Genomic DNA, 56,360 nt, shown 5'->3' with positions numbered 1-56,360 from the left:
TGTCCGAGATCGTTCGGGCCGCTCTGGTCCAGCAGCGCTGGACGGGGGACAAGGACTCGATGATCGAGGCCGCCGTGGCCCACATCGCCACCGCCGCGTCGCAGGGCGCCCAGGTCCTGTGCCTGCAGGAACTGTTCTACGGCCCGTACTTCTGTCAGGTGCAGGACGCCGACTACTACTCCTACACCGAGCAGATCCCCGACGGGCCGACCACCCAGCTGATGTGCGAGCTGGCCGACCAGCACAACATGGTGCTGGTCGTGCCGATGTACGAGCAGGAGCAGCCGGGCGTCTACTACAACACCGCGGCGGTCATCGACGCCGACGGCACCTACCTGGGCAAGCACCGCAAGAACCACATCCCGCAGGTCAAGGGCTTCTGGGAGAAGTTCTACTTCCGGCCGGGCAACCTGGGCTACCCGGTGTTCGACACGGCCGTGGGCAAGATCGGCGTCTACATCTGCTACGAGCGGCACTTCCCGGAGGGCTGGCGCGCACTGGGCCTTGGCGGCGCGCGGATCGTGTTCAACCCGTCGGCCACCAGCCGGGGCCTGTCCCAGTACCTGTGGCGCCTTGAGCAGCCGGCGGCGGCCGTGGCCAACGAGTACTTCGTCGGCGCGATCAACCGGGTCGGCGTGGAACCGTTGGGCGAGAACGACTTCTACGGCCAGTCCTATTTCGCCGACCCGCGCGGGCAGTTGGTCGGGGAGGCGGCCTCCGACGGCGAGGACGAGGTCGTCGTGCGCGACCTGGACATGGGCGTGCTGACCGAGGTCCGCGACCTGTGGCAGTTCTACCGCGACCGCCGCCCCGACACCTACGACTCGCTGACCGGGGCGTGAGGCCGATGCGCACCCTGATCCGCAACGGGACGGTGGTCAACGCCGGTGGCGCGCTGGCCGCCGACGTGCTGGTGGACGGCGAGACGATCGCCGCGGTGACCGCGCCGGGGGTGTTCACCGAGGCCGACCGGATCATCGAGGCCGACGGGAAGTACGTGCTGCCCGGCGGCATCGACGCGCACACGCACATGGAGATGCCCTTCGGCGGCACGTTCTCGGCGGACACCTTCGAGACCGGCACGACCGCCGCCGCGTGGGGCGGCACGACGACGATCATCGACTTCGCCGTGCAGGCCAAGGGCACCTCGTTGCTGTCCACACTGGACAAGTGGCACGAGAAGGCCGACGGCAACTGCGCCGTCGACTACGGCTTCCACATGATCGTCTCCGACGTGAACGACCAGTCGCTCAAGGAGATGGAGTCCTGCATCGCGGCCGGGGTGAACAGCTTCAAGATGTTCATGGCCTACCCCGGCGTCTTCTACGCCACCGACGGCGAGATCCTGCGCGCGATGAACAAGGCCACCGAGACCGGCTCGATGATCATGATGCACGCGGAGAACGGCATCGCCATCGACGAGCTGGTGGCCCAGGCGATCGCCTCCGGGCGCACCGACCCGGTCGAGCACGGCCTCACCCGCCCGCCGGAGCTGGAGGGCGAGGCGACCTCGCGGGCCATCCAGCTGGCGAAGGTCACCGGCGCGCCGCTCTACATCGTGCACCTGTCGGCCCGCCAGGCCCTGGAGGCCGTCGCGCAGGCCAGGGACACCGGGCAGAACGTGTTCGCCGAGACCTGCCCGCAGTACCTGTACCTGTCCATCGAGGACCTGGCCAAACCGGACTTCGAGGGCGCCAAGTACGTCGCGTCGCCGCCGCTGCGCACCAAGGACCACCAGGCCGACCTGTGGCGCGGGCTGCGCACCAACGACCTGTCGGTGGTGTCCACCGACCACTGCCCGTTCTGTTTCAAGGACCAGAAGCAGCTGGGGCGGGGCGACTTCTCCAAGATCCCCAACGGCATGCCGGGGGTGGAGCACCGGATGGACCTGCTGCACCAGGGCGTGGTCGCCGGTGAGCTGACCCTGGCCCGCTGGGTGGAGGTGGCGTCGGCGACCCCGGCGCGGATGTTCGGCCTCTACGGGCGCAAGGGTGTGATCGCGCCGGGCGCCGACGCGGACGTGGTGGTCTACGACCCGGCGCTGCGCCAGACCCTGTCGGCCGACACGCATCACATGAACGTCGACTACTCGGCCTACGAGGGCCTGTCGATCACCGGTGGGGTGTCGACGGTGCTGTCGCGGGGGTCGGTGGTCATCGCCGACGGCCAGTTCCACGGCAAGGCCGGCCACGGGAAGTTCCTGGCCAGGGACCTGTCGCAGTATCTCGTCTGAGGGGGTGCCCAGGATGGACTTCGGGGTGGTACTGCAGACCGACCCGCCGGCCAGCGAGGTGGTCCGGCTGATGACCGAGGCCGAGAACCTCGGCTTCCGGTACGGCTGGACGTTCGACTCGCACGTGCTGTGGCAGGAGCCGTTCGTCATCTACTCGCAGATCCTGGCGGCCACACGGGAGATGGTCGTCGGGCCGATGGTGACCAACCCGTCCACGCGGGACTGGTCGGTCATCGCGTCGCTGTTCGCCACGCTCAACGACATGTACGGCAACCGGACGGTGTGCGGGATCGGGCGGGGCGACTCGGCCAGGCGGGTGATCGGTCAGCGGCCGGCGTCGCTGGCGGTGCTGCGCGAGTCGATGCACGTGATCCGCGAGCTGGCCGAGGGTCGGGAGGTCGTCCACCACGACGCGCCGGTGCGGATCCCGTGGGTGCGCGACGGGCGGCTGGAGGTCTGGATGGCGGCCTACGGGCCCAAGGCGCTGCGGCTGGTCGGCGAGCAGGCGGACGGGTTCATCCTGCAGACAGCGGACCCGGCGATCGCCCGCTGGACGATCGAGTCGGTGCGGGCGGCGGCGCGGGACGCCGGCCGCGATCCCGGCGGGATCACCATGTGTGTCGCCGCCCCCGCCTATGTGGGTGAGAACATCCCCCATCAGCGTGACCAGCTGCGGTGGTTCGGCGGCATGGTCGGCAACCATGTGGCGGACCTGGTGGCCCGCTACGGCGAGTCCGGGCCGGTCCCCCACGAGCTGACCGACTACATCCGGGGGCGCGAGGGCTACGACTACGCCCACCACGGCAAGGCCGGCAACCCGTCGACCGACTTCGTGCCTGACGAGATCGTCGACCGGTTCTGCCTGGTCGGACCGGCGCAGGCGCACGTCAAGCGGCTCACCGAGCTGGCCGAGTTGGGCGTCGACCAGTTCTCGATCTACCTGATGCACGACGCGAAGGAGGACACGCTGCGCGCGTACGGGCAGGAGATCATCCCCGCGCTCTGAGCCATCGGCGGCGGAATCGGACGTCAGAACCGAGGTCGGCACAACGTTTCGTGGTCCCCACCCGCGATGTGCGCAACGATTGGACGTTCTGCGCAATGGTCTGCGGATGATTCCGCCGCCGGCTGGACCTAATCTGTTTACATGTCGCTTTCCGCTGCGGACCTGATCGCGCTCGACGAGACGTGGAGCACGCACAACTACCATCCGCTACCGGTCGTCCTGGCCGAGGCGGAGGGCGCGTGGGTGACCGACGTGGACGGCAAGCGCTATCTCGACTTCCTGGCCGGCTACTCGGCGCTCAACTTCGGCCACCGGCATCCCGCGCTGGTCGCGGCGGCCGTCGAGCAGCTGAACACGCTGACGCTGACCAGCCGGGCGTTCCACCACGACCAGCTGGGCCTGTTCTGCCAGGAACTGGCGGAGCTGACCGGCACCGAGATGGTCCTGCCGATGAACTCCGGCGCGGAGGCCGTCGAGTCGGCGATCAAGGTGGCCCGCAAGTGGGCCTACCAGGTCAAGGGCGTCCCGGACGGGAGGGCCGAGATCATCGTCGCCGGCTCCAACTTCCACGGCCGCACCACCACGATCATCTCGTTCTCCACGGACTCGGTGGCCCGCAACGACTTCGGCCCCTTCACCCCCGGCTTCCAGGTGGTGAAGTACGGAGACGCGCAGGCGCTGGAGGCGGCCATCACCCCGCACACCGCGGCCGTCCTGATCGAACCCGTCCAGGGTGAGGCCGGCGTCCTGGTTCCCCCCACCGGGTACCTCCGCGAGGTCCGCCACCTGTGCGACACCCACAACGCCCTGCTCATCGTCGACGAGATCCAGTCCGGCCTGGCCCGCACCGGCACCCTCCTGGCGTCCACCCACGACGGCATCCGGGCCGACCTGTACACCCTCGGCAAGGCCCTGGGCGGCGGCATCCTCCCGGTGTCGGCCGTGGTCGGCAGCCGAGCCGTCCTGGGCGTCCTGCGCCCCGGCGAACACGGCTCAACCTTCGGCGGCAACCCCCTGGCCTGCGCCGTGGGCCGGGCCGTCATCCGCCTCCTGTCCACCGGCGAGTTCCAGGAGCGGTCGACGACGCTGGGCGCCCACCTCCACCGCCGCCTCAACGCCCTCGTCGGCCACGGCGTGGCCGAGGTCCGAGGCCGGGGCCTGTGGGCCGGCGTGGAGATCGCCCCCGGCCGCAACGCCCGCACCCTCAGCGAGAAGCTCATGGACCGGGGCGTGCTGTGCAAGGAAACCCAGGACACCACCCTGCGCATCGCCCCACCCCTGGTCATCTCCCGGTCCGACCTCGACCACGGCATCGACACCTTCGCCGAAGTCCTCGCCGGCTGACGCGTTACGGAACAATCCGGTCGCGGGTTCGGATCCTGACCGCTCGCGCGAGCGGTCGTCGCCGAAGGGTCGAGAGATCCCCGCGTGTCACGACACGGACGCCTGGTTCGGTTGGCGGTTACCGGTCCCGGCGGACCCGGGTCTCGTCCCAGACGGGGGTGTCGGTTTCGGTGACGATGCCGTCTGAGCGGAAGACCAGGTACCGGTCGAAGGACTTCGCGAACCATCGGTCGTGGGTGACCGCGACGACGGTTCCGGTGAACTCCTCCAGCGCGTCCTGCAGCGCCTCCGCCGAGGTCAGGTCCAGGTTGTCGGTCGGCTCGTCCAGCAGGAGCAGGGTCGCGCCGGACAGTTCCAGCAGCAGGACCTGGAACCGGGCCTGCTGACCGCCCGACAACGTCTCGAACCGCTGTTCGCGGGACGGGGCCAGGCCGTAGCGGGACAGGGCCGCCGCGGCGCGGCCCTGGTCGAGGCCCTCGCGTTCGTCGTCGCCCTGCCAGAGGATGTCGATCAGGGTTCGGCCGGTCCACTCGGGGTGCTGGTGGGTCTGGGCGAACAGGCCGGGCACCACTCGCGCCCCCAATCGGGCGACACCTTCATGGGTCACATCGTCACCGGCCAGGAGGCGGAGGAAGTGGCTCTTGCCGGAGCCGTTGGAGCCCAGCGCGCACACCCGGTCGCCGAAGAAGACCTCCAGGTCGAACGGTTTCATCAGCCCCGTCAGTTCGAGGTTCTCGCAGGTGATCGCCCGTAGGCCGGTCCGGCCGCCGCGCAGTCTCGGGCGCACCGACTGCTCCCGAGGCGGCAACGCCGGCGCGCCCGCCTCCTCGAACTTGCGCAACCGCGTCTGGGACGCCTTGTACCGCGCCGCCATCGCGTCGCTGATCATCGCCGCCTGTTGCAGGTTGCGGACCAGCTCCTTGAGCTTGAGATGCTCCTCGTCCCACCGGCGACGCAGCTCGGCCATCCGCTCCCACCGGGCCACCCGAGCCTCGTGCCACGTGCCGAACCCGCCGCCGTGAACCCACGTCGTCCCGCCCTCGACGGTGACGACCTGGGTGGCGGCCGCCGCCAGCAGCTCACGGTCGTGGCTGACCAGCAGCACCGCCTTCGAACACTCGGACAGCCGCTGTTCGAGCCAGCGTTTGCCCGGCACGTCGAGGTAGTTGTCGGGCTCGTCGAGCAGCAGCACCTGCTCGGCCCCGGCCAGCAACGCCTCCAGCACCAGCCGCTTCTGCTCGCCGCCCGACAGCGTGCGCACCTCGCGGAAACGCGCCCGGTCGTACGGAACGCCGAGCGCGGCGACGGTGACCGTGTCCCACAGCACCTCCAGCTGGTAGCCGCCGGCCTCGCCCCACGCGTGCAGCGCGTTGGCGTACCGCAGCTGGGTCGGCTCGTCGTCGGTGTCCATCATGGCCAGTTCGCTGGCGTCCAGCTCGGCGGCGGCGGCCCGCGCGGGCGTCGGGGCCACGGCCAGCAGCAGGTCGCGCACCATCCGGTCGTCGCGCACCGAGCCGATGAACTGCGGCATCACGCCGAGTCCACCCTGGACCGTCAGCCCGCCCTCGGGCGCGGTCAGCTCGCCGGCCAGGATCCGCAGCAGGGTGGTCTTCCCCGCGCCGTTGGCGCCGACCAGCGCCACCACCTGCCCGGCGCCGACCCGGAACGTGGCGTCGGCGAACAGGCGCCGGCCGTCGTCGAGTCGGTAGCCGACACCGTTCGCCTCAAGGAAACCCGCGCCCATACGACAAATCGTGCGGCATGTGACGCCGTCACGCGAACGGATTTCGCCCAAAGGTTGTAGGGAGCCGGTGCGTCGCTACGAATTCGAAGCTGTACGCTGCGTAGTCTGCGAGGGCTACCTGCGACGGGAAGGGATGGCGTTGACCGACACCCCGATCTACGACCAGATCCGCCAGGAGCTCGAGGCCGGCGGCGCACGCGCCGAACGGCCGACCGCTCGACGATCCCGAGCCGCCGACGAACCCAGCCAGACAGTCTCGGTGTGGTCGTTGGTCAATCAGCACCGCACCGGCAAGAGTCATTGACCGTTCTCGTCGCGGGCGGCGCGGGCGTCGCCGGTGAGTGTGTCGTACGGGCCCTGCTCGCCCTCGGCACGCACGTCGTCGTCCCGTCCCGCGCCCCCGCGCGACTCACGGCGCTGGCCGACCGCACCGACCCGGCCGTCCGGGACCGGCTGCACCTGGCGCTCGGCGACGTCGGCACCGAGGAGGGGGTCACCCGACTGCGTGACGAGATCGTCGAGCGTTACGGCCGGCCGCGCGGGGTCGTCGCCTCGCTCGGCGGCTGGTGGGAGGGCGAGCAGTTCGCCGACCTGCCGACGAGCACCTGGGAACGGGTCCTGCACGACAACCTGACGGCGCACTTCCTGGTCGCCCGCACCTTCCTGCCGGTGCTCGACCAGGACGCGGCGCCGGTGTACGTGACGCTCGCCGGTATCGCCGCCGACCATCCGGAGCCGTTCGCCGCGCCGATCTCGATCACCGGGGCCGCGCAGCGCATGATGCTGCGGACGATCGCGGTGAGTGACCTCGGTCGCACGATCCGGCTCCACGAAGTGGCGATCATGACCCCGGTGGTGACAGACCGTTGGGACGGCGACCCGCCCCGACCGGACTGGCTCACCGGCGAACAGGTCGGCGCCTACGTGGCCGGCGTCGTGTCCCCCGACTTCCCCGACCCCGGCACGCTGCTGCTGGAGATCCCGTAGCGCAGGAAGACCTCGCCGCCCTCCTCGTAGACCTCACGCAGCGTCAGCTCACGCCGCGTGGTCAGGCCGGTCACCAGCCGGCCGTTGTCGCCGGGCAGCAGCGACGGCGCGACGCTGAGCACCACCTCGTCGACCAGCCCGGCGTCGAACAACGCCGTGGCCAGCCCCGGGCCGCCCTCGCACAGCACGTCGCCGAAGCGCTCCCGCAGGCCGGCGACCGTCGACCGCAGGCCGTCCGCGCCCACCACGAGCGTCGGCACCTCCGCCTCGGTGAACACCGGCAACGCCCGGTCGAGGTCCCCCGATCTGGTGATCACGGCGAGCGGCGCCACCTCCGGCAGACCCGCCCGCCGGCGCCACCCGCGGATCGCGGCGGTCGGCCGGTGCGGCGGGTAGCGTCCGGTTCGGACACTGCCGGCGCCGACCAGGATCACCCCGGCGGTGCCGCGCAGCGCGCGCAGCATCCGCCGGTCGGCCGGGCCGCCGAGCTTGCTCGTCCAGCCCTCCTCGTCGGTGACCGAGCCGTCGACGCTCATCACCATTCCCAGCCGTACCTGGCTTTCCCCGGTCGGCGCGAACGCGTCGAGCAGGTCGACGCCAACCGACCGGTCGGGCAGGATGCGGTCCACCGGATCAGGTCAGGATGTCGGCGATGTCGAACCGGACCGGCTGCTCCAGCTGCGCGTAGGTGCACGAGTGCGGGTCGCGGTCCGGGCGCCAGCGGGCGAACTGCGCGGTGTGCCGGAAACGCGCGCCCTCCATGTGGTCGTAGCGCACCTCGACCACCCGTTCGGGTCGCAGCGGCACGAACGAGAGGTCCTTGCCGGAGTTCCACCGGCTGACCTCGTTGCGCCGGGGCGTGCGCTCGCCGGCCTCGTGCGCCGCCCACGCCCACGGGTGGTCGTCGAACGTGGTGACCAGCGGTTGCAGCTCGACCATCAGCTCCTTGCGCCGGGCCATCGGGAACGCGCCGACGACGCCGACCGACGCGAGCTTGCCGTCCTCGCCGTAGAGGCCGAGCAGCAGCGAGCCGATCGCGTCCGGCCCGGACTTGTGCACCCGGTAGCCGGCGACGACACAGTCCGCGGTGCGCTCGTGCTTGACCTTCTTCATCACCCGCTTGTCCGGCTGGTAGGGCTCGTCGAGCGGCTTGGCGACCAGCCCGTCCAGCCCGGCGCCCTCGAACAGCTGGAACCACTCGGCGGCGACCGCCGGGTCGGTGGTGCCCAGGGTCAGGTGGATCGGCGCCCTGGCTGGGGCAAGCGCTTTCTCCAACGCGGCGCGGCGTTCGCCGAACGGCCGGTCCAGATAGGACTCGTCGCCCAGCGCCAGCAGGTCGAAGGCGACGAAGCTGGCCGGGGTCTGCTCGGAGAGCAACGCCACCCGGCTCGCGGCCGGGTGGATCCGCTGGCCGAGCGCGTCCCAGTCCAGGCCCTGCTTGCCCGGACTGGCGACCACGATCTCGCCGTCGATCACGCACCGGGTCGGCAGATTGGCCTTGACGGCCTCGATCACCTCCGGGAAGTACCTGGTCATCGGGCGTTCGTTGCGACTGCCGATCTCGACCTCGTCACCATCGCGGAAGATGATCGACCGGAAGCCGTCCCACTTCGGCTCGTAGAACATCCCGGCCGGGATCCCGGAGACGGACTTGGCCAGCATCGGCGGCACTGGGGGCATCACAGGCAGCTGCACCTGGCCATTCTTACTCACGCACGCCATACCCGTGGCATGCGACGCTGCGTGCGACGACCGACCGCGGCGGAAGGCGAGGCAGGAGCAGGTGACGGGCTGGCGTAGGCGAACGGCCGTGCTGTGCGTCCTCGCGGGGCTGGTCACGTCCTGCACCGCCGGGCCGTCGCTGCGGCCCGAGATCGTGGTCAACGACGGGCCGCGCGTCGAGGAAACCCCCCAGGAGCGGCCAGCGAAGGTTCCCCCGCTGGAGGACATGGCCACCGACGGCGGCTGGCGTTCCTGCGACGAGGAGATCACCGACCAGTTCACCGACCAGCCGCTGCCGCCGTGGCTGCCGATCGAGTGCGGGCAGATCACCACCGTCCTGGACTCGCCGTACGCGCCCGGCATGGGCAGCGCCAAGGTCCAGCTGCTGCGCGCCGGCGACGGCCCGGTGCCGGTCGCGGTGCTCAACGACGTCGGCGGCCTGCCCGGCACGATCTACGCCGCGCGGCTCGCCTCGACCCTGCCCGAGGAGTTCTTCGACAAGTTCTCGCTGATCGGCGTGGACCGGCGGGGAACCGGCCGCTCCGAGCCGGCCTCGTGCCTGCCCTCGGAGATCCGGGCGTCGCTGATCGAGACCGACCCCGCCCAGCTGCCGATCGACGTGTGGCTGGAGAACGCGCAGACCGCGGGCCAGCAGTGCTCGATCACGCTGGAGGAGCAGCTGCCGGCGCTGGACTCGTGGCGGACGGCCGCCGACCTGGAGACGCTGCGCCAGGCGCTGGGCCAGTCCAGGCTCAACGGCATCGGGCACGGCGAGGGTTCGCGGGTGCTGTCGGTCTACGCCGACCGCTGGCCGGACCGGGTCGGCCGGATGGTCCTCGACGGCCTGCCCGACCCGACCCAGGACGCGGCGATCGCGCTGGAGGGCGTGGCCAAGGGTGCGGAGGCGGCGTTCGGCGCGTTCGCCGACGAGTGCGTGCTGCGTGACTGCGAGCTGGCGCCGGACCCGAAGCGGGCGCTGCTCGAACTGCTCGGCCAGCTGCGCGAACGGCCGCTGGAGGTGGCGACCGGCGAGTTGACGGCCGGCGCGGCGCTGCAGGCCGTGCGGATCGGGCTGGCCGACCGGTCGCGGTGGGCGGCGCTGGCGACGGGTCTGGCGAAGGTCCGCACCGGTGACGGGTCCGGGCTGGCGGCGCTGCTGGACCCGGTGGTGGTCGGCGGGGGCCGCAGCGTGCCGCCGTCGATGGACGCCGAGCTGGTGATCACCTGCAACGACACCAGGACTCGCCTCTCGCCCGAGCAGATCGAGCGGCTGGGCACGGACTGGCAGGACAAGTACCCGACGTTCGGGCCGTTGGCCGCGCGCTGGCTGGCTGTCTGCGGTCCGTGGACGGTGCCCGACCAGCCGCTGCCGACGCCGACGGCCAACAACGCGCCGCCGATCGTGGTGCTGGGGACGGCGGCGGACGCGGTGACTCCGCACGAGGGTTCGGAGCGGGCGGCGCAGCAGCTGGCGACCGGGGTGTTCGTGTCCTGGCAGGGCGGCGGGCACGGGGCCCTTGGCTACTCGCCGTGCGCGACGGAGGCGTCGTTGGCGTTCCTGAGGGACGCGAAGGTCCCCCGAAGTGGAACGGTGTGCCCTCCGTGACCGGTCACTCGGCGTCGGCGTCGGCCCGCAGGCGATACTCGCAGCCGTACTCCACGGCGTAGCACAGGTCGTAGTGGTGCACGATCTTCGGACCTTCGTGCAGGTGGACGTGGGTGACCGTGGAGCGCGGCTCGTCGGGCAGGTCGGGCAGGGTGTCCACCCGGCCGTCGAGTGGACCGCCGACATAGCGGACGACGTACGACTTCGTCACGTGACCTCGGTCCTTCCCGCTCGGTTCGCGTCCGGACCCTTCCGATGCTTCCTGCTGTGTTGGTGGAAATCAACCGCGCGGGCTGGCAATCCGGTCGTGCGGCGGTGGAAATCCGAGGTCAGCGCATCCTCGGAGCAGGGTGGGAGACCTGAGGTTCAGTCCTCTGGACGAGCCCGGCTCGGTTGTACCCGTTTGGGCTCCCCCGCCATCTTCGGGTACTCGGGCGGATACGGAAGGTCACCAAGCCCGTCTCGTTCGTCGCGGGCGACCATCTCCAGCAGCGGCTCCAGCGAGTAGGCCTCGGTCGCGACGGCCGCGTGCAGGTCGCCGACGTCGGCGAACCGTGCCGGCATGGAGTGCACGTCGAAGTCCTCGGGGGTGATGTCGCCGAGTTCGTCCCAGGTCAGCGGTGCGGAGACCAGGGCGCGCGGGGTGGGCCGGATCGAGTAGGCGCAGGCGATGGTCCGGTCCCGGGCGGCCTGGTTGAAGTCGATGAAGATCCGCTCCCCGCGTTCTTCCTTCCACCAGTCGACGGTCACCCGTTCAGGCAGTCGTCGCGCCAGTTCGCGACCCAGCGCGATCAGCGCCCGCCGGGTCTCCACGAACGTCCATCTCGGCTCGATCGGCACGTACACGTGCAGGCCGCGCCCGCCGGAGGTCTTCGGGTAGCCGGTCAGGCCGAGTTCGTCGAGCAGCCCGCGCAGTTCGGCGGCCACCACGACCGCGTCCCGGAAGTCGGTGCCGGGCTGGGGGTCGAGGTCGACGCGCAGCTGGTCGGGGTGGTCGACGTTCGGGTCGCGCACCGGCCACGGGTGGAAGGTCAGCGTGCCGAGGTTGGCCGCCCACGCGACCACGGCGAGTTCGGTGGGGCAGACCTCGTCGGCCGGGCGCCCGCTGGGAAAGGTGACCCGCGTGGTGTGCACGAAGTCCGGTGCGCCCTGGGGTACCCGCTTCTGGAAGAAGGCGTCGCCGCGCTGGTTGGCGCGGGTGACGAGTCGCGCGCCCTCGAACACGCCGCCGGGCCAGCGCTCCAGAGTGGTCGGCCGGTCACGCAACGCGCCCAGAATCCCGTCCCCCACCGACAGGAAGTACTGGACCACGTCGAGCTTGGTGACCCCCTTGTCGGCGAAGTACACCTTGCCGGGGTTGGACACCCGCACCGACCTGGGCCCGTCGGGCCCGTCCACCGTGATCTCCGTCGCCTCGGCCATCGCGCCAGCCTACCGACCTACCCCCCGATCACCGCCCGCAGCGGTTACCGTTGTGCTATGCCCCTCCAGACTCCCGACGACGACCGCCGGCCCGCGGACTCCGCGGCCGACCGGCTCGACGACGAGTTGCTGGGCCTGGACCCCACCGACCCGGAGGTCAGGGCGTTCGCCGAGCACCTGGAGCGTCAACAGCGGGTGCAGCCGAGCTACACCGTCGAGGGCTACATCACCGGCATGGGCGACTTCGCCGCGTCGGCGAACCGCCTGGGTGGTCACCGCAAGCTGATGGCGAGCCTGCTGGCGCTGCTGATCCTGCTCGGTGTGATCGTCGCCGCGTGGGACGCGTTGGTGTACGTGGTCACCACGTTCACCAAGTAGAGCTACCGTGGAACCATGAGTTCCGAGGCTCCCCACGTGCAGAAGACCGACGAGGAATGGCGGGCGCAGCTCACCCCCGACGAGTACGCCGTCCTGCGCCAGGCAGGCACCGAACGCCCCTGGACCGGCGAGTACAACGAGACCAAGACCGTCGGCGTCTACCACTGCCGAGCCTGCGACGCCGAACTCTTCCGCAGCGACACCAAGTTCGACAGCCACTGCGGGTGGCCGTCGTTCTTCACCCCACTGGCCGCCGACCACGTCATCCTGCGCCGGGACAGCTCCCTGGGCATGACCCGCGTCGAGGTCCTGTGCGCCAACTGCCACAGCCACCTCGGCCACGTCTTCGAGGGCGAGGGCTACGACACCCCCACCGACCAGCGCTACTGCATCAACTCGATCTCGCTGCGCCTGGAGCCGACGGAGTAACGGACCCCGCCGCGACGGCACGGTCAGCCGTTCAGGGGTTGGGGTCGCCCGATCCCGTGGCTGAGGGGGAAGGTGGGGCCAGGGCACCGCGTCGTCTGCCGGGGAGGTGCGATGGTGTCGCGGCTTGTGCTGGCAGCGGATTCGGCGTTGGCGTGTCGGTGTCGGGAACTGGTGCGGGGGCGGCGGTGTGTGGTGTTCGCCGGGATCCCGGGTACCGGCAAGTCGTTGTGGGTGCAGCAGGTCTCGCTGCTCGCCGAGGCCGAGGGGCGCCGGGTGCATCTGTTGCAGTGGGACGTCGTGTGCGAGGTGTTCGAGTCGAGTGCGGCCGCTCGGCGTTTTCCGCCGGTGGACGGGGTCACCCATGTGGGGGTCAGGGCGGGGGTGGGGTGGTGGGCGCGACGGGCGATGGGCGCGTGGGGTCGCGCGCATCCGGGTGAGCAGCACCTGATGGTGGTGGAGGCGCCGTTGGTGGGCAACCGGTTGGCGGAGCTGGCCAGGGTGCGTCCCGACGATGCCGAGGCGCTGCTGGGACGGCGGTGCGGGGTGTTCGTGGTGCCCGCGCCGTCGGAGCGGGTGCGGCGGGTGATCGAGGACAGTCGGCGCCGGGAGTCCCGCGAGCCCTGGCACGTGCGGGAGAGGGCGTGCGCGGCGCCGGCGGTCGTGGATCACCTGTGGCAGGAGATCGCGGGGCTGGCCGACGAGCCGGGGACCGGCGACGAGCCGGGATACCGCCGGGACGTGTTCGTGGCGGTGTACCGGAAGGTCCTGCGCGACCGGGCGGTGGTGGTGCTGCCGGTGGACGAGGTGCTGCCGGTCGTGACGTCACCGCACGAGGCGGGAGCGGAGGTCGTCGACGTTCTGCCCTCGGCGCGGGAGGTGGCCGAGGCCATGGCGCTCGTGGGGCGCTGGTCACCGGAACGTCTGCGCGCCGACGCCGAGCACTGGTGCGGCTGAGGGACGCGGCTCAGTCGGTGTCGCCGGCCACTCGGTTGGCGAGTCGGGACAGTGCCCGGGCGGGGTGTTCGACGAGAGCCGCGACGGTCGCGTCGGCCTGGTGACCGCCTCGTCCCGGCGCCGGGACCTCCAGCGACGCCGCGCCGTTGACCGCCAGGTCGGAGACGATCTGGGACAGCCGCCGGAGGAACTGCGCGGTGACCGACGGGCGGCACACCGCGCCCCGGGACACGTGGAAGAACGCGTCGTAGCGGTCCCGCAGCGCGGCATCGACCTCGCGCGCGGGCAGGTGACCCGCCGCCCTCAACAGGGACGTGCCCTCGGGGACGAGTCGCGCGGCGACCGCGACGTGGACCCGGCCGCTGCGCCGGGCGGCCTCGGTCAGGGTGTCGACCAGGTTCCTCGACCCGACGCGCCGTATCCGGAGCAGCAGCGACGGGATGGGTGCGTAGTCCCTGGCCCACGTCCCGCTGAAGGCCGGGTGGCACGCCCGCATGGCCGGGCGGATCACCGCGTGGTAATGCGCCGCGGTGCAGCTGCCGGTGTACAGGAACAGGAGCGTGGAGCAGTCGAACAACTCCACCGCGGCGGTGACCGCACCGTCCGGTGGCGTACGGAAACGCCCGACGGCCTCCAACGTCTCGGCCAGTAGCCACCACACGGCGAACGTGGCCTGGTGCCCGATCCACCACCGGTAGCTCGCCAACCGCTCGGGTTCCTCCGGCGGGGCGAGGACACCGGGCCAGTCCCCTCTCGCGGCGTGGCGCAGCAGCGCGAGCTCGCGGTTCACCGGACGGCAACAGCGCCCGGGCGCGGCCCGGCCGGTCCCGTCGGACCCTGGCAGAACCAGGGTGTCCACGGCCCCGTACCAGCCGGGGGCCGGTACCGGGAAACACCGTTCGATCGTCACCACGACAGTCCGTTTCCGATGCCTGCCCACTGCCCGGACACCCGATCAGGTGGGTGACCAACGCCGTCAGCGGCGTGGCCGTCTCTGACGTCTGACCACCATCGTCCGGTGGGACGTGCGTGTCCGCGATCCGAAGTGGACCTACCGTGCCCCGAACGCGTCGTCGACCGAGGTGCACTGGATGCACACCTCCGACCTGGCCGCGCGCTGCCCGCGGGTCGAGGTTGAGGACGCCGTGCTCTACGTCGACGAGGGCGACGTTGTCACCAGCGCGGGCATTGACCGCGGGCTTGGACCTGTGCCCGCACCAGGTTCGCCGCGACCTGGGCGCCTACGTGGCCGGTCAGCTGGCCCGACGGATGGTCGTGGCCGGCCACCGCCCAGGAGGGCAGGCGCAGTTCGTCGACCTGTCCGTGCCCGAGGGCGACGACGACACCCTGGCGATGGACTGGGCCGCGAGCACCCTCGACCAGCCGCTCACCGTGGACGCGATGGCCAGGCGGTCTCCGTCCCGTCTCGGCACCGGCACTTGGATCTGCCTGCCTGAAGGTGACGCCGGCGCCGGGCAGAGGCTCGCCGTCACCATTTCCGGCGTCGGCTCAAGACACGAACGTCGTGGTCCCGTTGCCAGGTCCCGGCCAAGTCGTCTGCCCAAGGGTGCCGGTGCGGCGGCGGCCGTAGCTGCCGTGTCCTCCGAGCCAGGCCGCCGTCTCGGCGGTGCGTGGTGCATTCGGCAGGCCGGTGGCCGACCAGGTGTACGGCGGCATTCCGTCGGAGGCCGAGCGATGCGATCCGTGGCGTCGCGGCCGTGGACCAGGCCGCGTGTCGAGCTGCCTGCACCATCGCCGTCGGCCTCAAGATCACCCGGTGCCGGCGACCAGATGACCGCGCTCTGGCCCGAACTGGCCAACAACCTGCTGCGGCTCGAAACCGCTGACGCGGTCTGGCCACGGACGACCTGGAGCCACCTCGCCTCCATCCCAGACCACTACCCCACCCGATCGACCAGACCAACTCGTGCGCGCTCGCCTACGTCCTGCACCGCTTGGACCACCACGGCGTTCGACGACGATCCGCTCGGGTGTGCCCGGCTACCGCCGCCCGCGGGAGACGCGGGCGGCGGTAGCCCCGGGTCACTTCAGTGCGAACCCGGTGTTGGAGCCGCCCTCGAGCTTCCGTACCCCGACCGGTGCCCGCAGGCGCAACGGGACGGTCGAATACGCGGGTGCGGTTCCCTCGACCTCGCCGAGCGCGTCCTCGTCGTTCGTCCCCCACGCCCAGACGCGGCCGTCGACGCCGAGGGCGTACCCGCCCGCGTTCGCCGCCACGGCCTGGGTGACGGCGGGGAGACCGGTGATCCGCGTCGGCGTGCCGGTCCCGCAGTACCGGCAGTCCTCACCGGTGCCGAGGCTGCCCTCATGGTTGTTTCCCCATGCCCAGGCGGTGCCGTCCGCGCGCACCGCGAAGGACCGCACGCCGTTCAAGTCAAGCGCGGTCACGTCGGTGAGTCCGACCGCCTGGACCGGGGTGCGGTACTGGCAGTGTTCCCCGACCGGGGGGAAATCGATGCAGCCCTCGCCACCGACAGTGCCGTGGCCGAGTTGGCCGTGCCGGTTGTTGCCCCAGCCCCAGACCGTGCCGTCGTCCTTGCGCACCAAGGTGCCTTGGCCGCTCGTGACGATCTCCCGCACACCCGACAGCCCGGGCACCTGGGTCGGCTCCGTGAAGAAGGCGTCGTCCCCACCGATCCCGAGCGCGCCGCCGTAGTTGCTTCCCCAGGCCCACACCGTGCCGTCGCCTTTGAGGGCGAACGCGGAGCCGCCACCGCCCGCGACCGCGACCGCGCCGGTCACCCCGGGGACCTGCTCCGGCACGGTGAAACCGCCGCCCAGCAGGGTGCCCCACGTCCACACCGTGCCGTCGCCCCTGAGGGCGATCAGATCGTCGATCGCGACCACGTCGTGGAGCCCGAGGACCGGCACCGGCACCGAGGACTCGCTGCCGTACCAGCCGTTGCCGAGCTCGGCACTGAAGTTCGCGCCCCACGCCCACACCTGTCCGTCGGCGGTGAGCGCGAGGTTCGCGGTGCCGCTCGACAGCGCGGTCACCCCGGAGAGCCCGTACACCGGCTTGGCCACGGCCGCGGACGGTTCGTAGTCGCCGGTGCCGAGGTTGCCCCACCAGTTGTTTCCCCACGCGAGCACGCAGTCCGCCGCGCACGTCACCGGCGGCAGCGAGAAGAACCCGGCGAGGTCCGCGATCAGATGCACGGAACCGGTGTTGTTGTACAGCGACACGGTCGCGCCGGTGCCGAGGCCGACCGTCGCGTGGTTGGCGGCGGTCTGTCCGCGGGTCAGGTTCAGGTTGGACCCGTCCGGCCGCGGTTCCGGCGGCGCCCAGGCGGTGACGTAGGTGCCCGCCGTGCCGAGGGTGCCGGTCAGGTTCAGCACGACGCCGGTCGTGTTCCTCGGCACGCTCGCGCCGAGCGCGACCGCGACCGACCGCACCGGACCCACCGGTCCCGCGCCCGCCCGTGTGTCCAGCACCCGCGTCGGTGCCACGGCGGTGAACAGGGCACCGTAGTCGGTGGAGTAGAAGCCCGCCACGTCCACGATCGCGTGCGCGGTCCCGTTCCTGTTGTACAGGTTGACCGTCCGGTCCGCTCCGAGCGCCACCACGACCTGGTTCGGTGTGGTCGCGCCGGGAGCCAGGTTCACGTTCGACGCGGTGGGTCGCGGCGTGCCGCCCGGCCACGCGGTGAGGAACGTGCCCGCCGTGGCGCCGGTGCCGGTCAGGGTGAGGACGACAGCGGTGGCCGTGGGGGGCACGCGGACGCTCAGGTCGAGCGTCTCGACACCGCCGGGCCCAATCGGCCCCGGCGGCCTGATATCGAAGTGCTCCCGCGTGTCGAAAACGCGCACCGGGGTGAACGGGGTGAACCGGCCGGTCGCCGCCTGCGGGTCCGTGGAGTAGTGGCCCGCGAGGTCGGCGATGAGGTGCACCGAGCCGGAGTTGTTGTACAGCGAGACCTTCCGGTCCGCTCCTACCGCGACGGTCACCAGGTTCGGCCGGGTCTCACCGGCCACCAGGTTCACGTTCGACGCGGTCGGCCGTGCGGTACCCGCGGGGAACACGGTCACGAACGTGGCCGAGGTAGGCGCGGTTCCGGTCACGTTCAGCACCACCGCGGTCGCCGACGCCGGCACCTTCGCCGACAGGTCCACTGTGACCGTCCGTGCGGGACCGACCGGGCCGGTCGCCCCGAGACCTTCCCTGGTGTCCAGCACCCGCTGCGGTGCCACCACGGCGAACGCCGCGGGGGCCGGTGCCGCGGCGGGTGCCGCGGTTCTTCGTCCGTCCTCTGCCTGTGCCACCGCGGCAGTCACCGACATCACCATGCCGATCACCGCCGCGGATGCTCCTGTACGTCGCATGTCGCTCCTCGTCGTCGTGGACCCCTGGCACAATCCTGCCGTACGGCGATCACGATCGACCCACTCCGCGTGGCTGGGGACCCGGCAAGGTCATGAAGTCATGCTGTGGCCTGTGTGGTTCGGCGTGCCTGTGGGTGACCTGGTGCCGGATCCCCGGATGAACGTGGAGTCAGCGGCATCCGCTGGCTGGTTCGCGTCGCGCGCGGCGAGGCCCTCGGCGTTCTGGTGGAAGCCCCACAACACATGGACAACGTCGAGGGCGAGGGCTACGACACCCCCCACCGACCAGCGCTACCGCATCAACTCCCTCTCACTGCGCCTGGCCTCCACGGACTGACCTGCCCCGTCATGACGGTGGGCGACCTCGTCGAGATCACCGGCGATGGTTCCGATCCGAATCCTCAAGAACCCGTGGTACGGAACCGGTAAACCTGGAAACTGAGCCCACGCCAGGTGGCTACGTGCATCACCACCCGTCGCGCACGTCCCTCATCGGAATCGGCGGTGGTCGCTTGGCCGCGATCCCCGCACCCGTTTGAAGGCCACGCTCAACGCGAACGCACCGGAGTAGCCGACCCGCCGGGCGATCGCGTCAACGGTCAGGTCGGTGTCGCGCAGCAGTTCGGCGGCGAGGGCGATCCGCCAGCCCGTCAGGTAGGTCATCGGCGGTTCGCCGACCAGTCCGGTGAAACGGCGGGCGAACGCGGCCCGCGACACCCCGGTCCTCGCGGCGAGTTCGGCCACCGTCCACGGCTGTGCCGGGCTGTCGTGCATCAGCCGCAGGGCACTGCCCGCCAACGGGTCGTCCATGGCGCGGCACCAGCCGGGGGCGTCGACGAACCATTCACGCAGCACCGAGACAAGGATCAGGTCCAGCAACCGTTCCATCACCAGCGTCTGCCCCGGCCGGGTGCGGGTCACCTCCTCGGCCATCGCCGCCGCGGACGGAACGGCGCTTCCCTCGGCGGTCGTGACCAGGACGGCGGGCAGGGCGTGCAGGAGGCGTCCGCTGAGGCCGCCGCGACGTTCGAACGCGCCGCTGAGCAGCACGGGGCCGTCGTCCGGGGTGTCGTCCATCGTCCTGCCGCAGGAACGCGTGGGCCCGGTGCCGCCGGGGCAGTAGTCGGCCGCGGTGACCGTCCACGTCGGCGCCGAGGACCGCGCCGACGACGGGGTGTCGGCCACGGCATGGGGCACGTCGCCGCGCACGACGGCGATGTCGCCCTCGGCGATGCGCACCGGATCCCGCCCGTTGGCCACCACCCAGGCCTGACCGCGCAGCATCGTGGCCAGCATCAGCGGAGCGCCGGTTGACATCCGCAACGCCCACGGCGGCCGCAGGACTGTCGGCCGGAACACCGCCCCCCGGCCCCACACGTCCGCGAGCAGTTCGGACACAGCATCCACGAACCCGAAGGGTAGACGTCGCGACATCGGCTGAATCGTCCCGAGCATGGATCCACGCGCCGGGTGCCGGTTGGCTCGGGGAATGAACGCACAACCGATCCTCGTCACCGGCGCCACCGGCAAGTCCGGACGCCGCATCGTCGCCCGCCTGCGCCTCCTCGGGATTCCGGTGCGTGCCGCGTCCCGCACCGGCGAGCACCCGTTCGACTGGACCGACCCCGGCACCTGGGACGCCGCACTCGACGGTGTGCGAGCGCTCTACCTGGTGCAGCTCAACGGAAGCCGGCTCGTTCGCCCGTTCCTGGACAGCGCGGCACGCCACGGAGTGCGGCGCGTTGTCCTGGCCTCGGGCCGCGGCCTCGACGATCCCGACCACATCACCGACACCGACGGAATCCGGGCCGCGGCGCTGGACAGCGAGGCCGCCGTACGCGACAGCGGACTGGACTGGACGATCAGCCGCCCCGGCTGGTTCGCACAGACCTTCACCGAGGGCGTCTACGCCGCCGCCGTCCGCGCCGGTGAGCTTCGCCTGCCCGCCGGTGACGGCGCCGCCAGCTTCGTCGACGCCGACGACGTCGCCGCGGTCGCGGTCGCGGCCCTCACCGAGCAGGGCCACGCCGGCGCGACCTACGAACTGTCCGGCCCTCAAGCCGTCACCCTCACCGAAGTGGCCGCCACCCTCACCAGGGCCACCGGTCGCACCGTCCGCTACGTGCCGCTCTCCACACGGGAGTACATCGCCGAACTCGTCGAGCAGGGCCTACCGGTCACCGACGCCGAGGCGTTCGCCACCCTGGCCGAGTCACTTCGCCGGGGAAAGGACGCACACCTGTCCGACGGCGTACAGCGCGCCCTCGGCCGCCCACCCCGGACTTTCGCCGAGGCCATCCACGGCGCGCGGCCCGCAACGACGTAACTCACCCACAGAACCACCTCCGCGCCACACCCACCAGCGTCGCCAGGGTCCGTTCCCGTTCCGCCTCCGTGCCAACGGATGTTCGATCAGATCGGTCGCACCCCGGGTCCCGGTAACGGCGCAGTTTCGCACAGCACGGTTTCCTCGTCGCCGGCGACGTCGGCGGGTCCGGCGAGGCCGCCGCGGTCAAGCATCGCGCGGTAGACGGGAAGGTCGGCCGCCGCGCCGTACTTCGCCGCGACCCGGTCTCGTGCCCCACCCGGGTCGTCGGTCACCACCACCATCGGCATCACCGCGACCAGGGGCGCGCTGCCGGCAAGATCGATCAGTAACGTGGCGCGGGTCGGGGAATGGTGACGTGTCAGCGCAGCCGGTCGGCCAGCCAGCGCGCGACGCCGCTGAGCACGTCGGGTTCCACCGGCTTGCGCAGTTGCCGGCGGTAGGCCAACACCGACGGCCGGCCGGGGTCGCGGCGCAGGATGTGGGTGAGGTCGGGGACGCGGTGGGTTTCGGCCCCACCGGGGACCAGCCGGGCGATGACCTCCAGGTCGTCGGGATCAACCTGGAGGTCCTTCTCACCGGTGAGGGCCAGCACGGGAGCCTGGATGTGGGCCAGGTCGGCCCTCGGGTCGTGGGCGAGCTGTTCGCGCCACCACCGGGCGTTGAGCCGCAGGCCGCCGACCCTGGCCACGTCGCCGGTGGTGTCCGCCAGCCGGGCGAGATGGCGGGCGGCGAGCCGGCGCAGCGCCGGACGCAGCACCCGCGCCGGACCGCGCAGGCTCCCGGCCAACTGGCTGAACTGCCACTCCACGGCCTCGACCCCGGGCCGGGCGTAGCCGGCGAGCAGCACCACCGCGGCGAGGGGCTCGTGGGCGCCCAGCCACATCGCGTGCACCGCGCCCTCGCTGTGCCCCACCACGCCGACGGTCTCGGCCCGGATCTCCTGGTGGGCGCGCAGGGCGCGGAGCGCGGCGGCCGCGTCGGCGCGGTTGGTGTGGAAACCGACCGCGCGCCAGTCGCCGGGGGTGGCGCCGACGCCGCGCCGGTCGTAGCGCAGGGACGCGACGCCGTGGGCGGCCAGAGCGTCGGCCAGCGGCCGGCCGAGGCACATGCGCACCCGGCCCGCGTTGGAGTCGCGGTCCAGCCGGCCCGACCCCGGCAGGAACACCACGGCCGGATGCGGTCCTTGACCGGCAGGCAGGGTCAGGGTGCCGCCGAGGGGGACGCCGTCATCCGCGGTCGCCGTGATCTCCAGCTCCCGCGAGTGGGTGGTTCCGACAGTGGATCGGCCGGTCATCCCATACCTCCATTGTTATCAGTTTTGAGAAAAGTATCAGATGTAGGAATCATGTGTCCATGGCGACCCTGGACCTCCTCCTGCACCCCGTCCGGCTGCGCATCCTGCGCGCGTTGCTGGACGGTCGACCCGGCACCACGGCCCAACTGCGCGAGCGGTTGCCCGACATCGCGCCGGCCACGATGTACCGGCACATCGCGACGCTCACCGCCGCCGGGATCCTGGAGGTCGTGGACGAGAAGCGGGTGCGCGGCACCATGGAGCGGACCTACCAGGTGCGCTTCGACCGCGCCGAGCTCGCGCCGGCCGACCGCGCCGCCATGACCACCGACGACCACCGGCGGGCGTTCACCGCGTTCGTCGGCGGGCTGCTGGCCGACTTCGACCACTACCTCGCCGGCCAGCCGACCGACCCGACCACCGACGGCGTGACCTACCGTCAGGCGGCCATCTGGCTGACTGACGACGAACTGGCCGAGTTGCTCACCGAACTGCGCACCGCGGTCACCGCCAGAAGCGGCAACGACCCCGCCCCCGGCCGCACTCAGCGAATGATCAGTCTGATCGCGGTCCCCACCGACGACTGACCTCGCCCCGCATCGGCGTGCTCGGCCGTGCCGGTGTACACGGGCTCGGGCAGCAGTTCCACCGGAAACGGGATCCGTACCACGAGTTGGCCATAGGCAGCTGCCCGACCAAGTAGTTCCGACGCGCGGTAGGGACCATCGTCACGGTCACGTCACCACATCCGCCGGCAGCCTGTTGGCGACGCGCTCGGACATCGGTGCCGCGAACCCCACGAGCACCGATCCCGCTCGACGACACGAAATCTTTACCGAGCAGATCCGACCATTTCAGCCAATCAACCAGTGGGATATGAGCTAGCGGATTCTTGTCAAGCCGGCCTGCCGCGCATTCCCGCGCGCCTGTCGCCGGGTGAAGAGGCCCTGGTCGGATACGATATCGAGCGACGTTCGGCGCGGCGGGCCGTGTGGTCCGGTGGTTCAGGGAGGTGTGCCATGGCCGACCAGCCCGGCGAGGTGACCGAACTGCCGCCGTACCGAGCGGTGCTGGTGGTGGACGCCAAGGATTTCGGTGGGAATTCCGATCCTGATCAGGAACTTCTGGCCGAGGCCGTCCCAGGTGTCGTGGCCCTGGCCTTTGAACGGGCCGGTCTGGGACAGGTGTTCCGGGAGGCGTTGTTCCCGCACAACAGCGGTGACGGGCTGGGGATCGGGTTCGACACCCGGCATCTTCCCGGGGTCGTCAGCCATGTCTTCGACGCGTTGCAGGCGGTGCTGGCCGAGCGGGACCGGGCGTTGCGGGCGCGTGGCCGGGGGTTGCGACTGCGGTTGCGGGCCAGTCTGAACATCGGTCCGGTTCGTGAGCCGGATCCGCGCGGCCGGGCCGGTGTCGTGGGGCAGGCGGTCATCGCGACCCACCGGATGCTGGACGCTTCGGCCGTCCGGGACGTGTTGACGCGTTCGGATCCGGAGGTGACCTTCCTGGCGGTCGCGCTGTCCCAGCGGGTGTTCCACGACGTGGTGGCCAGTGGGTACGCGCGGCTGTCCACGTCGCGGCTGGTCCCGGTGGCGGTGCGGGTCAAGGAGTTCGCCGACACGGTTCATCTGTACGTGCCCACGCCCAGCGGTGAGCTGCTCGCGCACGGGGTCGACGGGCGGCCCGGTCCGGAACCGGCGCCGCCGGCACCGCCGCCCGCGGGGGTCAACAACACCATCAGCGGCGGCACCCACACCGGCACCACGATCCAGGTCGGCCACCTCCACGGCCTGCCCCGCGATCACCGGTCCGGGCAAGGGTGAGCACAGCGCGGCGAAAGCGGTGATCACGACACTGTGGACTCCTGTTGACGGAGTACGGAGGTCAGTCATGAGAGCCCTGTTCCCGATCGCCGCCGCTGTGGGGCTGTTGGCCTGGGGTGGTGTGTCCGCGATCGTCGCCACCGAAGCCGTCGCCGCGCCGACGAGTGTGGTGGGCTACCCGCCCAACTGTCCGGACAACAGCAAGCGGTGGGACCTGGAGTACCGCTCGCTGGTCTGTTTCAACCCGACCGGCGAGCACATGTTCGTGTGCGACACGAAGGCCGACGGCGCCCGCGCGTCCGCCTGGTACCGGGGCTCGGACGACGAGTACTTCACCCGGATCGACAACACCCACGGCGTCTACACTTGCCTGGACGTCAACTTCGACATGCCGGAGGACACCTACATCGAGTACCAGAGCTGCGCCTACGACGCCGACCGGCCGGCGTGGAACAGCTGCCGCGACGGGGCGACGAAGTACTACGCGCGGGGATGATCAGCCGACGGTGAACTGGCGGGAGTGCCAGCCGGTGGCGCCGTCGGGGATCGGCGCGACCCGTTGCCGGGGTTGGGTTCGGCCGGTGCGGTCGGTGGCGCGGACCTCGGCGGTGTGCGTGCCCGGCCCGAGGGTGATCTCGACGCGCCACATGCGCCAGGTCTGGTCGTTCACCTTGGTGGCCAGGGTCGCGGGACGCCAGGCTCCGCCGTCGACGCGGACCTCGACGCGGTCGATGCCGACGGTCTGGGCCCAGGCGGTGCCGGCGATCGTCACCGGGCCGGCGGGGACGGTGGCGAAGGAGCGGGGGGCGTCGATGCGGGACTGGGTCTTGATCGGTGCCTCCCGCGCCCAGTCCCGTTCGAGCCAGTACGACCGTTTGGCGTCGAAGGTCGTCAGTTCCAGGTCCACCACCCATTTCGTGGCGGAGACGAACCCGTACAGGCCGGGGACGACCATCCTGGCGGGGAAGCCGTGTTCGGTGGGCAGCGGTTCGCCGTTCATGCCGATCGCCAGCAGGGCGCCCCGGTCGCGGTCCAGCACCGCCTCGACCGGGGTGCCGGCGGTCCAGCCATCGACGCTGGTGGAGAACAGCTGGTCGGACCCGGACCGCACACCGGTCTCGTCGAGCAGGTCGCGCAGCGGGACACCGACGAAGTTCGCCGTCGAGACGTAGCCGCCGCCGACCTGGTTGGACACACAGGTCATGGTGATGGTGCGTTCGACCAGCCGACGAGCCCGGATGTCGTTGAACGTGAACGTCCTCGGCTCGTCGACCAGGCCGTGCACGCGCAGCAGCCAGTCCTGCGCCCGGACCTGCGGCACGCCCAGCAGCGCCGTGTCCACCCGGTAGAAGTCGCGGTTGCTGGTGATGAACCGTGGCGTGCCGAAGTCGGCGGTGGCGGGGATGGGCGGCGCGGGGACGCTGGGGGTCAGCGCACCGACGCCCGCGCGGGACGCCTCGACGTCGACGCGGCCGGCGAGAACCTGGCCGAGGCCACCGAAGGCGGCGGCGCCGACCGCGACTCCCGCGCCGGTCCACAGGAAACGGCGGCGGGAGGTGTCGGCCGGCCGCGTGAGGCCGCTGGCGGCCAGGCGGTGCAGCCAGCCGAAGGTGGCGGCGCCGGCCACCAGGCTCGACACCGGGGCCAGCAGGCCAACCGTGTCGACGTCGTACTGGTCGAGCACGGCGAGCAGGCCGACGACGCCGACGACGGTCGCCAGCGCCAGGCCCGGCCACGGGCGGCGCCGGGAGAGCAGCCCGGCGACCGTGGCGAGCACCAGCAGCATCGCGGCGATCCCGCCGAACAGCAACGGTTTCTTCGCCTCGCCCAGGTCGCTGATGGCGAACTCGGTGACCGCCGGCGGGCTGAGGTCCCGCACGCTGTCGCCGACGGCGACGAACGGTGACGCGTCCGGGTCGGTGAGGGCGGCGACCAGGTGGCCCACCGCCAGCGCGGTGACCATCGCCAGGACGGCGATCAGGATCGCCGTCCACCGGGACAGCACGGCCGGGGAGTTCTCGTCGTCCATGTGAGGTATTCGTTGCCGGCGGGGTAAGAGTTTGGGGAGAAAGAAGAACGCCGCCGGGGTGGAATCCCCCGGCGGCGTGATGTTCCGGTGATCAGGCCGGCGGCATGAGCACCGAGTCGATCAGGTAGACGGTCGCGTTCGCGGTCGTCACGCCGCCGCAGATCACGTTGGCGTCGTTGACCTTCAGGTGGTCACCCGATCCGGTCACGCTGACCGTGCCGCCCTGGACGGTGGTGTGGTCGCCGGCGATCGCGTCGGGAGCCGTCTGCCCCGGCACGACGTGGTAGGTCAGGATCGTGGTCAGCAGGTCGGCGTCGGACTTGAGCTTCTCGATGGTGGCCGCGTCGATCTTGGCGAACGCGTCGTCCACCGGGGCGAACACGGTGAACTCGTCACCGTTGAGGGTGTCGACCAGGTCGACCTTCGGGTTCAGCTGCCCGGACACCGCCTGCACGAGCGTGGTGAGCAGCGGGTTGTTGCCCGCCGCGACGGCCACCGGGTCCTGCGCCATCCCGGACACCGAGCCGGCGCCGTCCGGGTTGGCCTCGGCGTAGGCGGCGCAGCCGGGGCCGACCAGGTCGGCGGCCGGGTCGGCCGTCGCGGTGTCCATCTCGGACTCGGTGGTGGTCGTCGTGGCCGGTGCCGGGTCGGCCCCGGCCCCGCTGCCACCGTCCTCGCCGCAGGCCGTGCCGAGGAAGGCGACGGCGACGACGCCGATGGCGAGGGCTCCCCGGCGAATACTGCGCTTCATCTCAGTGATCTCCCGTTCCCGTGTGTTTCGACCGATTCGGTTCGCCCTGCGAGGCGACAACTACCCGTAATTCGTCGGGTCGCGTCCTCCGGATTGGTCAATCCACAGCCGTGATCACTTCGTGATATTTCGCGCCCTACAACTCCAACTGCATGATCGGATCGGTCGTCGGCCGCTCGGAACCGCCCGCCGGTTCGACCGTGATACCGATCTCGGTGGCCGTGTCGATCCCGTGCACCGCCAGGAAAGCCCTGCCGTCGCGGGGAACGAGCAGCCCGGCGGCCCGGACGCCGTCGCCGATGGTCCAGGCCTGGTAGTCGTGTCCGCTGGGTGCCGGCGGGAGGGCGTCGGCCAGCAGGAGGACCAGGTCCTGGTCACGGGAACTGACCATCGTCATCCGGGTGTCCCCCGAGACGCTGGTGGAGATGTCGGCATCCCCGGAACGCAGCACCGCCGCCACCGCCTGGGCCTGCTGCTGGAGGTCGTCGGAGTTCTGCCGCTCGCGGGCCAGCAGCACCCCGAGCGTGGTCGAGACCAGCAACAACACGGCGGCCGCCGCGACCGAGAGCCGAAGCGGCCACCGGCGCGCGCGGGATCTCGGCAGTGGCACGACGTTCTCGCCGGTGCCCGGCCCTTCCTGGCGGACGTCGGCGATCCTGGCCAGCACCGCGTCCCGCAGGCCGGCGGGCGGCTGGGCCGACGCGGCCAGCGCCAACCGGGCCGTGGTCTCCCGGAACTCGCTCACCTCCACCGCGCAGGTCTCGCACGCGCCGAGGTGCTCCTCGAAGGCGGCGCGTTCCTGGTCCGACAGCGCGTCCAGGACGTACGCGCCGGTCAGCGCGTGGATCTCGGCGTCGGGACGGGTGTTCATCCGGCCACCCCCAGGCAGTCGCGCAGGCGGATCAGGCCGTCACGCATTCTCGTCTTGATCGTGCCGAGCGGGGTGGCGAGCAGCTCCCCGACCTCCCGGTAGGTGCGCCCGCCGTAGTAGGCCAGCAGTACCGACTCGCGCTGCGCCTCGGTCAGCGTCCGCAGGCAGCGCCGCACCTGCTCCTGTTCCAGGCGGCTGGTGACCTGCTCGGTGACCTCGTCGAACGGGCGCGCGACGTCGCGGCGGCCGACGTAGTCCTCGCGGTCGGCCGACGCCTGCGCGGAGCGGACCCGGTCCACCGCCCGGCGGTGGGCCACCGTCATCGCCCAGGCCAGGCCACTGCCCCGGTCCGGGGAGTAGCGGCCGGCGCAGCGCCAGAGCTCGACCATCACCTCCTGCGTGACCTCCTCGGACTGGCCGGGGTCACGGACGAGCCGGCGCACCACGCCGTAGAGCGGTTTGCTCAGCACGTCGTAGAGCTGTTCGAAGGCCGCCTCGTCGCCCCGGCCGACCCGGACCAGGAGTTCCCCCACGTCCGGACCGCCCGCTCCGGCGCCGGTCCCGTGCGTTCGCCGCGCCCGATCACCCATGCCCACCTGTCCCTACCGGCCCGCCCAGCTGTCCTGTCCCGGGTTGTTCGGAGCAGCGGGCGGTCCCGGATTGCCCGGCGGTCCAGATCATGCTCCGGTGATCTCGCGCCCGAGCGCGTCCAGCCAATCGCGGGTGCCCTGCTGGCGCCAGTCGGGCAGTTCCTGGTCGTCGAGGAAGGTGTCCTGCTCGGTGAGCACCAGGTGTGTGCCGGTGCCCTCTGGCACGAACTCGACGGTGGTCACCGACACGGTCGCCAGCACGTCGCGGCCGTGGAGCAGGGTGGTGTAGACGATGCGTTCGTCGGCGCGGATGTCGCGGTAGACCGAGGTGGCGACGATCCGCGCGCCGTCGTCGGTCTGTCCGTGGGTGGCCTCGGTGCCGCCGACCCGGAAGTCGAGGGTGTAGTCGGTGTCGTGGGCGGCGTACCACTTCGCCTTCGTGTCGCGGTCGGCCCAGGCCGCGAACACCCGCGCGGGAGGTGCGGCGTAGGTCCGTTCCAGCGTGAAGGTGCTGTGCTTGACGGTGTTCATGTCGTTGGCTCCTTGAAGGTGGTCGGGTCGGGCTCCCCGAGGATGTCGCCGAGACGGTCGAGGCGGTGTTCCCAGGTGGTGCGCTGGGCGTGCAGCCAGTGCTCGGCGCGGCGCAGGCCGACCGGATCGATCTGGCAGGTGCGGACGCGGCCGGCCTTCTCCGACCGGACGAGTTCGCTGTCCTCCAGCACCCGCAGGTGCTGGACCGTGGCGGCCAGTGTCACGCCCAGCAGGCGCGACAGCTCGCTGACCGCGGCCGGGCCGGCGGTCAGCCGCTCGATGATCGCCCGCCGGTTGGCGTCGGCGAGGGCGTGGAACACCCGGTCCGCCGGCTCATGGTTAAGCATGCACTTAACTGTAGCTCACGCCCCCAGAAAGTCAAGTCGACACTTAAGTGTCTGAATCCGGGACAGCGGCTCCTCCCGGACGGGATACTGGGGTTGGTCAACCGGTCAGGGGGAGCGTGCGCGTGGGCGAGGACGATTCGCGCGGGACCACGAAGTGGCTGGGCGTGGCGGGCCTGGTCGTCGCGGTGGCCGGCGGCATCGTGATCCCGATCCTGCTCCAGGACGACCAGCCGGCGGCGGACGAGTGCCTGGAGGGCACCTGGGTCGAGGACGTGACGGGACGCTCCATCGGCCTGGAGGCCGACACGTCGGTCAAGGCCGACGCCGCCGGGACCGTCGAGGTGACCTTCGCCAAGGCGAAAGCCATCTGGACACTGGACCTGCGCCTGTACAGCCGCCCGGAGGACGGGGCGTACAGCGTGCGCCTGTCCGGAACCCTCAACGTGGACTACGAAACCTCCGAACAGGCCGACGACAGACACGTTCTCACCGTCACCTCCGAACCGAACGGCAAGGCGACGAGGGAGTTGTTCAAAGGGACCGTCAAACAGCCCGACGACCCGCGACACGACCCCAGAAGAATGATCCCCCAGGGCGCCCGCGAGTACTACTGCGACGACGAAACCCTGACGATCGTCGACGGCGGCTTCTACACGAAGAAGTAATTCCGAAACGGCTCCGGGCGGGGTTCGGCCTCGGCTCGCTCCTGCTGCTCGTGGGCGGAATCCGGCTCATCCTCGGCCGGAGCCGCGCCGGTCGGCGACTACCTCCGCGAGGACCACTCCGCGCGCTGACCATGGCGTGCGTGTTCAGTTCCTGGACCAGTACCCCGCGCCGGCACCCGGTGGGCGCGGCGGCCTCGTCGTGACGAGGACGCCGGCCCACCGGGTCGACGGGGGTCAGGCCGGCAGCGGGTCCGGTGTGGAGACCAGGGCCACGTTCATCCAGAAACCGGCGGTGGCGAGGGTCATCATCAGGGTGGCCATCGCCTTGTCGTCGTAGTGCTTGGTGGTTTCGGTGAACAGGGCCTCCGGCACGCGTTCGGTGCCGGGAGCGGCCGGGGTGAACACGGCGTCGGTCAGTGCCAGGGCGGCGCGCTCGGGTTCGGTGAAGTAGGGGGCGTCCGGCCAGGTCGCCACGGCGTTGATCCTGTGCTCCGACTCGCCGGCCTTGCGCAGGTCGGCGGAGTGGCGGATCACCTGGTAGGTGCTGCCCACGAGGTGCCCGGCCCGCAGGTAGACCAGGCTGGTCGTGGTCGCCGGGACCGAGCCGTTGCCGACCGACCGGACCATGAGGCCGGCCAGCTGCTGGATCTCGGGCAGGTGGGTGTTCGCGTCGGGCATCCGTTGGCTCACGGGAGGGCTCCTCGAGGGAAAGGGACACTGTCACCCCTGTGAACCCGCCGGCGTCACGGATGTGACCGGCCCCTGCCCACAGGCCGGAATCTTCCGCGTGCCGACGCCTCGCCGCCGCCGGGCCGCCGGATCTAGCGTTGTCCTCGATGTCAGTCGCGCCAGGCGAGGAGGGTTCATGCTCACCGGAATCGAGGACACCGAGTTCGTCAGCAGGTCCGTCGACGATCTGACCGCGGCGGCCGACTCGGTGGCCAGTGGGATCACGGCGGTGGAGAAGAGCGCCACCGCGCTGGACTGGACGGGCGAGGACCGGACCAGGTTCGACAGTGACCGGTTCGCGTTCCTGGCCGAGCTGCGGGCGATCGAGGCCACGTTGCGTGCCAGGTCGGCCGAGTTGGAGTCGATTCGGCGGCGCCAGGACATCGCCAGCGGCGGTGTCGTGTTCCGGTGAGCCGGGCCGGGAGGGCTCCCGGGAGAACCCGAGAGCCCTTCGCTCAGTGGTCGCGGTCCTTTCTGGGGAACATCGGCGGCAGCGGTTTGGCCTGGGGCGGACAGTTCACCAGGCCCTGGAAGGCCGGTTTCCCGGGCGACGGGTCGTTCTTGTCACGGATTCCGTCGCCGTCGAGGTCGGAGAAGCCCTGGACGATGGTGATCGACGTGGGGGCGGTGACCGTGCCGGGCGGCGGGGGCGCGGGCACGGTCAGGCCGAGCGAGGACGCGAGGGCGCCGGCGATCGGGTTGGCCATCGCCCCGTAGCCCTTGTCGTTGGGGTGGAACGGTTCCTTCTTCGCCCAGGTCTCGCGGACCGTGTCGAACCCGTCCGGGTGCTCGATCTTCTTGTTGTCCCGGCCCACCAGCGTGTCCCGGTCGCTGAGGAACGGGTCCAGGCCGTTGATCCACGGCTGTGCGGTGTAGACCTCGTGTCCCTTCAGGGTGGTCGACACGTCGGCCAGGCGCACCCCGGGCCCGGCGAGCTCGGCGACCTTGGCCAGAGCCGCCTTCAACGGGTCCGCCAGCTCGGTCTGGATCCTCCTGGCGTCCTCCTCGTTCACCAGCCAGCTGGTCCTGGCGAGGACCGAGGGCACCAGCGCGTCGGGATAGTTGGCGAGAACGATCTGCGCGTCGGGCGCTCGCTTGCGGATCTCGTCGATCGCCTGCAACCAGCGGGCGACGATCGTCTTCGCCAGGCCGACCTCCGCCTCCGCCGCCTGCTTGCGGTAGTCGGCCTCGGTGTAGGGCTTGCCGTCCGGGCCCTTGTCGGCCAGCAGCGGCTGGTACCTGGCCAGTTCCTCGTCGAACCCCGAGGAGTGGGCGGCCTGGATGATCGGCCCGAAACCGGCGTCGTTGCCGCCGAGGTCCACGACGACCGCGTCGGCGTCCACCGGGATCTGGAACAGCTGGGCCGGGTTGACCTGCCAGGTCGGTGGGTTCATCCGCTTGTTGCCGAACGCGTGCTGCTCGGTCTGGTCGCAGACCAGGTCGCGCACGACCGCCCCGGAGGACGCGGCGAAGTACAGGTCCACCCCGACCGTCGGATTGGCCCGCTGGAGCCGTTCCAGTGCCTGGGGCAGCGCCGCGAACGGTGAGCGGTGCCGCCGGTCCTGCCCGTCGAAGTACTTGGCCAGACCGGCGTCCGTGCCCTCGCCGACGCCCTCGCCCGCGCCGAAGGAGTTGCCGAGACCGGCGATCTTGAGGCGGCGGGGGGCCGCGAGCGCCCGGCCACGCACCGGCGTCACCGCGCCGCCGCTGGCCGTGTGCTGCACACCGATCTGGTTGCACAGGTCGAGGTACAGCGCGTTGGCGACCTGGACGGACGTGCCGGTGCGCCGGATCTCCGGGCCGAGGGCGTGCCGCAGTCGATCCGCGTCGGGGCCGGTCACCGCGTCGTTCCTCGCCCTGACGGCGCTGAGCGCGGCCAGCGCCCCGGTCGCCGCCTGGTTGGCCAGCCACAAGGTCTCGGCGGTGTCCTTGACCGTGGCCGGGTTCATGCCGTGAAAACCTGACATCGCGCGCCTTTCCGGTGGTGTCGTCGTGTCGCCTCGACGGTAGGGAGCGCGGCGGTTCGCCGTCGATGCCGGACAAGCCGTAACCTTCCGGGTCGTCTTCTCTCGACCACGGCCGGCCTGCCGTCCTAACGTCGTTCCCGAACAGTGAACGACGGCAAAGGACGACCGCGATGGCCTGGCAGGGAATGGATCCGGACGAGTCGGAGACCGCGTCCTTCGATCTGGCAAGCAGTTCGGCCGACCTCGGCGAGGTCACCCGGAACATCAGCGGGCTGCTGGACCAGCTGGACTGGCAGGGCGCCGACGCCACCGCCTTTCGCGGCAGTTGGGGACAGTTCGCGCCCGCCGTGCTCACCGAGACCGAGGGCACCGGCGACAAGGCCACGCAGCTGTGGCGCCGGGCCCAGCGGCAACGCGACGCGAGCCGCTGATCCCAACGGGGAAGGAGGAGACCGGGAATGTCCTTTCAGGGCGCGAACGTCAAGGGAATGCGTGCTGTGGCGGCGATGCTCACCAACGCCGTCACGATCGCCGAACGGTTCCTCCAGGTCGCGCAGCGCACGCTCGACGCGCTGTCGGCCGCCGGGCCGTGGGCGAACGCGTTCAAGCAGTACCTCCGGGTGCTGATCGCCGCGTTGAAGAAGATCGTCGAAACGTTGCGCACGTTCACCGAGGTGTTGACCCGCAACGCCGACGAGCAGGACCAGGTCAGCGACACGAAGTCCTCGGGCACCACGGCGACCGGCAGCGGAAGTGGCAGCGGTCGCACCGGCAGCGGCGGTGCCGGTGGCGGCGGTGCCGCGAAGAACGACGGCAGGAAGGACAGCGACAAGAAGGACAGCAGCGCCCTGGAGAAGCTGGGCACGCTGGTCGGCGAGGCACGCAAGCTCGGTGAGGAGCTCGGCAAGTTCGGCGACCTGTTCACCGACGAGAACACCTCCACCGCGACGGTGGCGCCGGCCCAGCCGCTGCCCGAGACCTCCGCGCCCTCGCTCGACGGGTCCACCGCGCCGAAGCCGGCCACCGACCCGGTGGCCGGCAGGGAACCGACCGTGGCCGAACCGGCCGGTCTGACGGCGTCCGCGGCCCGCGACAGCAGCGGACTCGGCGGCGCGGGCGGCGGGCTCGGCGGCGGAAGCGGCGGAAGCGGCGGTGGGCTCGGCGGTGGAAGCGGCGGGGTCGCGGACAACGCGGGCGACCTGCGGGTCGACCGCACCGGGCTCGGCGGTGGCGCGATCGCCGCCGGTGCCATCGACCGCGGCGAGGTGGTGCCCACGTCCCGGATCGCCGTCGATCCGCCGGAACCGGCACTGGGAACGGCGGCCGCCGTGGCCGCGGGCGGGCTGCTGCTCGCCGGCGGCGGACTGGCCGCGAAGAACGCTCTGGCCAACAGGATCGGCCAGCCGGACGAGCCGGACATGCGGCTCGGCCAACAGATCACGTAACGATCGACATCACCACAACAGGAGGACATCATGGCACGTCTGGGTATGGACATCGACAACGGTCGGGTCGCCGCGAAGACGCTGGAGAACCTGGCCGAGAGCGAGTTCCTCCAGCTGTACACCAAGTACAACGGTCTGATGACCGGGTTCGAGTGGGAGGGCCCGGACAGCGAGGCGTTCCGCCAGACCTGGGCCAGCGACATCAAGCGCCTGTTCGACTCGCTCAAGGAGGTGCTGACCAACCAGGCCATGGACCTGATGAAGCACGTCGCCGACCAGGAAGCCGTCTCCGGCGCCACCACCCACAGCGCGAGCCACTGACCGTCGGTGGGCCCCCTGGCCGGCGCCGGGGGCCCACCGGCCGTGCGAGAGGAGCACCGTTCCATGTGGACGATCAGTGTGCGGCCGTCCCGCGACAGCGGGCTCGCGCCGGTGGACGTGCTGGTCCGCGCGCAGCCCGACGCGACGGTTCTCGACCTCGCCGGTGCCCTCGGCCGGCACCTGCGTCCCGACGGCGCCGGTCTGCTCGTCGTGCCGGTGGAGAACGGCACGTCCTGGCCGGCCGACCGCAAGCTCGGTGAGTGCGGCCTGCGGCCCGGGACGCTGCTGGACGTCGCCACCGTCCCGGCCAGCTGGGCGCACCGGCCGGGGATTCCCGGGCGGCGCCGGGCGATGGCGCGTGTGGTGTCCGGTCCGGACACCGGCCTGGTCGTCCCCGTGTCCGGTGACTCGGCCACGATCGGCCGGGACCCCGGCTGCACGGTCGTGCTCACCGACCCGCTGATCTCCCGGGTGCACGCCAGGGTCCTGCTCACCCCCACGCCGGTCGTCGTCGACGACGGCTCGGCCCACGGGACCAGTGTGGACGGTGTCCAGGTGCGCCGGCCGACGCCGTTGCGCTGGGGCGCGCCGGTCGAGCTCGGCGACACCTCGGTGGTGCTCGAACCGGTCGGGGACCAGGAGCACGGCGCGGCGGTGCTGCGCCCACCCAGGTTCGGTGAGCCGCTGCGCGAGGACACCCTCGACGTGCCGAGCCCGCCGACCAGGAACGACTACCACATGCCGATCTGGGCGATGATGCTGATGCCGCTGGCGATGGCGATCGGCATGCTGTTCAGCAGCCGGAGCGGCTACGGCATGCTCTACCTGGTGATCGCCCCGTTCGCGATGGCCGGGACGCACTTCTTCCAGCAGCGCATGGACAAGAAGCGTTACGAGCGCCAGCTCGCCGCCTGGCGCGAGGACTTCGAGGAGATCCTGGACCAGCTCGACCTGCACAACGCCGCGCAGCGCGAGCGGGCCTTCGACGACCATCCCGACTTCGCCGTGCTGCCCCGGCGGGTCCTCACCGGCCACCCGGCGCTGTGGAACCGCCGCAGCGCCGACCCCGACTTCCTCAGCTACCGCATCGGTCTCGGTCCCGTGACGGCCACACTGGACAGTGAGCTCAAGGACGGCGGCGAGCGCGAGGTGGTGTCCTCGGCGCGCCGGGAACTGGCGCTGCGCAAGGTGCTGGCGGACATGCCGGTCAGCCTGCCGGCCTCGGACATCGCCCTGGTGGCGATCGCCGGGGACCGGGAACGGGTGGACGCGGTGGCGCGGGCGATGGTGCTGCGGCTGTGCGTGGACCACTCCCCCGCCGACCTGTCGGTGGCCGCCGTGCTCGGCAGGAACACCGCGCACCACGAGACCTGGCTGCGGTGGCTGCCGCAGGTCACCCGCCGGGTCGGCGGGCGGGCCCCGGTCGCCATCGGCGCCACCGACGGTCAGGCGCTGCTCGACCTGCTGGCCGCCGCCGAGAACGGCACCGGCGAGACGCTGTGCGTCGTCGACGAGCAGGCGGGGGTTCCCCGCCGGGTGGTGGAGGCGGTCGCCGCGATCGCCGTGGAGCGCCGGCTGCGGCTGCTGTGGCTGGGCGGCGAACCCCGGCAGGTGCCGTCGGGAACCGACGTGCTGGTCGACCTGACGGCGTCGGTCCCGGCGACGATGGTCACCTCGGCGATGACCCGGCCCGGCGAACAGCCGCCGCACGCGGTCGCCACGGTCGCACACCGGGACCGCGCCGGAGTGGCGCTGGTGACCGACCTGGACACCACCGACCTGGGCACGGCGTGGAAGCTGGCCAGGAGCCTGACCGACCACACCGACGAGGCGGCCGTGCTGCCGGCCGACACGGCGATCCCGGAAATGGTGCGGCTGCCCGAGATCACCGGCGACCTCACCGATCCCGACGACGAGGAGCCGGTGCTGGAGCGCTGGCGGCGCAGCCGGGGTCTGCGCGCGCAGATCGGTCTCGGGGTGGACGGCCCGGTCACGCTCGACCTGCGCGAGGACGGGCCGCACGGTCTGGTCGCCGGCACCACCGGTTCCGGCAAGAGCGAACTGTTGCAGACGCTGATCTGCTCGCTCGCGCTGAACAACCCGCCGAGCCGGATGACGTTCCTGCTGGTGGACTACAAGGGCGGCGCGGCGTTCCGCGAGTGCGCCGACCTGCCGCACACCGTCGGCTACATCACCGACCTGACACCCGCCCTGGTCCACCGGGCGCTCACCTCGCTGACGGCGGAGGTCAACGCCCGCGAGGAGATCCTGGAGCACTACGGCGCCAAGGACCAGATCGCGTTGGAGCGTGAGCATCCCGACGCCGCCCCGCCCAGCCTGCTGATCTGTGTCGACGAGTTCGCCGCGCTGGTCGCCGAGGTCCCGGACTTCGTCGACGGCATGGTCAACATCGCCCAGCGCGGCCGGTCGCTCGGTATGCACATGCTGCTGGCCACCCAGCGGCCCGCCGGGGTGATCACCGCGCAGATCAAGGCCAACACCGATCTGCGGATCGCGCTGCGGGTCAACTCCACCGACGACTCCAGCGACGTGATCGAACGCGGTGACGCGGTGTCGATCTCCCGCCGCACCCCGGGCCGGGCGTGGATCCGGCGCACCGGGCACGGCACGACCGAGCTGGTCCAGTCGGCGTGGGTCGGCGCGCGGGAGGAGCTGCGGTCGGCCGGCCAGCGGGTCGACGTCCGCCCGTTCACCGCGGTGGAGGTGCGCGGTGACGAGGGCTACGGCGACACCGCCGGGGTGCGCAGCCACGGTAGGACCGACCTGGACCGGCTGGTCACCACGATCGCCGGCGCGTTCGTCCGGTCGGGGCGCCAGGCGCCGAAACCGCCGTGGTTGCCGCCCATCCCGGCCCTGCTCGCGCTGGGCTGCCGGGCTCCGGGTGAGCTGCTGGTCGGCGCGGACGCGGTCGACGAGGAGCAGGTGCCCGGCTCGACGGACAGGGTGCTGCGCCTGGCGCCGGCGCCGGGCCACGTGCCGGTGGGAGTGTCCGACCGTCCGCGCCAGCAGTCCCAGCCGCCGATCGTGGTGGACTACCCGCAGGTCGGGCATGTGCTGGTGTACGGGACGTCGGGCAGCGGCAAGACCGAGTTCCTGCGCACGGTGGCGGTGTCGGCCACGCTCGGGCCCGGTGCCGGCGAGCCGGCGCCCTACGTCTACGCCATCGACTTCGCCGGCGGTGGTCTCGGTGTGCTGGACGACTGGCCGTCGGTCGGGTCGGTGGTGCGCGAGCAGCAGCCGGAGCGGGTGATGCGTCTGCTGCGGATGCTCAAACGCACGATCGACGACCGCAACGCCACGCTCGCCGGGGTCGGCGCGGCGGATCTGGCGGCGCTGGCCGAGGCCGGCCACCCGTTGCCGCGCCTGCACGTGCTGATCGACAACCTGCCCTCGCTCAACGATCTGCTCGACAGCGGCGCGAAGTACCGTGGCCACGGCGAGTTGCTGGCCACGGTGCTCCAGGAGGGTCGGCGCTGCGGGGTGCACGTCACCGCGACGACGCCGCGCCGCTCCGGGGTGTCCGCCCAGCAGCAGGCGTCGTTCGGCGAGCGGCTGGTGCTGCGGATGACCACCGACGACGACTACCTGATGCTCGGCGCGCCCGGCGGGGTGGTGACCGCCGACAGCCCTCCCGGGCGCGGTCTGCTCGGCCGGATCGAGATCCAGGTGGCCACGCTCGGCGGTGCGGGAACCCCCGCCCAGCAGGACCGGCTGCGGGCGCTGGCCTCGGTGGTCGCGGACCGCTACACCGGGTCGGCCGCGGTGCCGGTGCCGCGTATGCCCGACCGGGTGCCGCAGGCGGCGCTGCCCGCGCCGGCCGCCGACGACCTGATCCTGGCGGTGGAGGCCGACTTCGTCACCGGGATCGTCGTGCCGCTGACCGACTGCCCGGTCCTGCTCACCGGCCGCGCCAAGACCGGCAAGACCAGTGCCCTGGCGGGAATCGCCGGCCTCGCCCGGCGTTCGGAGCGGCCACCGGCCGAGGTCGTGGTGCTCGGGCCCCGCGCACGGGACGTTCCCGGCGACCACGACGTGGTGATCGACGATCTCGCCGAGCTGGCGCGGTGGCTGCCCGGCTGGTGTGAGCGGCTCGACGGGCGGTCGCCGGACTGGCGACTGGTGCTCGTCGACGACACGCACCTGTGGGAGAAGGCGGCGGAGGCCGGCGGTGACGCCAAGCCCGCGCTGGCGGCGCTGGCCGACCTGACCGCGCGGGCGGCGGAACTGCGGCTGGGGGTGGTGGTGGCCACCGACCCGGACGAGTCGAAGAACCACCGGTTCCTCGACAGCCCGGTGCCGGTCGCGGCCAGCGGGCGGCGGGGATTCCTGCTCCAACCGGACTATGCCGAGGGATCCTGGCTGGGCATTACGATTCCGTCCCACACGGTCGAGCCGTTGTCCGGGGCGGGGCGCGGCCTGTGGTGTTCCGAGGGGCAGGCCCAGGTCGCCCAGGTGGTGTCGGGAACCGACTGATCGTGGAATGAGGGAGTCTGGATGCTGCGCATCGTCGTTCGGGTGTCGGGGGTTCCGGCCGTGGTGCTCGGGTCGGGGGAGAAACTGCTCGTCGGCCGGGCTCCGGCCGCCGGTCTGCCGGACGAGGACCCCGACGCCGCGTTGCGCTACACCGCGCTGACCCTGCCGCGTTGCGCGGCGCACGTGTCGCGGGTGGTCGGCGAGCTCACGGTCGCCGACGAGCTGGTGCGCCTGCGGTGGCTCGGCGGCACCGGCGCCCAGCTGTCCAGCCTGTTCGACGCGCCGGGCGGGGCCCGCCGGGTGACCCTGGCCAAGGGCATGTCCGCGCTGCTCGACGAGGGCGAGAACCAACTGCAGGTGCTCCGTGGCCGCGAGCTGGACGACGGGTCGTTCACCGACCTGTCGGTGATGATCGAGGTGACGGTCACCGAGGACGTGACCGACGTGCCGGAGGTCGCGGCCGGGCGGGTGGAGCACGACGTCGCCGCGACCGGCACCGCCCCCGGCCTGACACCGGGCGAACGCGAGTGGTTCGTCGCGCTCGCCCTCACCGAGCCGTGGCTGTCCGGGTCGGACGACTATCCCCGGCCACCGTCCAACCGGGAGATCTACGAGCGGATCCTCGCCTGGCACGGCTACGCGTGGAACCTCGAACGCTCCCAACGGGTCGACGACGCCATCCGGGTGATCGCCACGGTGGCGTTCGGGCGGCACGAGGACCCGTTCCGCGACCCGAGGGGCCGCCGGGTGCAGAACGTGCGGTTCGCGTTGGGCCGCCGGGCCGCCGAGGTCGGGCTGGTCACCGCGGAGGACCTGGACAGGGTCGAGCGGGCCGCCGCGCAACGTCGGCGTTCCAGGGGCTGAACCCGGAATCTTCCGCACCCTCGGCTCTCGTCACGAGCGGTACCAGCGGTTTAGCGTTGACGCGGTCCCCGCGGGAGAACCCTTGCTCCGACCGGACGATGCCGACAGTTCGTCGCCCGGCGCTACGATCGCCACACACGGCCGTGGATCACCACCCGGCCGGTGTCGGTCGCCGGGGGGACCGCCGTTGACGCATGACGCGTCGGCGCGACCGAACGGGGGATTCAGGAATGTTCCAACGGCTTACCGGCCTGCGCGCACGACTGCGGCCGACTGTCCGGCGCGGCGGCAACCTCGCCATCGGCGGGGTCGTCGCGGCCGGGCTGGTGGCCGGTGTGCTGTTCGGCGACGGGATCGCCCGCACGGTCGTCGAGGTGTCCGACGGCGTGACGTGGCTGGGCGACGACCGTCGCGGCGACGTCGTGCAGGTCAACCCGCGCACCGGGAAGCCGGACAACCGCCTGAACGTCGCGGCGCCGGGCAACGACCTGGACATCCAGCAGCGGGACGGCCTGCTCGTGGTCATCGACCGGGAGACCGGAACGGTGAGCCTGATCGACCTGGCGACCCTGCTGACCACCGGGCGGCGTCAGGTCAGTCCCGGTGAGGACACCGAGGTTCTGCTCGCCGGCAACCGGACGTTCCTGGCCGACCGCGAGCAGGGCACGATCACCAACATCGACCCGGTGTCGGCCGGCACGATCGGTCAGCAGTGGCGTACCGAGGACGGCCTGGCCGACGTGGCCGTCGACGACGCCGGTGTGCTGTGGGCGTTGGGCCGCGATGCCGCGCTGCACAAGGTGGTCTGGACCGAGGACATCGACCGGTTCGTCGAGCAGGGCGAGCGGGCCGTGGACGGCACCGGCGCCGAGTCGGCCCTGGTGTCCCACGAACGCGGCGTGACGGTGCTCGGCCCGGAGGGCGGGGTCATGGTCCAGGTCGAGACCGGCAACGAGCGGGCGATCGCCGTGCCAGGGCTGGGCACACCGCTGCACGCCGCCACGACCAGCCCCGCCGATCTGGTGCCGGCGGCGGTCGAGCCGACGGGCACGGTGGTGATGTTGCGCGGCCAGGAGGTGTTGGAGGTCAGCGTGACCGGGGTCGGCTGCGACGCCCCCGGCACCCCGGCGGTGCTCGGCCGGCTGGTGTACGTGCCGTGCCCGGGTGACCGCAAGGTGATCGTGCTCAACGAGAACGGCCGGTCCGCGCGGCCGGACATCATCACGCCCGAGGGCGGCGATCCGGAGTTGGTGGTGGACGACGGCCGGATCATCGTGAACGTCCCTGGCGCGGACACCGGGGTGGTGATCGAGCCGGACGGCAGCAGCCGGACGGTCACCACGTTCAGTCCCGACGGCGAGCCGGCCGATCCCCGCGCCCCGGCCGTCGAGCCGCCGGCGGCCGGCCCGCCGCCGGCCAGTTCCCCGCCGCCCACGGCCGGTGGCCCGCCCGCCGTCGGGCCACCGATCTCCGGCGGGCCGCCGCTTTCCGTCGATCCGCCGGTGGTCGACGACGTGGTTCCCGCGCCGCCGCCACCCACCACGACCACGCCGCCCCCGCCGCCACCGGATCCGCCGACCCCCGAGGAGGTCGTGCCGGTCGAGGTGACCGCGCAGGCTCGCGGCGACGGGTCGGTGCTGGTGTCCTGGACCCCGGGACCGGCGCTGCCGGACCGCTTCAACGTGTTCGGGCAGACCGGTGATGCGGCCGAGCCGCCGCTGGTCGCGCAGGTGCCGGGGACGGCCACCTCGGCCGTGGTGTCCGGGCTGGCGCCCGCCACCGTCGCCACGTTCTTCGTCCTCGGTGTGCCGCCCGGTTACGAGCAGGGGCAGGAACTTCCGCCGTCTCCACTGTCCAATGAGGTCACCACGTTCACCCGTCCCGGTCCGCCGTCGAGACTGTGGCTGGACAAGGTGGACCGGTTCGACAATCCGCCCCGCCTGTGGTTCGCCTACCGGTGGCGACCGGGCGAGGACAACGGCAGCCCGGTCACGCACTACGTGATCACCGCCAGCACCGAGACCGGGTACACGGTCTCCGAGGAGGTCGCCGGGTACGAGAAGCGCGGTATCCAGCTTCCCTGCACCAACCCGGACTGCTCAAACCAGTACGTCCGGATCCAGGTCGTCGCGGTCAACGCGGCGGGCGCCGGTGAGCCGATCACCGTCGAGGAAACGTTCAACCAGAGGAGACTGTCGTGACCACGACCGCACCAGCGGCGCTGTCCCCCGCCGACGTCGCCGGTTTCCGGGCGCTGCACTCGCGGCTGGCCGACGCCGTGGAGATCGCCGTGCGCGGCAAGCGGCCGGTCGTGGAACTGGTGCTGACCGCCATGTTCGCCGGCGGCCACGTGCTGCTGGAGGACATCCCCGGCACCGGCAAGACCACGCTGGCCCGCGCGGTGGCCACCGCGTTCGGCGGGGTGTCCCGGCGGGTGCAGTTCACCCCGGACCTGTTGCCCAGCGACGTCACCGGCACCTCGGTGTACGACCCGCGCGACGGCGAGGTCCGGTTCCGCGAGGGGCCGGTGTTCGGCAACGTGGTGCTGGCCGACGAGATCAACCGGGCGGCGGCCAAGACCCAGTCCGCCCTGCTGGAGGTCATGCAGGAGCGGACGGTGACCGTGGACGGCACCGTGCACCTGGTGCCCGACCCGTTCCTGGTGGTCGCGACCCAGAACCCGATCGACATGGACGGCACCTACCGGCTGCCCGAGGCCCAGCTCGACCGGTTCCTGGTCCGCACCGGGCTCGGCTACCCCGACCTGGAGCACGAACTCGGCGTGCTGGAACCGTTGAGCACCGCCGGGATGATCGGCGAGGTGTCGCCGGTGACCACGCCGCAGGAGGTGGCCGGCCACATCCGGTCGCTGCGCCGGCTCTACGTCGCGCGGCCGCTGCTGCTCTACATCCGTGGCCTGGGCGAGGCGACCAGGAAGGACCGGCGGCTGCGGCTGGGCGCCAGCCCGCGCGGCCTGCGCGCGTTGGTCCACTGTGTCCAGGTCCACGCGGCCGCGCAGGGACGGAACTACCCGGTGCCCAGCGACGTGCAGCGGCTGGCCGGTCCGGTGCTGGCCCACCGGCTGCTGCTCACCAGGGAGGCCGAGCTCGCCGGCACCACCACCACCGAGGTGGTCACCGACATCCTCGCCTCGGTCGACGTGCCACCGGCGACGGCGGACTGAGGTCATGGCCCAGGACACGTCGCGCTGGGCGCGGTGGACGGTGCGCGGCACCGGCACGTTCCTGTTCGGTGCCGTGCTGACCGGGGCCGGCGTGTGGTGGCGCTACCCGGGTGTGGTCGGGCTCGGTGCCGGGTTCGTGGCGCTGGCCGCGGTGGGCCTGGCCTCGGTCGCGTTCCGCGCGCAGATCACGATGGAGCGGGCGGTGTCGCCGACGGAGGTCGTGCGCTACCGCCCGTGCGTCGGCACGATGCGCCTGCGGCACGCCGGCCGTGGCTGGCCGGTCCACCTCGACGCCGAGGAGCAGGTCGGGGGCGAGGCCCTGCCGGTCAGGGTGCTGCGGCTGCGGGCGGGCGAACGGGCGGGCGTCGACTACGAGATTCCCACGACGCGGCGCGGAATCCTGCGGGTCGGCCCGCTGCGGCTGCGCCGGCACGGCCTGGCCGGGCTGGCCACCCGCGAGGTGGCCGTCGGGGACGTGGTCGAGGTGCGGGTGCTGCCCAGGAGGCTGCCGGTGCGGGGTCTGCCGGCCGGCGGGCGGCGGGGACAGCTGGGCACCGAGGAGCGGGTCGACCAGGGCGGCTCCAACCTGACCGGGCTGCGCGAGTACACCCCCGGCGACGACCTGCGCAAGCTGCACTGGGCGACCAGCGCGCGGACCGGGACGCTGATCGTCCGTGAGGACGCCGACCCGGCACGGCCGCACCTGGCGGTGCTGCTCGACGACCGGGCGGCCAGCTACCGGCACCCGGAGGTGGACTTCGAGGACGCCATCGAGGTCGCGACGTCGCTGGCGACCCGCGCCGCCGAACTGGGCCATCCCGTGCGGCTGCGCACGGTGTCCGGCTCGGTGGACGTGTACGCGCCGGGCTCGATGGGTGGGGTGGCCGCCGGCGCGGCGTCCCGGCTGGTGTCCGAACCGCTGGCCGACCTGGTGGTGACCGACTCGACGGCCGAGCCGGACCCGTTGCCGGTGGTCGACCGGGACATCGTGGCCGTGATCACCGGCACCGCCGCCGAGCCCCACCGGCTCGCGCTGGTGGCCTCGGGCGCCCCGGTCGCCGTGGTGCTCATGATCGACCTGCGGACGGCCGGCTCGGTCACCAGCGCGGGGCGGGTGGTCACCCTGCGCGGCCCGCGCGCCGAGGAGCTGCTGGGGCTGTGGGACCGGGTGATCGTCGGATGAACGCGGAGGTGACCGAACCGCGGGACCGCACCCCGCTGGGTACCGCGCTGTGGGCGGCGCTGGTGCTGGCCGCCGGTGCCGCGCAGCTGGCGAGCGCCTGGGCGGGTGTGCTGGCGCCGCTGGTGATCGTCGCGGCGGCGGTGGTGCCGCTGGCGGCGGTGGTGCTGGCGGCGCGGCTGCGTCAGCCGACGGGGCGGACCGTGGTCGTGCTGCTCGTGCTGCTGCTGGCCGGCGCGTACCTGGCCGCGCGGGGCACCGGCGCCGGCCCGGTGGAGGTGTTGCGGGACACGGTGCCCCGGCTGCTCAGCGGGCCGCGTCCGGCGCCGGCCACGGCCGACGCGTTGATGCCGGGCGCGTTGGCCGCCGCGCTCGCCGGTCTGTGGACGGGGACGCGGGTGGTCCGGGGGCCGTCGGCGATGCTGGCCGCACCGGTCGCGGCCGGTCTGCTCTACCTCGGCGGGGCGCTGCTGACCTCGGGCGAGGGCGACCCGTACGGCCTGGCCGGCGCGGGTGTGCTGCTGGCGACCGTCGTCGGGTGGCTGTTGCTCGGCCGGCCCGGCCGGCGGGTGGTGTCCACCGGCGCGAGCCTGTCGGCGTTGGCGTGCTGCGCCGGGGTCGTCGTGCTCGCCGCGACCGTGCCGGCCGCCGGGGCGTTCGACCCACGGCATCTGGTCGCGCCGCCGTCGTTCACGGTCGCCGAGCCGAGCCCGCTGCCCCGGCTGGCCGCCTGGGCCACCGCCGGGGACGAGGAGTTGCTGCGGGTCAACGGATCCCAGCGGCGGCTGCGGCTGGTGGTGCTCGCGGAGTACAACGGCGCCAGCTGGCTGGCCGACGACACCTACCATCCACTGAGGACAGTCTCCGACTCGGCGCTCCCCCGGGGACGACGGCAGGCCGACGTCGACGTGGAGGTCCGCGTCACCGGGCTGACCGGGCCGTGGCTGCCGGTCGGCGGTGTGCCGGACTCGGTGTCGCTCAACGACATCGCGGTCGACCCCGACTCCGGCTCCACCGCCGTGCGCGACGGGCTGCGCTCCGGGCTGCGCTACCGGGCGCGCGGCCAGGTCGACGACGCCGAACCGGCGGACCTGGCCGGGGCCGGGGTCCCTGGCCCGGCTCTCGCGCGGCGTTACCTGGCGACACCGAAACTGCCGTGGCATCTCGCCGAGTACGCCAGGCTCGTCACCCGCAACGCCAGCACCCCCTACGAGCAGGCGGTCGCCCTTGAGCACGCCGTGCGGTCGGGCCGCGAGTTCGACGCTGGCGCGCCCACCGGCTCCTCCTACGCGCGGCTGACCACGTTCATCGCCGGCACCGACGCCGGGGCCGGCGCCCAGGCCGGCACGTCGGAGCAGTTCGCCAGCGCGTTCGCGGTGCTGGCGCGCGCGGTGTCGCTGCCGACGCGGATCGTGGTCGGTTTCCACCCTGGCGAGCCGGGTTCCGAGGACATGCGGGTGGTCAGGGGCCGGCACGCCGTCGCCTGGCCGGAGGTCTACTTCACCGGCTGGGGCTGGCAGCCCTTCGACCCGACCCCGGCCTCCGGCACGACCAGCGACGCCGCCGACGAGGTCGCCAAACAGGCGATCCTGGCCCGGCTGTCGGCAGCCGATCCGGAGCGGGCCGCCGAGACCGCACCGACCAGGACCCCGCCGACCTCGCGGGCCCCGGACACCGACCGCGAGGTGGTCGCGTCCGGGTCGGACGGTGTGTGGGGCCGAGGCACGCTGCTGCTCGCGGGCGCCGTGGTGCTGGTGCCGGTCGTGCTGCTGGCGGGGGCGCGGGCACTGCGCCGGGCCCGGCACCGTCGTGCCGGGGCGCCCGGCGCCTGGTCGGAGGTGTTGGACCTGCTCGTACTGCTGGGCAGGCCGGCGCCGCGCAGCCAGCCGGCCCCGGAGACGGCCACCGCTCTGGCCGGACACTGGCCGGCGATCGGCGACGGGCCGCACCCGGTGGTGTGGTTGGCGCACGCGGCCGACCGGGTCCGGTTCGGGCCGGGTCCGCACCCGCCCGATCCGCGCGTCCGCGCGGCCCTGCGGCAGGTTCGCCGGGCGGTGCGCGGCGCGCGGCCGTGGTACCGCCGGCTGCACTGGCCGGTCGATCCGCGCCCGCTGCGGCGGCGCTGAGCGGGTCAGCCCCGGGTCGGTGTGCACCGCTCGGCGGACACGCCCTTGCCCCGGCCGCCGTCGACCAGGGCGAGGACCTGGAAGCAGTAGCGGGACTCGGCGGGGTCGAGTCCTTCGACGGTGTGCTGGGTGGTTCCGGGGCGGACCTCGGCGACGGGTTCGGCGAGGTCGCCGGTGCGGCGGGTGACCACGAAGGTGGCCTCGCCGTCGCTGGGATCGTCCCAGCGCAGCACCACGCTGGTCGAACGGTCCTCCAGGCCGGTGATCTCCGGCGCGAGGTTCGGGTCGCCGACGGCGACCTGGGGATCGCCGGTCGGCGCCGGCAGCGAGCCGGTGTAGGTCTCGATGCCGGGACCCGTCTGGTCCGCCCCGGTGCCGGCGGGCGGATCCTCCTGGCGCAGCAACGCGGTCCCCACCCCGACGACGACACCCACCGCCACCGCCGCCGCGCCCAGCACGAGCAGCCGGCGCCGACGCGGGGCCGCTGGTGGGGTGGGTGGCGCCGGTTGCTCCGGGGCTGGGTCCTGCTCGGGTGGGGCGGCCGTCGCCTCGTCGTCCAGGTCGACCGGCTCGGGCAGTCCGTCCAGGTGGGACAGTGCGGAGGTCGCCACGGGCACGGCGGCCGGCCGCGGCCCGGGCTCCACGACGGGGGTGGGGACGGGGGCGGTCCGCCGGGGCTCCCCGGGGGTCCAGCCCGGCGGCGGCCCCCACGGGTCGGCGGCGGGCGGGACTGGGGTCGGGACGCTGGCCTGGGCGGTGGGCTGGGCGGTGGGTACGGCCGCCAGAGCCCGTTTGAGGTCGTGCGCGTCCGCGAAGCGGTCGGCCCGACCCTTGGCCAGACAGCGGTCGATGATCTCGACGAGGGCGGCGGGCACGTCGTCGCGCGACAGCGGACGCGGCGCCGCGGTGCGCGCCCGCCGCAGATAGGCCAGCGGCGTGTCGGAGTCCGCGCCCTGCGCCGCGAACGGCGCCCGCCCGTCCAGCAACGTGTACAGCGTCGACCCCAGCGAGTACAGGTCGTCGGCCGCCGTCGGCGCCTCCCCGTCCAACACCTGGGGCGAGGCGTGCCGGTAGCTGAACAGCTCCAGCGACGCGGAGTGCTCGGCGTCCACCCGCCGCGCGATCCCGAAGTCCGCGAGGACGTAGGACGTCGGCAGCACCAGAATGTTCTGCGGCTTGACGTCCCGGTGCAGCACGCCCTGGTCGTGGGCGAAGGCGAGCGCGTCGGCCATCACCGCGCCGACCGCGATCACCTCGGCGACCGGCGACGGCCCGTTTTCACGCAGCTGGTCGTGCAGGGAACCCCGGTCGTAGTACTCCATGACCAGGCACGGCTCCCCCGAGTCCAGTACCCCGGTGTCGTGCACGGTGACGATGTTCGGGTGCTGGCGGCCCAGCCGCACGGTGATCTCCAGCTCGCGCTGGAACCGGCCGATCGCCGCCGGATCGTCCAGGTGCATCACCTTCACCGCGACGTCGCGCCCGAGCCCGTCCTGCCGCGCCCGGTACACGACACCGTCGCCGCCCCTGGCCACGAGCACCAGGTCGCCGTAGCCGGCCAGCGCCACCTCCCCGTCCAGCCTGGCGGAGATGGATCCCTTGTGACGCGGGGGATTCCCGGTGCCCTCACTCATTCCCCCATCATCTCCGACCGGGGGCCCGCGCCGACAGGGAACGGCTCATTCCCGGGGCGCGAGCAGCACGAGCGGGATCTCGCGGGTCGTCGCGGCGGCGTACTCGTCGTAGAGCGGGAAGATGCCGGCCATCTGGGCCCACAGGGGGGCGCGTTCGGCCGGGGTGGCGAGGCGGGCGAGGGCGGTGAAGCGGCGCGGGCCGACCTGGACGCCGACCGTCGGCTCGGCCAGCAGGTTGAGCAGCCAGGCCGGGTGGTGGTCGGAGCCGCCCCGGGAGGCGACGACGACGTAGTCGTCGCCGGAGGTGCCGTAGATCAGGGCGGTGCGGCGCGGCTGGCCGGTGCGCCGGCCGGTGGTGGCGATCACGAGGTTGCGCACGCCCTGCGCCTCGTGGCCCTCGGTGCCGCCGGAGGCCAGGTAGGTGCGGGTGTGGTCGGCGACCCAGTCGGTGGGCGAGTCGGCGGCGCGGTCGAGGTCATCGGCGGTGGCCATGGGTGGTTCCTCCCGGTGTGGTCAGGTCATCGTGCCCGACCCTGGGACGGAGCCGGTGCCGAGACCTCGACATCGCCGTCGTTTCCCGGTCAGAGCCCGTAGCAAGATTTCAGGACCTGTCGATCCTGGCCGACGACGCGGGCGGGGCACGGCTGGCGGTCGAGCACCTGCTCTCGCTCGACCGCCGCCGCATCGCGCACATCACCGGCCCGGCCGGTTACCGCGCCGCTCGCGACCGGGTCACGGCGCTGTGCGCCGTCCTCGCCGAGGCCGGCCTGTCCCTGGCCGGCGAGCCCTGTACGGCGAGTGGTCCCAGGGCTGGGGCCGGCGTCACCCAGGCACTGACCGACTGCGGCAAGCGCATTCCCGACGACATCGCGGTGGTCGGCTACGACAACGGGGAGAACTTCGCCGACGGCCGGACGCTGAGCCGTCAGCCGCCGAGAATGGCGTCCTCGACCAGGGCCGCCGCGTCGGCGTGGCCGCGCGCGTTGGGGTGCACGTAGGCGTAGCGCAGCGGGACGAGGCTGGTGAAGATGCCGTCGGCCCAGTTGTCGGTGCCGGTGTCGTCGCAGACGCTGTGGCCTCGGCTGGGCGCGTACAGGTCGACGAAGGTGTCGCCGTGGGCTGCGGTGACCTGCTGGATGACTGTGTTCAGCGGCTCCAGGACCGAGGTCCGCGCCCAGTCCAGGTCCCCGGAGGTCATGGTGGCGAACTGGCGCGGGTCGCCGTACGTGCAGTCGGTCGCGTCGTCGGGGATGACGTGCGGGTAGCCGACGGTGATCACCTTGGCGAACGGCGACTTCGCGTGGATCGCGGTCAGCATCTGGTCGTACTCGGCGCGCAGGGTCTCCAGCCGCTGCGGCAGGCTCGCGGTGAACTCGTCGGCGCACGGGGTGCCCACGCCCAGGTTCTCGGCTCCCAGGGTCAGGCAGCGGACCAGGATGGGCCCGAAGCCGATGGTGTTGCCACCGGCCCCGACGGTGACCAGTTCGGTGCCCGGCGTCAGGGCGTCGAGCTGGACCGGCACCGGCGCGAAGGGGGCGTCCGGGTCGGTGCCCAGCGGCGGCAGCGGCCGGCCGAGCGGGGTCTGCTCGTCGCGGTACACGTCGGTGACGGTCGCCGCACCGCAGCTGACGTTGCGCAGGTTCACCAGCGAGCCGAGGTCGCGGCGGATGACCTCCGGGTACGACTCGGTGGTGCGGGCGCACCCGTCCGGCGGATTGTCGACCACGTCACCGGTGGCCTGGATGACCCCGGCGGTGTAGGAGTCACCCAGAGCGACCCACTCCAGCGACTGGGCCTGGGCGGCGGACGCGACCGACGGGGCGAGCAGCCCGGCCGTCATCGCCGCGACCAGGCCGAGCACGACCCGTCGGACAGCACTACCTGACACGTTTTCCTCCAAGGGTTCCGCGGTGCACGAGCAGCAGGCGGAACCCTAGGTGATCGTCTCGTTACGCGATGTGATGAACCCTGATCGGGTGACAGCGCGCTACGGAGCGTGCAGGGACGCTGGGCGCCCGCGCCGGGCGCCCAGCGTCCCTGGCCGATGTCCTTCCCCCGACACCGACGCCGGTGGTCAGTCGCTCAGCAGGCGATGACCAGGCTGGTGACCGCCGTGCAGGTCGCGGTGTCGGTGTCGTTGGCCGGGTTGGGGTCGGCCGGGGCGCTGGCGGTGCGGGCCGCCGACGCGGGCAGCGGGCCCAGCGACAGCGGGCCGAAGCTCGCGCGCACGACATGGGTCTGGCTCGACCCCGCCGGCAGCGTGCCGACCGGGCAGCTGACGGTTCCGGTGGTCGGGGCGTAGGCGCAGGTGGCGGAGCTGGCGTTGGCCGTGGCGGGCGGCAGGGTCAGCGTGACCGTGCCGCTGGTCGCCGCGTCCGGGCCGGCGTTGGTGACCGTGATCGTGTAGTCGATCGCCGAGCCAAGGGGCGGGGCGGTCGCGGCGAGGGCGACGGCCAGGTCCGCGCCGGGGTCGGAGACGATCGCGGCGCTGTCGAACACGCCGGCGTCGACGGCCGTCACGTCGGACAGGAACGAGCCGCACTGCGCGCTCGCGCCCACCGCGCACACCCGCACCGGGGTCGACCGGTCGGTCGTCGTGCCGTCACCCAGCTGGCGGACGTTGTTGGCGCCCCACGCGTACGCGGCCCCGTCCACGACGGCCAGGGTGTGGGTGTAGCCGGCGTCGATGGCGTCGACACCGCTGAGGTACGCGCCGCAGGGCGCGGTCGCGCCGGGCGCGCAGACCCGGACCGGGGTGTTCCGGTTGGTGGCCGTGCCGTCGCCGAGCACGCCACGGAAGTTCGAGCCCCAGGCGTGGGCGACCCCGCCGACGAGGGCCGTCGAGTGGCCTCCGTCGCCGGCGCTGATCGTGGTGACGTCGGACAGGACCGTGCCGCACGGCGCGCCGGCCCCGACCGCACACGTCCGCACCGGGGTCGACCGGTCGGTCGTGGTGCCGTCGCCGAGTTCGCCGACGCCGTTGTTGCCCCAGCCGTGCGGGACGCCGGAGACCAGGGCCAGCGAGTGGTTGCCGGCGTCGACGGCGCTGGCCCCGGTCAGGAACGAGGTGCAGGGCGCTGTCGCGCCGACCGCGCACACCCGCACCGGGGCGGTGCGGTCGGTGGTCGTGCCGTCGCCGAGCCGGCCTCGGTAGTTCGAGCCCCAGGACCGCACCTCACCGTCCACGAGGGCCAGTGCGTGGGTCGTGCCGGCGGCGATGGCGGCGACGCCGGTGAGGTGGGTCAGGCACGGGGCCACCGTGCCGGTGGCGCACACCGGGCCGGGGACGGGACGGTCGGCGGTGGTGCCGTCGCCGAGGTAGCCGCCGCTGTTCTCGCCCCAGGAGACCACCGAGCCGTCGGCCAGCAGCGCCAGGGAGAACCGGTTCCCGGCGGCGATCGCGGTGACGCCGGACAGGACCTCGGCGCACGGGGCGGTGGCGCCCACCGCGCACACCCTGACCGGTGTGGTCCGGTTGGTGGTGGTGCCGTCGCCGAGTTCGCCGCTGGCGTTGTACCCGTTGGCGGCGACCGTGCCGTCGGCGAGCAGCCAGAGCGTGTGCCGGTCGCCCATGGCGATCGCCGACGCGTTCTCCAGGGTCGCGGCACACGGGGCGGTCGCGCCGACCGCGCAGACCGGCACGGGGGTCGCGCGGTTGGTGGTCGTGCCGTCGCCGAGTTCGGCGCTGGTGTTGGCGCCCCAGGCCAGTGCCGGGCCCGGCGGGACGGCGGCGGTGGCGGGTGAGGCGGTGGCGGGTGAGGCCGTGGCGAGGGTGACCAGGGTCGCGGTCAGCAGGCCACAGAGGATGGATCGCCGTGAATGTCGGGCAACCATGTGTTTCGGGACCCTTTCCGATCGAGGAGGATCTTTCTTCGCGCCACCGTTCCTGGTGGAAACAGAAGAAAACACTAGGGTCTGTTGCCGGCTAATCATCAGGACCATTCAGGTGGAGCAGAGCAGCGTGAAACGCTTGCCTGGGTAGGAAACCCGAGTCAGAAACACTCGAACGAGTGCATTTCTTCACCCACACGATCAGCCCTGTAAAAATGCGCTTTACAGAGGAATCTCTGCGAGCGGGACCGTCATCGACGCCACCGACAGCAATTTCGTCAACGCCATCCCCTGCACCTCATCAAGAACGGATCGACCGCCCAGACGCGGAGCAGACCCCCTTGGCAACATGCAATATGTTGCATACAGTGCCCCCATGCCCCTTCCCGCCGGTGGCCGGGCGCAGCGCACGCTGCTGCGTGACCAGGCGTTCCGCGCCCTGCGCCACGCCATCGTCGACGGCACGCTGCGCCCCGGCGAACGCCTGGTCGACGTCGAGCTCTGCGCCTGGCTCGGGGTGAGCCGCACCCCCGTGCGCGAGGCGATCGCCCGTCTCGAACAGATCGGCCTGGTCACCGTGCGCCCCGGCAGCTCGACGACCGTCAGCCCGCTGGACGTGCGCACCGCGATCGAGGCCCAGGCCGTCGCCGCGGCGATGCACGAGCTGGCCGCGCGGGAGGCCGTCCCCCTGCTCGGCGAGGACCACCTCAGCGCGATGACCGAGGCGAACGAGCGTTTCCGGCGCGCGCTGCTGGCCACCGACCCGGACGCGGCGATCGCCGCCGACGACGCGTTCCACCAGGTGCTGGTCGCGGTGTGTGGCAACCGCCGGGTGGTGTCGGTGCTCGACGAGGTCACTCCCCTGCTGCGCCGGATGGAGCGGGCGCGGTTCAGCTCGCTCACCGGGCGGGCCTCGGTCGCCCAGCACGCGCGGATCGTCGAGCTGGCCAGGGCCGGCGACGCCGACGCCGCCGCCAGGGCGAACCGGGAGAACTGGCTGACGTTGCGCCCCGAGTAGAGCAGGAGCCCCACCCCGTGTCCCTCGACGACTTCGAGCGTTACCCACTGCTGTTCGGACCGAGCCCGGTGCACCGGCTCGACCGGCTCAGCGCCCACCTCGGCGGCCCGGCGATCTGGGCCAAGCGCGAGGACTGCAACTCCGGCCTGGCGTTCGGCGGGAACAAGACCCGCAAGCTGGAGTACATCGTCCCGGACGCGCTCGCCCAGGGCGCCGACACGCTGGTGTCGATCGGCGGGTACCAGTCCAACCACACCCGCCAGGTCGCCGCCGTCGCCGCCCGGCTGGGTCTGAAGGCCAAGCTGGTCCAGGAGAAGTGGGTCGACTGGCCGGACGCGGTCAACGACAAGGTCGGCAACATCCTGCTGTCGCGGATCATGGGCGCCGAGGTGACCCTGGACCCGTCCGGTTTCGACATCGGCCTGCGCGACTCGTGGGAGCGGGCGCTGGAGGAGGTCCGCGCGGCCGGCGGGAAGCCGTACGGGATTCCGGCGGGGGCGTCCGAACACCGGCTCGGCGGCCTGGGTTTCGCGAACTGGGCGCGCGAGGTCGAGCGGCAGGAGGAGGAACTGGGCGTCTTCTTCGACACCGTCGTCGTCTGCACGGTCACCGGCTCGACCCAGGCCGGCATGGTCGCCGGTTTCGCCGCCGGCCCGCGCCCCCGGCGCGTCATCGGCATCGACGCCTCCGCAACCCCCGACCGCACCCGCGACCAGGTCACCCGCATCGCCACCCACACCGCCGACCTGATCGACCACCCCCACCCGGAGCAGATCACCCTGCTCGAAGGCTGGGCCGGCGACCGCTACGGCATCCCCGTCCAGTCCACTGTGGACGCGATTCGGCTCACCGGCCGGCTGGAGGGCGTCATCCTCGACCCGGTGTACGAGGGCAAGTCCATGGCCGGCCTGATCGACCTCGTCCGCACGGGCGACATCGCACCGTCCTCGACCGTGCTCTACGCCCACCTCGGCGGCCAGCCGGCCCTCAACGCCTACTCCGGCGCGTTCGACTGACCGTTCCCCCGGCTAGCCTGCCGGCATGAACGACGAGGTGGCGAACGCCCCGGTGAGCGATCTGACCGGGCGTGCCCGGCTGCGGCGCGCCGCGCTGGAGTTGTTCGCGCAGCGGGGTTTCGAGGCGACCTCGACGCGCGCCGTGGCGGCGGCGGCCGATCTGTCCCCGGCGTTGGTCACGCGGCACTTCGGGTCCAAGGAGGGGCTGCGGGCTGCGGTGGACGAGGACGTCCTGCGGCGGGTCGGTGCCGCGCTGGAGGCGGTGCCGAGCGGGTCGGGGGACCTGATGGGTTCGCTGGGCGAGGCGTCAGCGCGGCTGTTCGGGGCGGATCCCGTGCTGCGCGGGTATCTGCGGCACGCGCTCACCGAGGGCGGGGACGCCAGCGCCCGGTTGTTCGGGCGGCTGCTGGCCGGCGCGCGGGCCGAGCTGGACCGGCTGGCCGGGCGGGGTGACGTCGACCAGGAGTGGCTGCCGTTCCAGTTGCTGTGTCTGGTGTTGGGGCCACTGCTGCTCGAACCGGTCATGCAGCCCAACCTGGACGAACCGATGTTCGCCCCGGAGGTGCTGGCGCGGCGCAGCGCGGCCAACCAGCGGCTGCTGCGGCGCCTGATCGAGCCGTGACCGGGGGCTGGCCCCACCTCCACGACTGGGGCCAGCCCCAGTGACGTGTGTACACGTGTTTACCAAACTCAACACATGCACACACTTCCCGCGAAACGGCTCGACTGGGTGGACAACCTGCGGGTCGCCCTGATCGTGCTCGTGGTGGCCCACCACGCGGCCCAGGCCTACGGCCCGGACGACTGGTGGTATGTCCAGGACCAGCCCGGCGCCGGCCCGCTGGCCACGTTCTCGGCGGTCAACGGCACGTTCTTCATGAGCCTGTTCTTCTTCGTCTCCGCCTTCCTCGCGCCGGCCGCCCTCGACCGGCACGGGCCACGGGCCTTCCTCACCGGCCGGCTGCGGCGACTGGTCATCCCCCTGCTGGTCGGGGCCGTGACGATCGTCCCCGGCCTGATGTACGCGTACTACACGCGGTACCGGGGCTACCCGCCGATCGACCTGCCGACCTACGTCATCGACGTCTACCTCGGGTTCGGCGAGCGGCCGGCCGGCTGGACCGGACCGTCCTGGCCGGATCTGCAGTTCGCGCACCTGTGGTTCATCCAGAACCTGTTCGTCTACAGCCTGCTGTACCTGGTCTGCCACCAGCTCGCCCAGCGGCTGCGCCGGGGCACGCGCGGGCCGGCGCGGCGGGTCCCCGGCCACCTCGCGCTCGTCGGCCTCACCGGCGCGGTCGCGGTCGGCACGTTCCTGATCCGCCTGTGGTACCCGCTGGACGAATGGGTGGCCGTCCTGGACTTCCTCCAGGTCGAACCCGCCCGACTGGTCCAGTACGCGACGTTCTTCGCCCTGGGCGTCCTCGCCGCGCGCCACGACTGGCTGACCCGGCTGCCGGCGCGCGTCGGATGGGTCTGGCTCGGCGCCGGCACCGCCCTGACGGCCGGGCTGTTCGCCGCCGGAGCGGACACCCCGGTGTTCGCGGGCGGGGGCGCGACCGTCGAATCGCTGCTGTGGTCGCTGTACGAGAGCGTGTCGTGCACCGGGCTGTCGGTCGGCCTGCTGGTGCTGTTCCGGGAGTTCTGCCGGCGCGGCACCCGGTTCACCCGGTCCCTGGCCGCCAGCTCCTTCACCGTGTACATCGTGCACGTGCCGGTGGTCGTGGCCGTCCAGTTCGCCCTCGCCGGCAGCGGGCTCGGCGCACTGGCCTCCTTCGCGGTGACGGCCGTCGCCGGCGTCGCGGTCTCGTTCGCCGCCGCCGAACTCCTGCGGCGCCTGCCGGGATTCCGCGCGGTCCTCTGACCCAGGCGTTCCGGCCGGTAGTGACGGTGGATCGTGGCTAAGGTCGGCTGTCATGGTGACCGAGGCCGCGCCGGGTGGGGACGCAGTGGACGTGGGGCGTGGGCTCACGGCCGGGCAGGTCGCGCGGCGGGTGGAACTCGGGCTGACCAACGACGTTCCGGTGCGGGCCAGCCGCAGCGTGTGGGACATCGTCCGGGGGAACGTGTTCACCCGGATCAACGCGATCTTCGGCGTGCTGTTCGTGATCATCATGACGACCGGGTACTGGCTCGACGGGATGTTCGGGTTGCTGATCGTCGCCAACAGTGTGGTTGGCATGGTGCAGGAGTTGCGGGCGAAGCGGACACTGGACCGGTTGTCGATCGTCGGGCAGGTGCGGCCGGTGGTGCGGCGGGACGGTACGGCCGCCGAGCGGGCGCCGGACGAGATCGTGGCCGATGACGTGATCGAGGTGGGGGCCGGGGACCAGGTCGTCGTCGACGGGGTGCTGGTCGAGGCGGTGGCGTTGGAGGTCGACGAGTCGCTGCTGACCGGGGAGTCCGATCCGGTCGTCAAGCAGGTCGGGGATCCGGTGATGTCGGGGAGTTTCGTCGCCGCCGGGAACGGGGTCTACCGGGCCACGAAGGTGGGGCGGGAGGCCTACGCGGCCCGGCTGGCGGCGGAGGCCGGGCGGTTCACGCTGGTCAACTCGCAGCTGCGGAACGGGATCAACACCATCCTCAAGGTCATTACCTACCTGTTGGTCCCGGCGGGCGCGCTGTCGATCTACAACCAGCTCTCCGGCGACCAGGCCCTGCCCGAGGCGCTGCGCGGGATGGTCGCCGCGCTCGTGCCGATGGTTCCCGAGGGCCTGGTCCTGATCACCTCGATCGCGTTCGCCATCGGGGTCGTGCGGCTCGGGCGGCGGCAGTGCCTGGTCAACGAGCTGCCGGCGATCGAGGGGCTGGCCAGGGTGGACGTGGTGTGCGCCGACAAGACCGGCACGCTGACCGAGAACACCCTGCGCCTGGCCGAGGTCCGCCGCCTCACCGGCGACGACGTCGCGCCGGTGCTCGCCGCGCTGGCCGCCGCCGACCCCCGGCCGAACGCGAGCCTGGAGGCCGTTCGGGTGGCCCACCCGGACAGTCCTCAGTGGACCATCGAGGCGGTGGCGCCGTTCTCGTCGGCCAGGAAGTGGAGCGGGGTGAGCTTCGGCGGCGGACACGGGCACTGGGTGCTCGGGGCGCCGGACGTGCTGCTGACGCCCGAACACCCGGCGCTGGCCGACGCCGACACCATCGGCGCACGC

At 72.2% G+C, this 56,360-nt stretch carries 53 protein-coding genes (2 of these 53 running past the window's edge); 31 read left to right on the top strand and 22 right to left on the bottom strand.

The genetic code is table 11. The annotated features are described in order from the left end of the window. The 4 genes from BLA60_RS06150 to rocD form a co-directional block, all read left to right on the top strand. Nucleotides 1–842 carry the 3' portion of a nitrilase-related carbon-nitrogen hydrolase gene (locus BLA60_RS06150; protein ID WP_075131757.1) on the top strand. Its footprint begins 1 nt before the window's first position, so only the last 842 of its 843 coding nucleotides appear in the window; its start codon straddles the left edge of the window (only 2 of its three bases are visible, at nt 1–2); its stop codon occupies nt 840–842. 5 nt (nt 843–847) lie between these two features. Continuing rightward, entirely contained in the window at nt 848–2,233 is a 1,386-nt protein-coding gene (hydA, locus tag BLA60_RS06145; RefSeq protein WP_075131756.1) for a dihydropyrimidinase, read from the top strand. Between the two features lie 13 nt (nt 2,234–2,246). Beyond that, entirely contained in the window at nt 2,247–3,239 is a 993-nt protein-coding gene (locus tag BLA60_RS06140) for a TIGR03842 family LLM class F420-dependent oxidoreductase (protein ID WP_075131755.1), read from the top strand. A 141-nt stretch (nt 3,240–3,380) separates the two neighbouring features. Beyond that, the gene (gene rocD, locus BLA60_RS06135; RefSeq protein WP_075131754.1) at nt 3,381–4,583 is read left to right on the top strand and encodes an ornithine--oxo-acid transaminase; all 1,203 of its coding nucleotides are present in this window, start codon (nt 3,381–3,383) and stop codon (nt 4,581–4,583) included. A 118-nt stretch (nt 4,584–4,701) separates the two neighbouring features. On the opposite strand, the gene BLA60_RS06130 is transcribed toward rocD, so the two are convergent. Next, complete coding sequence (locus BLA60_RS06130) at nt 4,702–6,327, bottom strand: ABC-F family ATP-binding cassette domain-containing protein (protein ID WP_075131753.1); 1,626 nt, start codon at nt 6,325–6,327, stop codon at nt 4,702–4,704. A 67-nt stretch (nt 6,328–6,394) separates the two neighbouring features. On the opposite strand from BLA60_RS06130, the gene BLA60_RS44180 reads away from it, so the two are divergent. Both BLA60_RS44180 and BLA60_RS06125 read left to right on the top strand, forming a co-directional pair. Then, on the top strand, nt 6,395–6,631 hold the full coding sequence (locus BLA60_RS44180) for a hypothetical protein (protein ID WP_162292907.1): 237 nt from the start codon (nt 6,395–6,397) through the stop codon (nt 6,629–6,631). Continuing rightward, nucleotides 6,628–7,314, top strand: coding sequence for an SDR family NAD(P)-dependent oxidoreductase (locus BLA60_RS06125; protein WP_075131752.1), 687 nt, complete (start codon nt 6,628–6,630; stop codon nt 7,312–7,314). The genes BLA60_RS44180 and BLA60_RS06125 overlap by 4 nt, the downstream gene beginning before the upstream one ends. On the opposite strand, the gene BLA60_RS06120 is transcribed toward BLA60_RS06125, so the two are convergent. Both BLA60_RS06120 and BLA60_RS06115 read right to left on the bottom strand, forming a co-directional pair. Beyond that, a complete protein-coding gene (locus BLA60_RS06120) occupies nt 7,248–7,943 on the bottom strand; it encodes a dihydrofolate reductase family protein (RefSeq protein WP_075131751.1) in 696 nt (231 codons plus the stop codon). The genes BLA60_RS06125 and BLA60_RS06120 overlap by 67 nt on opposite strands. A gap of 4 nt (nt 7,944–7,947) precedes the next feature. Beyond that, nucleotides 7,948–9,009, bottom strand: a complete 1,062-nt coding sequence (locus tag BLA60_RS06115) for an ATP-dependent DNA ligase (protein WP_075131750.1) — start codon at nt 9,007–9,009, stop codon at nt 7,948–7,950. Nucleotides 9,010–9,097: 88 nt separating this feature from the next. On the opposite strand from BLA60_RS06115, the gene BLA60_RS06110 reads away from it, so the two are divergent. Then, nucleotides 9,098–10,642 carry an alpha/beta hydrolase gene (locus BLA60_RS06110; RefSeq protein ID WP_075131749.1) on the top strand — a complete coding sequence of 515 codons (1,545 nt, stop codon included), beginning with the start codon at nt 9,098–9,100 and terminating at the stop codon, nt 10,640–10,642. A 4-nt stretch (nt 10,643–10,646) separates the two neighbouring features. On the opposite strand, the gene BLA60_RS06105 is transcribed toward BLA60_RS06110, so the two are convergent. Together BLA60_RS06105 and ligD are read right to left on the bottom strand one after the other, a co-directional pair. Continuing rightward, entirely contained in the window at nt 10,647–10,853 is a 207-nt protein-coding gene (locus tag BLA60_RS06105; RefSeq protein ID WP_075131748.1) for a hypothetical protein, read from the bottom strand. 155 nt (nt 10,854–11,008) lie between these two features. Then, nucleotides 11,009–12,064 carry a non-homologous end-joining DNA ligase gene (gene ligD, locus BLA60_RS06100; protein WP_075131747.1) on the bottom strand — a complete coding sequence of 352 codons (1,056 nt, stop codon included), beginning with the start codon at nt 12,062–12,064 and terminating at the stop codon, nt 11,009–11,011. A 57-nt stretch (nt 12,065–12,121) separates the two neighbouring features. On the opposite strand from ligD, the gene BLA60_RS06095 reads away from it, so the two are divergent. The 3 genes from BLA60_RS06095 to BLA60_RS06085 all read left to right on the top strand — a co-directional run bounded on the left by BLA60_RS06095 (nt 12,122) and on the right by BLA60_RS06085 (nt 13,825). Continuing rightward, on the top strand, nt 12,122–12,442 hold the full coding sequence (locus BLA60_RS06095) for a hypothetical protein (RefSeq protein ID WP_075131746.1): 321 nt from the start codon (nt 12,122–12,124) through the stop codon (nt 12,440–12,442). Between the two features lie 15 nt (nt 12,443–12,457). Next, entirely contained in the window at nt 12,458–12,871 is a 414-nt protein-coding gene (gene msrB, locus BLA60_RS06090) for a peptide-methionine (R)-S-oxide reductase MsrB (protein ID WP_075131745.1), read from the top strand. 111 nt (nt 12,872–12,982) lie between these two features. Next, nucleotides 12,983–13,825, top strand: a complete 843-nt coding sequence (locus BLA60_RS06085) for a hypothetical protein (RefSeq protein WP_154814164.1) — start codon at nt 12,983–12,985, stop codon at nt 13,823–13,825. Nucleotides 13,826–13,835: 10 nt separating this feature from the next. Here BLA60_RS06085 and BLA60_RS06080 read toward each other — a convergent pair whose 3' ends face one another. The 3 genes from BLA60_RS06080 to BLA60_RS06065 all read right to left on the bottom strand — a co-directional run bounded on the left by BLA60_RS06080 (nt 13,836) and on the right by BLA60_RS06065 (nt 19,576). Beyond that, entirely contained in the window at nt 13,836–14,735 is a 900-nt protein-coding gene (locus BLA60_RS06080) for a hypothetical protein (RefSeq protein WP_154814163.1), read from the bottom strand. 1,133 nt (nt 14,736–15,868) lie between these two features. Next, entirely contained in the window at nt 15,869–18,169 is a 2,301-nt protein-coding gene (locus tag BLA60_RS06070; protein WP_154814162.1) for an RCC1 domain-containing protein, read from the bottom strand. 489 nt (nt 18,170–18,658) lie between these two features. Then, entirely contained in the window at nt 18,659–19,576 is a 918-nt protein-coding gene (locus BLA60_RS06065) for an AraC family transcriptional regulator (protein WP_075131741.1), read from the bottom strand. Between the two features lie 82 nt (nt 19,577–19,658). On the opposite strand from BLA60_RS06065, the gene BLA60_RS06060 reads away from it, so the two are divergent. Continuing rightward, nucleotides 19,659–20,495 (top strand): NAD(P)H-binding protein, encoded by an 837-nt coding sequence (locus BLA60_RS06060; protein WP_075131740.1) that lies wholly within the window; start codon nt 19,659–19,661, stop codon nt 20,493–20,495. Between the two features lie 86 nt (nt 20,496–20,581). On the opposite strand, the gene BLA60_RS06055 is transcribed toward BLA60_RS06060, so the two are convergent. Further along, nucleotides 20,582–20,779, bottom strand: coding sequence for a hypothetical protein (locus BLA60_RS06055; protein ID WP_154814161.1), 198 nt, complete (start codon nt 20,777–20,779; stop codon nt 20,582–20,584). A gap of 77 nt (nt 20,780–20,856) precedes the next feature. Continuing rightward, the gene (locus BLA60_RS06050) at nt 20,857–21,792 is read right to left on the bottom strand and encodes an alpha/beta hydrolase family protein (protein WP_075131738.1); all 936 of its coding nucleotides are present in this window, start codon (nt 21,790–21,792) and stop codon (nt 20,857–20,859) included. Between the two features lie 59 nt (nt 21,793–21,851). On the opposite strand from BLA60_RS06050, the gene BLA60_RS06045 reads away from it, so the two are divergent. The 3 genes from BLA60_RS06045 to BLA60_RS06035 all read left to right on the top strand — a co-directional run bounded on the left by BLA60_RS06045 (nt 21,852) and on the right by BLA60_RS06035 (nt 24,111). Beyond that, on the top strand, nt 21,852–22,379 hold the full coding sequence (locus tag BLA60_RS06045) for a helix-turn-helix domain-containing protein (RefSeq protein WP_075131737.1): 528 nt from the start codon (nt 21,852–21,854) through the stop codon (nt 22,377–22,379). A 432-nt stretch (nt 22,380–22,811) separates the two neighbouring features. Further along, nucleotides 22,812–23,615, top strand: a complete 804-nt coding sequence (locus BLA60_RS06040) for a hypothetical protein (protein WP_075131736.1) — start codon at nt 22,812–22,814, stop codon at nt 23,613–23,615. Nucleotides 23,616–23,682: 67 nt separating this feature from the next. Continuing rightward, a complete protein-coding gene (locus BLA60_RS06035) occupies nt 23,683–24,111 on the top strand; it encodes a hypothetical protein (RefSeq protein WP_075131735.1) in 429 nt (142 codons plus the stop codon). Here the strand turns inward: BLA60_RS06035 and BLA60_RS06030 are convergent, their stop codons facing one another. From BLA60_RS06030 to BLA60_RS06005, 6 genes are all read right to left on the bottom strand, one after another. Beyond that, a complete protein-coding gene (locus tag BLA60_RS06030; protein ID WP_075131734.1) occupies nt 24,112–25,644 on the bottom strand; it encodes a molybdopterin-dependent oxidoreductase in 1,533 nt (510 codons plus the stop codon). A 91-nt stretch (nt 25,645–25,735) separates the two neighbouring features. Then, complete coding sequence (locus tag BLA60_RS06025; protein ID WP_075131733.1) at nt 25,736–26,395, bottom strand: fasciclin domain-containing protein; 660 nt, start codon at nt 26,393–26,395, stop codon at nt 25,736–25,738. A gap of 136 nt (nt 26,396–26,531) precedes the next feature. Continuing rightward, nucleotides 26,532–27,266: an anti-sigma factor gene (locus BLA60_RS06020; RefSeq protein ID WP_075131732.1), complete on the bottom strand. Its 735-nt coding sequence runs from the start codon at nt 27,264–27,266 to the stop codon at nt 26,532–26,534. Further along, entirely contained in the window at nt 27,263–27,856 is a 594-nt protein-coding gene (sigK, locus tag BLA60_RS06015) for an ECF RNA polymerase sigma factor SigK (RefSeq protein ID WP_075131731.1), read from the bottom strand. The genes BLA60_RS06020 and sigK overlap by 4 nt, the downstream gene beginning before the upstream one ends. An 87-nt stretch (nt 27,857–27,943) precedes the next feature. Then, nucleotides 27,944–28,387, bottom strand: a complete 444-nt coding sequence (locus tag BLA60_RS06010; RefSeq protein WP_075131730.1) for an SRPBCC domain-containing protein — start codon at nt 28,385–28,387, stop codon at nt 27,944–27,946. Then, nucleotides 28,384–28,734, bottom strand: a complete 351-nt coding sequence (locus BLA60_RS06005; protein WP_075131729.1) for an ArsR/SmtB family transcription factor — start codon at nt 28,732–28,734, stop codon at nt 28,384–28,386. The genes BLA60_RS06010 and BLA60_RS06005 overlap by 4 nt, the downstream gene beginning before the upstream one ends. Before the next feature lie 122 nt (nt 28,735–28,856). On the opposite strand from BLA60_RS06005, the gene BLA60_RS06000 reads away from it, so the two are divergent. Then, entirely contained in the window at nt 28,857–29,399 is a 543-nt protein-coding gene (locus BLA60_RS06000; RefSeq protein ID WP_075131728.1) for a hypothetical protein, read from the top strand. 234 nt (nt 29,400–29,633) lie between these two features. Here BLA60_RS06000 and BLA60_RS05995 read toward each other — a convergent pair whose 3' ends face one another. After that, nucleotides 29,634–30,089: a carboxymuconolactone decarboxylase family protein gene (locus BLA60_RS05995; RefSeq protein WP_154814160.1), complete on the bottom strand. Its 456-nt coding sequence runs from the start codon at nt 30,087–30,089 to the stop codon at nt 29,634–29,636. A gap of 175 nt (nt 30,090–30,264) precedes the next feature. Between BLA60_RS05995 and BLA60_RS05990 the strand changes: the two genes are divergently transcribed. Beyond that, complete coding sequence (locus BLA60_RS05990; RefSeq protein ID WP_075131726.1) at nt 30,265–30,540, top strand: hypothetical protein; 276 nt, start codon at nt 30,265–30,267, stop codon at nt 30,538–30,540. 43 nt (nt 30,541–30,583) lie between these two features. Here the strand turns inward: BLA60_RS05990 and BLA60_RS05985 are convergent, their stop codons facing one another. Then, nucleotides 30,584–32,077: a GDSL-type esterase/lipase family protein gene (locus BLA60_RS05985; RefSeq protein ID WP_075131725.1), complete on the bottom strand. Its 1,494-nt coding sequence runs from the start codon at nt 32,075–32,077 to the stop codon at nt 30,584–30,586. A 188-nt stretch (nt 32,078–32,265) separates the two neighbouring features. Between BLA60_RS05985 and BLA60_RS05980 the strand changes: the two genes are divergently transcribed. The 9 genes from BLA60_RS05980 to BLA60_RS05940 all read left to right on the top strand — a co-directional run bounded on the left by BLA60_RS05980 (nt 32,266) and on the right by BLA60_RS05940 (nt 45,709). Further along, nucleotides 32,266–32,526, top strand: coding sequence for a hypothetical protein (locus tag BLA60_RS05980; RefSeq protein ID WP_154814159.1), 261 nt, complete (start codon nt 32,266–32,268; stop codon nt 32,524–32,526). 27 nt (nt 32,527–32,553) lie between these two features. After that, complete coding sequence (locus BLA60_RS05975) at nt 32,554–33,540, top strand: hypothetical protein (protein ID WP_154814158.1); 987 nt, start codon at nt 32,554–32,556, stop codon at nt 33,538–33,540. Nucleotides 33,541–33,570: 30 nt separating this feature from the next. Then, a complete protein-coding gene (locus BLA60_RS05970; protein WP_154814157.1) occupies nt 33,571–33,861 on the top strand; it encodes a hypothetical protein in 291 nt (96 codons plus the stop codon). A gap of 63 nt (nt 33,862–33,924) precedes the next feature. After that, nucleotides 33,925–38,355, top strand: a complete 4,431-nt coding sequence (locus BLA60_RS46140) for a type VII secretion EssC family protein (RefSeq protein WP_075131721.1) — start codon at nt 33,925–33,927, stop codon at nt 38,353–38,355. 21 nt (nt 38,356–38,376) lie between these two features. After that, nucleotides 38,377–39,219 carry a hypothetical protein gene (locus BLA60_RS05960; RefSeq protein ID WP_075131720.1) on the top strand — a complete coding sequence of 281 codons (843 nt, stop codon included), beginning with the start codon at nt 38,377–38,379 and terminating at the stop codon, nt 39,217–39,219. A gap of 230 nt (nt 39,220–39,449) precedes the next feature. Further along, the gene (locus BLA60_RS46135; RefSeq protein WP_075131719.1) at nt 39,450–41,420 is read left to right on the top strand and encodes a fibronectin type III domain-containing protein; all 1,971 of its coding nucleotides are present in this window, start codon (nt 39,450–39,452) and stop codon (nt 41,418–41,420) included. Next, the gene (locus tag BLA60_RS05950) at nt 41,417–42,403 is read left to right on the top strand and encodes an AAA family ATPase (RefSeq protein WP_075131718.1); all 987 of its coding nucleotides are present in this window, start codon (nt 41,417–41,419) and stop codon (nt 42,401–42,403) included. Before BLA60_RS46135 ends, BLA60_RS05950 begins: the two co-directional genes overlap by 4 nt. A gap of 4 nt (nt 42,404–42,407) precedes the next feature. Further along, entirely contained in the window at nt 42,408–43,586 is a 1,179-nt protein-coding gene (locus tag BLA60_RS05945) for a DUF58 domain-containing protein (RefSeq protein WP_084734691.1), read from the top strand. Beyond that, nucleotides 43,583–45,709, top strand: a complete 2,127-nt coding sequence (locus tag BLA60_RS05940) for a transglutaminase TgpA family protein (RefSeq protein WP_075131717.1) — start codon at nt 43,583–43,585, stop codon at nt 45,707–45,709. The genes BLA60_RS05945 and BLA60_RS05940 overlap by 4 nt, the downstream gene beginning before the upstream one ends. Nucleotides 45,710–45,714: 5 nt before the next feature. Here BLA60_RS05940 and BLA60_RS05935 read toward each other — a convergent pair whose 3' ends face one another. Further along, nucleotides 45,715–47,343, bottom strand: a complete 1,629-nt coding sequence (locus BLA60_RS05935; RefSeq protein ID WP_075131716.1) for a protein kinase domain-containing protein — start codon at nt 47,341–47,343, stop codon at nt 45,715–45,717. 45 nt (nt 47,344–47,388) lie between these two features. Then, nucleotides 47,389–47,835 (bottom strand): nitroreductase family deazaflavin-dependent oxidoreductase, encoded by a 447-nt coding sequence (locus BLA60_RS05930; RefSeq protein ID WP_075131715.1) that lies wholly within the window; start codon nt 47,833–47,835, stop codon nt 47,389–47,391. Between the two features lie 17 nt (nt 47,836–47,852). Between BLA60_RS05930 and BLA60_RS42995 the strand changes: the two genes are divergently transcribed. Further along, the gene (locus tag BLA60_RS42995; protein WP_075131714.1) at nt 47,853–48,341 is read left to right on the top strand and encodes a substrate-binding domain-containing protein; all 489 of its coding nucleotides are present in this window, start codon (nt 47,853–47,855) and stop codon (nt 48,339–48,341) included. On the opposite strand, the gene BLA60_RS05920 is transcribed toward BLA60_RS42995, so the two are convergent. Together BLA60_RS05920 and BLA60_RS05915 are read right to left on the bottom strand one after the other, a co-directional pair. After that, nucleotides 48,269–49,231 carry an SGNH/GDSL hydrolase family protein gene (locus BLA60_RS05920; RefSeq protein ID WP_211288618.1) on the bottom strand — a complete coding sequence of 321 codons (963 nt, stop codon included), beginning with the start codon at nt 49,229–49,231 and terminating at the stop codon, nt 48,269–48,271. The two genes, BLA60_RS42995 and BLA60_RS05920, sit on opposite strands and share 73 nt — an antisense overlap. Nucleotides 49,232–49,425: 194 nt before the next feature. Beyond that, complete coding sequence (locus BLA60_RS05915; RefSeq protein ID WP_075131712.1) at nt 49,426–51,177, bottom strand: DUF11 domain-containing protein; 1,752 nt, start codon at nt 51,175–51,177, stop codon at nt 49,426–49,428. Nucleotides 51,178–51,550: 373 nt separating this feature from the next. Between BLA60_RS05915 and BLA60_RS05910 the strand changes: the two genes are divergently transcribed. From BLA60_RS05910 to BLA60_RS05890, 5 genes are all read left to right on the top strand, one after another. Next, complete coding sequence (locus BLA60_RS05910; protein ID WP_075131711.1) at nt 51,551–52,192, top strand: GntR family transcriptional regulator; 642 nt, start codon at nt 51,551–51,553, stop codon at nt 52,190–52,192. Nucleotides 52,193–52,209: 17 nt separating this feature from the next. After that, entirely contained in the window at nt 52,210–53,208 is a 999-nt protein-coding gene (locus BLA60_RS05905; protein ID WP_075131710.1) for a 1-aminocyclopropane-1-carboxylate deaminase, read from the top strand. A gap of 25 nt (nt 53,209–53,233) precedes the next feature. Next, a complete protein-coding gene (locus BLA60_RS05900; protein ID WP_075131709.1) occupies nt 53,234–53,830 on the top strand; it encodes a TetR/AcrR family transcriptional regulator in 597 nt (198 codons plus the stop codon). 75 nt (nt 53,831–53,905) lie between these two features. After that, on the top strand, nt 53,906–55,072 hold the full coding sequence (locus BLA60_RS05895) for an acyltransferase family protein (protein WP_075131708.1): 1,167 nt from the start codon (nt 53,906–53,908) through the stop codon (nt 55,070–55,072). A 52-nt stretch (nt 55,073–55,124) separates the two neighbouring features. Next, on the top strand, nt 55,125–56,360 hold the 5' portion of the coding sequence (locus BLA60_RS05890; RefSeq protein ID WP_075131707.1) for a cation-translocating P-type ATPase. 1,143 nt of this gene lie beyond the right edge of the window; the window shows 1,236 of its 2,379 coding nt (coding positions 1–1,236); it begins with the start codon at nt 55,125–55,127; its stop codon lies beyond the right edge, outside the window.

The sequence above is a fragment of the Actinophytocola xinjiangensis genome (assembly GCF_001921215.1).
GTDB lineage: Bacteria > Actinomycetota > Actinomycetes > Mycobacteriales > Pseudonocardiaceae > Actinophytocola > Actinophytocola xinjiangensis.
This window is presented reverse-complemented; position numbering and strand designations above follow the sequence as displayed.

Bases quoted from the DNA above. Each gene is read 5' to 3' on its own strand.
- hydA (WP_075131756.1), top strand. From the start codon at position 848: ATGCGCACCCTGATCCGCAACGGGACGGTGGTCAACGCCGGTGGCGCG.
- BLA60_RS06140 (WP_075131755.1), top strand. From the start codon at position 2,247: ATGGACTTCGGGGTGGTACTGCAGACCGACCCGCCGGCCAGCGAGGTG.
- rocD (WP_075131754.1), top strand. From the start codon at position 3,381: ATGTCGCTTTCCGCTGCGGACCTGATCGCGCTCGACGAGACGTGGAGC.
- BLA60_RS06130 (WP_075131753.1), bottom strand. From the start codon at position 6,327: ATGGGCGCGGGTTTCCTTGAGGCGAACGGTGTCGGCTACCGACTCGAC.
- ligD (WP_075131747.1), bottom strand. From the start codon at position 12,064: ATGGCCGAGGCGACGGAGATCACGGTGGACGGGCCCGACGGGCCCAGG.
- BLA60_RS06095 (WP_075131746.1), top strand. From the start codon at position 12,122: ATGCCCCTCCAGACTCCCGACGACGACCGCCGGCCCGCGGACTCCGCG.
- msrB (WP_075131745.1), top strand. From the start codon at position 12,458: ATGAGTTCCGAGGCTCCCCACGTGCAGAAGACCGACGAGGAATGGCGG.
- BLA60_RS06085 (WP_154814164.1), top strand. From the start codon at position 12,983: ATGGTGTCGCGGCTTGTGCTGGCAGCGGATTCGGCGTTGGCGTGTCGG.
- BLA60_RS06070 (WP_154814162.1), bottom strand. From the start codon at position 18,169: ATGCGACGTACAGGAGCATCCGCGGCGGTGATCGGCATGGTGATGTCG.
- BLA60_RS06060 (WP_075131740.1), top strand. From the start codon at position 19,659: ATGAACGCACAACCGATCCTCGTCACCGGCGCCACCGGCAAGTCCGGA.
- BLA60_RS06055 (WP_154814161.1), bottom strand. From the start codon at position 20,779: ATGGTGGTGGTGACCGACGACCCGGGTGGGGCACGAGACCGGGTCGCG.
- BLA60_RS06050 (WP_075131738.1), bottom strand. From the start codon at position 21,792: ATGACCGGCCGATCCACTGTCGGAACCACCCACTCGCGGGAGCTGGAG.
- BLA60_RS06045 (WP_075131737.1), top strand. From the start codon at position 21,852: ATGGCGACCCTGGACCTCCTCCTGCACCCCGTCCGGCTGCGCATCCTG.
- BLA60_RS06040 (WP_075131736.1), top strand. From the start codon at position 22,812: ATGGCCGACCAGCCCGGCGAGGTGACCGAACTGCCGCCGTACCGAGCG.
- BLA60_RS06035 (WP_075131735.1), top strand. From the start codon at position 23,683: ATGAGAGCCCTGTTCCCGATCGCCGCCGCTGTGGGGCTGTTGGCCTGG.
- BLA60_RS06030 (WP_075131734.1), bottom strand. From the start codon at position 25,644: ATGGACGACGAGAACTCCCCGGCCGTGCTGTCCCGGTGGACGGCGATC.
- BLA60_RS06025 (WP_075131733.1), bottom strand. From the start codon at position 26,395: ATGAAGCGCAGTATTCGCCGGGGAGCCCTCGCCATCGGCGTCGTCGCC.
- BLA60_RS06020 (WP_075131732.1), bottom strand. From the start codon at position 27,266: ATGAACACCCGTCCCGACGCCGAGATCCACGCGCTGACCGGCGCGTAC.
- sigK (WP_075131731.1), bottom strand. From the start codon at position 27,856: ATGGGTGATCGGGCGCGGCGAACGCACGGGACCGGCGCCGGAGCGGGC.
- BLA60_RS06010 (WP_075131730.1), bottom strand. From the start codon at position 28,387: ATGAACACCGTCAAGCACAGCACCTTCACGCTGGAACGGACCTACGCC.
- BLA60_RS06005 (WP_075131729.1), bottom strand. From the start codon at position 28,734: ATGCTTAACCATGAGCCGGCGGACCGGGTGTTCCACGCCCTCGCCGAC.
- BLA60_RS05990 (WP_075131726.1), top strand. From the start codon at position 30,265: ATGCTCACCGGAATCGAGGACACCGAGTTCGTCAGCAGGTCCGTCGAC.
- BLA60_RS05985 (WP_075131725.1), bottom strand. From the start codon at position 32,077: ATGAACCCGGCCACGGTCAAGGACACCGCCGAGACCTTGTGGCTGGCC.
- BLA60_RS05980 (WP_154814159.1), top strand. From the start codon at position 32,266: ATGGCCTGGCAGGGAATGGATCCGGACGAGTCGGAGACCGCGTCCTTC.
- BLA60_RS05975 (WP_154814158.1), top strand. From the start codon at position 32,554: ATGTCCTTTCAGGGCGCGAACGTCAAGGGAATGCGTGCTGTGGCGGCG.
- BLA60_RS05970 (WP_154814157.1), top strand. From the start codon at position 33,571: ATGGCACGTCTGGGTATGGACATCGACAACGGTCGGGTCGCCGCGAAG.
- BLA60_RS46140 (WP_075131721.1), top strand. From the start codon at position 33,925: ATGTGGACGATCAGTGTGCGGCCGTCCCGCGACAGCGGGCTCGCGCCG.
- BLA60_RS05960 (WP_075131720.1), top strand. From the start codon at position 38,377: ATGCTGCGCATCGTCGTTCGGGTGTCGGGGGTTCCGGCCGTGGTGCTC.
- BLA60_RS46135 (WP_075131719.1), top strand. From the start codon at position 39,450: ATGTTCCAACGGCTTACCGGCCTGCGCGCACGACTGCGGCCGACTGTC.
- BLA60_RS05945 (WP_084734691.1), top strand. From the start codon at position 42,408: ATGGCCCAGGACACGTCGCGCTGGGCGCGGTGGACGGTGCGCGGCACC.
- BLA60_RS05940 (WP_075131717.1), top strand. From the start codon at position 43,583: ATGAACGCGGAGGTGACCGAACCGCGGGACCGCACCCCGCTGGGTACC.
- BLA60_RS05935 (WP_075131716.1), bottom strand. From the start codon at position 47,343: ATGAGTGAGGGCACCGGGAATCCCCCGCGTCACAAGGGATCCATCTCC.
- BLA60_RS05930 (WP_075131715.1), bottom strand. From the start codon at position 47,835: ATGGCCACCGCCGATGACCTCGACCGCGCCGCCGACTCGCCCACCGAC.
- BLA60_RS05915 (WP_075131712.1), bottom strand. From the start codon at position 51,177: ATGGTTGCCCGACATTCACGGCGATCCATCCTCTGTGGCCTGCTGACC.
- BLA60_RS05910 (WP_075131711.1), top strand. From the start codon at position 51,551: ATGCCCCTTCCCGCCGGTGGCCGGGCGCAGCGCACGCTGCTGCGTGAC.
- BLA60_RS05900 (WP_075131709.1), top strand. From the start codon at position 53,234: ATGAACGACGAGGTGGCGAACGCCCCGGTGAGCGATCTGACCGGGCGT.
- BLA60_RS05895 (WP_075131708.1), top strand. From the start codon at position 53,906: ATGCACACACTTCCCGCGAAACGGCTCGACTGGGTGGACAACCTGCGG.